49 protein-coding genes, 1 tRNA gene and 1 pseudogene (1 of these 51 running past the window's edge) are annotated in these 57,671 nt (G+C 47.3%); 32 read left to right on the forward strand and 19 right to left on the reverse strand.

The genetic code is table 11. The annotated features are described in order from the left end of the window. The first annotated feature begins 207 nt into the window (after positions 1-207). Positions 208-696 carry a hypothetical protein gene (locus tag FTO70_RS09600; protein WP_255335538.1) on the forward strand — a complete coding sequence of 163 codons (489 nt, stop codon included), beginning with the start codon at positions 208-210 and terminating at the stop codon, positions 694-696. Between the two features lie 182 nt (positions 697-878). Here the strand turns inward: FTO70_RS09600 and FTO70_RS09605 are convergent, their stop codons facing one another. After that, positions 879-2,222: a serine/threonine-protein kinase gene (locus FTO70_RS09605; RefSeq protein WP_255335539.1), complete on the reverse strand. Its 1,344-nt coding sequence runs from the start codon at positions 2,220-2,222 to the stop codon at positions 879-881. A 1,611-nt stretch (positions 2,223-3,833) separates the two neighbouring features. On the opposite strand from FTO70_RS09605, the gene FTO70_RS09610 reads away from it, so the two are divergent. Both FTO70_RS09610 and FTO70_RS09615 read left to right on the forward strand, forming a co-directional pair. Then, positions 3,834-4,124, forward strand: coding sequence for a hypothetical protein (locus FTO70_RS09610; protein WP_255335540.1), 291 nt, complete (start codon positions 3,834-3,836; stop codon positions 4,122-4,124). After that, on the forward strand, positions 4,121-4,492 hold the full coding sequence (locus tag FTO70_RS09615; protein WP_255335541.1) for a DUF6516 family protein: 372 nt from the start codon (positions 4,121-4,123) through the stop codon (positions 4,490-4,492). Before FTO70_RS09610 ends, FTO70_RS09615 begins: the two co-directional genes overlap by 4 nt. 601 nt (positions 4,493-5,093) lie before the next feature. Here the strand turns inward: FTO70_RS09615 and FTO70_RS09620 are convergent. After that, positions 5,094-5,537 carry a protease inhibitor I42 family protein gene (locus tag FTO70_RS09620; protein ID WP_255335542.1) on the reverse strand — a complete coding sequence of 148 codons (444 nt, stop codon included), beginning with the start codon at positions 5,535-5,537 and terminating at the stop codon, positions 5,094-5,096. Between the two features lie 223 nt (positions 5,538-5,760). Here FTO70_RS09620 and FTO70_RS09625 point away from each other — a divergent pair, with 223 nt between their 5' ends. From FTO70_RS09625 to FTO70_RS09635, 3 genes are all read left to right on the forward strand, one after another. Next, positions 5,761-6,345 carry a metal-dependent hydrolase gene (locus FTO70_RS09625; RefSeq protein WP_255335543.1) on the forward strand — a complete coding sequence of 195 codons (585 nt, stop codon included), beginning with the start codon at positions 5,761-5,763 and terminating at the stop codon, positions 6,343-6,345. Between the two features lie 1,273 nt (positions 6,346-7,618). Beyond that, positions 7,619-7,909: a hypothetical protein gene (locus FTO70_RS09630; protein ID WP_255335544.1), complete on the forward strand. Its 291-nt coding sequence runs from the start codon at positions 7,619-7,621 to the stop codon at positions 7,907-7,909. Positions 7,910-8,069: 160 nt separating this feature from the next. Beyond that, on the forward strand, positions 8,070-8,855 hold the full coding sequence (locus tag FTO70_RS09635; RefSeq protein WP_255335545.1) for a winged helix-turn-helix domain-containing protein: 786 nt from the start codon (positions 8,070-8,072) through the stop codon (positions 8,853-8,855). Positions 8,856-8,946: 91 nt separating this feature from the next. On the opposite strand, the gene FTO70_RS09640 is transcribed toward FTO70_RS09635, so the two are convergent. Beyond that, positions 8,947-9,354 (reverse strand): DUF3784 domain-containing protein, encoded by a 408-nt coding sequence (locus FTO70_RS09640; protein ID WP_255335546.1) that lies wholly within the window; start codon positions 9,352-9,354, stop codon positions 8,947-8,949. A gap of 141 nt (positions 9,355-9,495) precedes the next feature. Between FTO70_RS09640 and FTO70_RS09645 the strand changes: the two genes are divergently transcribed. Both FTO70_RS09645 and fae read left to right on the forward strand, forming a co-directional pair. Then, positions 9,496-9,786, forward strand: a complete 291-nt coding sequence (locus tag FTO70_RS09645; protein ID WP_255335547.1) for a hypothetical protein — start codon at positions 9,496-9,498, stop codon at positions 9,784-9,786. A gap of 537 nt (positions 9,787-10,323) precedes the next feature. Next, on the forward strand, positions 10,324-10,839 hold the full coding sequence (gene fae, locus FTO70_RS09650) for a formaldehyde-activating enzyme (RefSeq protein ID WP_255335548.1): 516 nt from the start codon (positions 10,324-10,326) through the stop codon (positions 10,837-10,839). Between the two features lie 343 nt (positions 10,840-11,182). Here fae and FTO70_RS09655 read toward each other — a convergent pair whose 3' ends face one another. The 4 genes from FTO70_RS09655 to FTO70_RS09670 all read right to left on the reverse strand — a co-directional run bounded on the left by FTO70_RS09655 (position 11,183) and on the right by FTO70_RS09670 (position 16,892). Beyond that, positions 11,183-13,900 (reverse strand): FAD-binding and (Fe-S)-binding domain-containing protein, encoded by a 2,718-nt coding sequence (locus FTO70_RS09655; RefSeq protein WP_255335549.1) that lies wholly within the window; start codon positions 13,898-13,900, stop codon positions 11,183-11,185. Between the two features lie 304 nt (positions 13,901-14,204). Then, a complete protein-coding gene (locus FTO70_RS09660) occupies positions 14,205-14,675 on the reverse strand; it encodes a DUF3784 domain-containing protein (protein ID WP_369694358.1) in 471 nt (156 codons plus the stop codon). 28 nt (positions 14,676-14,703) lie between these two features. Then, positions 14,704-15,354 carry a TrkA family potassium uptake protein gene (locus tag FTO70_RS09665; RefSeq protein WP_255335550.1) on the reverse strand — a complete coding sequence of 217 codons (651 nt, stop codon included), beginning with the start codon at positions 15,352-15,354 and terminating at the stop codon, positions 14,704-14,706. Positions 15,355-15,449: 95 nt separating this feature from the next. Continuing rightward, entirely contained in the window at positions 15,450-16,892 is a 1,443-nt protein-coding gene (locus FTO70_RS09670; RefSeq protein WP_255335551.1) for a TrkH family potassium uptake protein, read from the reverse strand. A gap of 143 nt (positions 16,893-17,035) precedes the next feature. Between FTO70_RS09670 and FTO70_RS09675 the strand changes: the two genes are divergently transcribed. The 5 genes from FTO70_RS09675 to FTO70_RS09695 all read left to right on the forward strand — a co-directional run bounded on the left by FTO70_RS09675 (position 17,036) and on the right by FTO70_RS09695 (position 22,589). Continuing rightward, positions 17,036-18,844, forward strand: a complete 1,809-nt coding sequence (locus FTO70_RS09675; RefSeq protein ID WP_255335552.1) for an SLC13 family permease — start codon at positions 17,036-17,038, stop codon at positions 18,842-18,844. A 431-nt stretch (positions 18,845-19,275) separates the two neighbouring features. Beyond that, on the forward strand, positions 19,276-20,700 hold the full coding sequence (locus FTO70_RS09680; RefSeq protein ID WP_255335553.1) for a rhodanese-like domain-containing protein: 1,425 nt from the start codon (positions 19,276-19,278) through the stop codon (positions 20,698-20,700). A 27-nt stretch (positions 20,701-20,727) separates the two neighbouring features. After that, the gene (locus tag FTO70_RS09685; RefSeq protein WP_255335554.1) at positions 20,728-21,246 is read left to right on the forward strand and encodes a YeeE/YedE thiosulfate transporter family protein; all 519 of its coding nucleotides are present in this window, start codon (positions 20,728-20,730) and stop codon (positions 21,244-21,246) included. 153 nt (positions 21,247-21,399) lie between these two features. Then, entirely contained in the window at positions 21,400-21,993 is a 594-nt protein-coding gene (locus FTO70_RS09690; RefSeq protein WP_255335555.1) for a YeeE/YedE thiosulfate transporter family protein, read from the forward strand. A 188-nt stretch (positions 21,994-22,181) separates the two neighbouring features. After that, on the forward strand, positions 22,182-22,589 hold the full coding sequence (locus FTO70_RS09695) for a DUF1699 family protein (protein WP_255335556.1): 408 nt from the start codon (positions 22,182-22,184) through the stop codon (positions 22,587-22,589). Positions 22,590-22,729: 140 nt separating this feature from the next. Here the strand turns inward: FTO70_RS09695 and FTO70_RS09700 are convergent, their stop codons facing one another. Next, on the reverse strand, positions 22,730-23,095 hold the full coding sequence (locus FTO70_RS09700; RefSeq protein WP_255335557.1) for a hypothetical protein: 366 nt from the start codon (positions 23,093-23,095) through the stop codon (positions 22,730-22,732). A 260-nt stretch (positions 23,096-23,355) separates the two neighbouring features. Between FTO70_RS09700 and FTO70_RS09705 the strand changes: the two genes are divergently transcribed. Then, positions 23,356-24,150: a winged helix-turn-helix domain-containing protein gene (locus FTO70_RS09705; protein WP_255335558.1), complete on the forward strand. Its 795-nt coding sequence runs from the start codon at positions 23,356-23,358 to the stop codon at positions 24,148-24,150. Between the two features lie 142 nt (positions 24,151-24,292). After that, the gene (locus FTO70_RS09710; RefSeq protein WP_255335559.1) at positions 24,293-24,472 is read left to right on the forward strand and encodes a hypothetical protein; all 180 of its coding nucleotides are present in this window, start codon (positions 24,293-24,295) and stop codon (positions 24,470-24,472) included. Between the two features lie 128 nt (positions 24,473-24,600). Here FTO70_RS09710 and FTO70_RS09715 read toward each other — a convergent pair whose 3' ends face one another. Further along, complete coding sequence (locus FTO70_RS09715; protein ID WP_255335560.1) at positions 24,601-25,053, reverse strand: flavodoxin domain-containing protein; 453 nt, start codon at positions 25,051-25,053, stop codon at positions 24,601-24,603. A gap of 40 nt (positions 25,054-25,093) precedes the next feature. Between FTO70_RS09715 and FTO70_RS09720 the strand changes: the two genes are divergently transcribed. Next, a complete protein-coding gene (locus FTO70_RS09720; RefSeq protein WP_255335561.1) occupies positions 25,094-25,285 on the forward strand; it encodes a hypothetical protein in 192 nt (63 codons plus the stop codon). Between the two features lie 228 nt (positions 25,286-25,513). Here the strand turns inward: FTO70_RS09720 and FTO70_RS09725 are convergent, their stop codons facing one another. Then, a complete protein-coding gene (locus FTO70_RS09725) occupies positions 25,514-27,283 on the reverse strand; it encodes a PAS domain-containing protein (protein WP_255335562.1) in 1,770 nt (589 codons plus the stop codon). Between the two features lie 286 nt (positions 27,284-27,569). Between FTO70_RS09725 and FTO70_RS09730 the strand changes: the two genes are divergently transcribed. Further along, complete coding sequence (locus FTO70_RS09730; RefSeq protein WP_255335563.1) at positions 27,570-27,782, forward strand: hypothetical protein; 213 nt, start codon at positions 27,570-27,572, stop codon at positions 27,780-27,782. Between the two features lie 151 nt (positions 27,783-27,933). Here FTO70_RS09730 and FTO70_RS09735 read toward each other — a convergent pair whose 3' ends face one another. Then, positions 27,934-28,170 (reverse strand): class I SAM-dependent methyltransferase, encoded by a 237-nt coding sequence (locus FTO70_RS09735; protein WP_255335564.1) that lies wholly within the window; start codon positions 28,168-28,170, stop codon positions 27,934-27,936. Positions 28,171-28,972: 802 nt separating this feature from the next. Between FTO70_RS09735 and ilvD the strand changes: the two genes are divergently transcribed. Then, the gene (gene ilvD / locus FTO70_RS09740; protein WP_255335565.1) at positions 28,973-30,634 is read left to right on the forward strand and encodes a dihydroxy-acid dehydratase; all 1,662 of its coding nucleotides are present in this window, start codon (positions 28,973-28,975) and stop codon (positions 30,632-30,634) included. A gap of 257 nt (positions 30,635-30,891) precedes the next feature. After that, the gene (locus tag FTO70_RS09745; RefSeq protein WP_255335566.1) at positions 30,892-31,086 is read left to right on the forward strand and encodes a zinc finger HIT domain-containing protein; all 195 of its coding nucleotides are present in this window, start codon (positions 30,892-30,894) and stop codon (positions 31,084-31,086) included. Between the two features lie 276 nt (positions 31,087-31,362). Here FTO70_RS09745 and FTO70_RS09750 read toward each other — a convergent pair whose 3' ends face one another. From FTO70_RS09750 to mtxX, 4 genes are all read right to left on the reverse strand, one after another. Next, on the reverse strand, positions 31,363-31,650 hold the full coding sequence (locus FTO70_RS09750; protein WP_255335567.1) for a hypothetical protein: 288 nt from the start codon (positions 31,648-31,650) through the stop codon (positions 31,363-31,365). Positions 31,651-32,003: 353 nt separating this feature from the next. After that, the gene (mtrH, locus tag FTO70_RS09755) at positions 32,004-32,936 is read right to left on the reverse strand and encodes a tetrahydromethanopterin S-methyltransferase subunit H (RefSeq protein WP_255335568.1); all 933 of its coding nucleotides are present in this window, start codon (positions 32,934-32,936) and stop codon (positions 32,004-32,006) included. A 186-nt stretch (positions 32,937-33,122) separates the two neighbouring features. Beyond that, complete coding sequence (locus FTO70_RS09760; RefSeq protein ID WP_255335569.1) at positions 33,123-33,716, reverse strand: tetrahydromethanopterin S-methyltransferase subunit A; 594 nt, start codon at positions 33,714-33,716, stop codon at positions 33,123-33,125. Between the two features lie 89 nt (positions 33,717-33,805). Beyond that, positions 33,806-34,675 carry a methanogenesis marker protein Mmp4/MtxX gene (mtxX, locus tag FTO70_RS09765; RefSeq protein ID WP_255335570.1) on the reverse strand — a complete coding sequence of 290 codons (870 nt, stop codon included), beginning with the start codon at positions 34,673-34,675 and terminating at the stop codon, positions 33,806-33,808. 302 nt (positions 34,676-34,977) lie between these two features. Between mtxX and FTO70_RS09770 the strand changes: the two genes are divergently transcribed. Together FTO70_RS09770 and FTO70_RS09775 are read left to right on the forward strand one after the other, a co-directional pair. Beyond that, positions 34,978-36,918: a replication factor C large subunit gene (locus FTO70_RS09770; RefSeq protein WP_255335571.1), complete on the forward strand. Its 1,941-nt coding sequence runs from the start codon at positions 34,978-34,980 to the stop codon at positions 36,916-36,918. Between the two features lie 1,514 nt (positions 36,919-38,432). After that, a tRNA-Val gene (locus FTO70_RS09775) sits at positions 38,433-38,506 on the forward strand. A 685-nt stretch (positions 38,507-39,191) separates the two neighbouring features. Here FTO70_RS09775 and FTO70_RS09780 read toward each other — a convergent pair. From FTO70_RS09780 to FTO70_RS09790, 3 genes are all read right to left on the reverse strand, one after another. Next, positions 39,192-39,887, reverse strand: coding sequence for a hypothetical protein (locus FTO70_RS09780; protein ID WP_255335572.1), 696 nt, complete (start codon positions 39,885-39,887; stop codon positions 39,192-39,194). Between the two features lie 98 nt (positions 39,888-39,985). Continuing rightward, entirely contained in the window at positions 39,986-41,701 is a 1,716-nt protein-coding gene (locus FTO70_RS09785) for an Ig-like domain-containing protein (protein WP_255335573.1), read from the reverse strand. Between the two features lie 64 nt (positions 41,702-41,765). Continuing rightward, entirely contained in the window at positions 41,766-44,216 is a 2,451-nt protein-coding gene (locus tag FTO70_RS09790; protein ID WP_255335574.1) for a hypothetical protein, read from the reverse strand. 1,071 nt (positions 44,217-45,287) lie between these two features. Between FTO70_RS09790 and FTO70_RS09795 the strand changes: the two genes are divergently transcribed. From FTO70_RS09795 to FTO70_RS09830, 8 genes are all read left to right on the forward strand, one after another. Then, on the forward strand, positions 45,288-45,515 hold the full coding sequence (locus FTO70_RS09795) for a winged helix-turn-helix domain-containing protein (protein ID WP_255335616.1): 228 nt from the start codon (positions 45,288-45,290) through the stop codon (positions 45,513-45,515). A gap of 184 nt (positions 45,516-45,699) precedes the next feature. Next, positions 45,700-46,350: a flavodoxin family protein gene (locus FTO70_RS09800; protein ID WP_369694356.1), complete on the forward strand. Its 651-nt coding sequence runs from the start codon at positions 45,700-45,702 to the stop codon at positions 46,348-46,350. Positions 46,351-46,413: 63 nt separating this feature from the next. Next, positions 46,414-48,708: a CDC48 family AAA ATPase gene (locus tag FTO70_RS09805; protein ID WP_255335575.1), complete on the forward strand. Its 2,295-nt coding sequence runs from the start codon at positions 46,414-46,416 to the stop codon at positions 48,706-48,708. Positions 48,709-49,312: 604 nt separating this feature from the next. Next, entirely contained in the window at positions 49,313-49,873 is a 561-nt protein-coding gene (locus tag FTO70_RS09810) for a CBS domain-containing protein (RefSeq protein WP_255335576.1), read from the forward strand. Between the two features lie 473 nt (positions 49,874-50,346). Continuing rightward, positions 50,347-51,498 (forward strand): alanine--glyoxylate aminotransferase family protein, encoded by a 1,152-nt coding sequence (locus FTO70_RS09815; protein WP_255335577.1) that lies wholly within the window; start codon positions 50,347-50,349, stop codon positions 51,496-51,498. 95 nt (positions 51,499-51,593) lie between these two features. Next, on the forward strand, positions 51,594-52,058 hold the full coding sequence (gene ribC, locus FTO70_RS09820; protein ID WP_255335578.1) for a riboflavin synthase: 465 nt from the start codon (positions 51,594-51,596) through the stop codon (positions 52,056-52,058). A gap of 40 nt (positions 52,059-52,098) precedes the next feature. Next, on the forward strand, positions 52,099-52,503 hold the full coding sequence (gene ribH, locus FTO70_RS09825) for a 6,7-dimethyl-8-ribityllumazine synthase (RefSeq protein ID WP_048108716.1): 405 nt from the start codon (positions 52,099-52,101) through the stop codon (positions 52,501-52,503). Positions 52,504-52,557: 54 nt separating this feature from the next. Continuing rightward, complete coding sequence (locus tag FTO70_RS09830) at positions 52,558-53,700, forward strand: pyridoxal phosphate-dependent aminotransferase (RefSeq protein ID WP_255335579.1); 1,143 nt, start codon at positions 52,558-52,560, stop codon at positions 53,698-53,700. Positions 53,701-53,800: 100 nt separating this feature from the next. On the opposite strand, the pseudogene FTO70_RS09835 reads toward FTO70_RS09830, so the two are convergent. Beyond that, a pseudogene (locus tag FTO70_RS09835) lies at positions 53,801-54,257 on the reverse strand (adenylyltransferase/cytidyltransferase family protein). A 298-nt stretch (positions 54,258-54,555) separates the two neighbouring features. Between FTO70_RS09835 and FTO70_RS09840 the strand changes: the two are divergent. From FTO70_RS09840 to FTO70_RS09850, 3 genes are all read left to right on the forward strand, one after another. Continuing rightward, positions 54,556-56,058: an L-aspartate semialdehyde sulfurtransferase gene (locus FTO70_RS09840; RefSeq protein WP_255335580.1), complete on the forward strand. Its 1,503-nt coding sequence runs from the start codon at positions 54,556-54,558 to the stop codon at positions 56,056-56,058. A gap of 2 nt (positions 56,059-56,060) precedes the next feature. Continuing rightward, positions 56,061-56,447 carry a 4Fe-4S binding protein gene (locus FTO70_RS09845; RefSeq protein ID WP_255335581.1) on the forward strand — a complete coding sequence of 129 codons (387 nt, stop codon included), beginning with the start codon at positions 56,061-56,063 and terminating at the stop codon, positions 56,445-56,447. 474 nt (positions 56,448-56,921) lie between these two features. After that, positions 56,922-57,671, forward strand: partial view of a DUF166 domain-containing protein gene (locus tag FTO70_RS09850; RefSeq protein WP_255335582.1) — the 5' portion only. 57 nt of this gene lie beyond the right edge of the window; the window shows 750 of its 807 coding nt (coding positions 1-750); its start codon is at positions 56,922-56,924; the stop codon falls past the right edge of the window.

Below are 57,671 nucleotides of genomic sequence, written 5' to 3' on the forward strand. Positions count from 1 at the left end.
ATTCAATTTTAGGGGCATATCTAGGCTTACATGGTGGAAAAGACATACGGAGGCAGTTTTTATCCCATATAAAGGTATCGAACAGCCTCGTTTATGAGGAGATGAAAATTAGCGAAGTACTGAAGTAAACAAAACACTTCAACTACCTATCGAAAAACCACTTAGTATTCAAACAAAACTTCATGCGTATCCGAGATCGGTGATATGATGCAAGATCTTGAACCCATGCCAGACAAAACATTTTGGCTTTTTGATCTAGTAGATTTTGCTGAAAATGAACTCCATGAAAAGGGAGTGGTTGGGAAATTAAAATTTGAAAAACTGAATGTAAAAGTTAGAGAAGAGCTAAGAAAAGAGGACTTATATATTGGTCAGTGGGATTTGGCCATTAATTTTAGGGGGCCTGTTGATCCTGGACTTTCAAGATTACTCGACAAATATCAAAAATTAGAATTATTTGAGCTTGAAGAATTTCAAAACAAGACCTTGAAGTATAGTTTAACGGAAAAAGGAAAAAAGTTCAAACAAGGATGCGAAAAGTATTTCTCACGAATAAATCCAAACTTCCATAGTGCGCTTGATCGAGTTCATATAATGCTGTCAAAAGAAATTAATAAATCTGGAAAAGAGCTTGTAGAAACTTCTGAAGATATACAAAAAATGAAAAAGGAAATCTTGGGTGAGAAAATAAAGTAAAGCCAATTTATCCTTCAATACTAAGGCAAAATATTCGCTCAAATTCATAAATAAGTCTATTTTTGAGGACATTTGAAATGTAAAATCATACTTTACGCAGATATCTTCCCAATTTTCACAATTTCCTCTGCTGTCTTTTCATGCTATATTAGGAGAACATCTGTGGAAAGTAAGTAAAATGATTATGAGTTATTAACTACTGAATCCCAAATAGCTCTAAATGCTGGATTAAGATCTTCTCTTTTTATATCTTTAGCAACCATTTTGAAATGTACTTTTTCTTTTATTAATAATCCGTTAACAGCGATAATTTCGTCTATATCTCTTACATCTAACAATAATTCAATAAAAGTATCCATTGCTGCAAATCTGTTTAAACTCACAGAAGAGATTAAAATGCTTTTTAAGGCAGAAACTTTTAAATCAACTTTTTTTGTGTTTAAATATACAATTTTCATTCTTCTTGCAATTGTTTCCGCATATTCAAAGGGGATGTCATAATAACCGAGATTACAAATTATTTCTGAATATACTTCAATTATTTTTTCGAAATTTATGGTTTCATTGATGACCATTTTTTTTAATAATTTTAAAGGAATCATATCAAAAAAGTCTAAAAATAATTTGCTATCATTTTCAAACATGAACATCAAATGTAATAGTTCTTCAACTTTTTGTTCTTCGTAAATTCCTTCTTCAAAATTTCTATTAATTTCTGATAAAAGAGATTCAAAGGATCCACTTGGATTTTTTTTCGGATCTATTAAAGACGAGACGTTATCTAATGCTTCCAACAAATCATCAACAGATTGGAATCTATCATTGGGATTATTTCTAGTTGCTTTTAATATAATATATCCAAAACCAGTGGGTATCAACTTTTCATCAATTGTGGCTGGAGATGTGCCCGTCAAAATATTATAAAGTGTTTTTCCTAATTGATATATATCACTCCTATTATCCATCTCTCTAGATGAATTAAATGATTCTGGAGGTAAATATTCAAGAGTACCCATAGTTTGATGTGTTGTTGTTAAAGTCATTGTATCTCTTTGTTCAAATTTCCCTATGCCCAAATCAGTGACTAGAACTCTTTCATCTTCAGAAATAAGAAAATTATGAGGCTTTATGTCTCTATGAACCTCGCCAGCGTCATGAATTGCCTTAATTCCTTTACAAGCTTCTCTAAAATATCTTAAAGCAATTTGTGGATTTTCTTTCAATTTATCAATTTTATCTTCTAGTGAACATTTTGCTAGTGGCATTACAAAATATTGAGGCTCTTCCTCCAAGTTATAATCTAATATACTCATTACATTTTCATGATCCAGTCTTTCCATTAACCTTACTTCTCTGGCAAATCGTCTCTTACTTTCTTCATCGTTTTCATTGCACATTTTAAGTGCGAGTATATTTCCTGTTAAACAGTCCGTGACTTGATATACTGTTCCGCAACCCCCTGTTTCAATCAGTTTATCAACTAAATATTTGTTTCCTATGATAATTCCTTGATTACTACCATTCATTGATCTCACCTATTATTTTCATAATTAAAAGCATAAAAATTAAGAGTTAGTATTCTTGTTGATTCAATTAATTTTTTTGATTCATATTTCTTTTAAAATTTAGGTATAACTTTTTATTGGACTCCCAAGTCTAAATATTTGTACTATATTTTCTTTCATAGAATCATTTTAGACAATAAGTACAAAGTATATGATAAAAATTTCTTTGAGTTTTTATTATTCAATTTATGAAAATAAAGACTAAGATGAAATGTTTGATATTGAGGTTACTGTCCCTGCAATATGCTCTGAAGGAAAATAATAAAGGTGACTTTATTGAGACCTTCCATCCTTCACCTCGGAACAAAAAACCAGGTCGCAGAGCAAAAACGATCGGATTTTTCAAAAAGGTATGCCGGGAATTCTTACGAAAGTACGATAAGACCGGGAGCCGGATATTATTGCGGGGATCTGTTGCAGGGGTCGTTCTGTCGTTGTTCTCTTTAGCGCATGAGCTCCGGCAGCTCCGGCTAAGTTCTAAGCGTCCCGGCACTGGCGAAAAATAAAAAGAGAGTCTTGAATGTCCTGTCACTTTTCTTCTCTCCCATTCAACCTTTACCTTTCTCAAATTCCCTCTCTAATCAGTGCGTGAGACCTTCCATCATACGCTTGAGAACAAAAAAACAGGTCCCAGAGCAAAAACTCTCAAATTTCTCAAAAAAAGTATGCCGGGTATTTTCACGGAAGTACGATAAGGCCGGGAGCCGGATATTATTGCGGGTATCGGTTGCAGGGGTTGTTCTGTCGTTGTTCTCTTTAGCGCATGAGCTCCGGCAGCTCCGGCTGAGTTCTAAGCGCCCCGGCACTGGCGAAAAATAAAAAGTGAGTCTTGAATGTCCTGTCACTTTTCTTCTCTCCCATTCAACCTTTACCTTTCTCAAATTCCCTCTCTAATCAGTGCGTGAGACCTTCCATCATACGCTTGAGAACAAAAAAACAGGTCCCGGAGCAAAAACTCTCAAATTTCTCAAAAAGGTATGCCGGGTATTTTTACGAAAGTACGATAAGGCCGGGAGCCGGATATTATTGCGGGGGTTCGGCTTTAGAAGTTGTTTCGGTGGTGTTTTCTTTGGCGCATGAGCTCCGGCAGCTCCGGCTGAGTTCTAAGCGCCCCGGCACTGGCAAAAAATAAAAATTGAGTCTTGAATATCCCCGGTTTCTTCTCCCCATTCGACTTTTACCCTCCTCGAATTACCGTTTTAGCAAGTGCGTGGTCCTTCCGTCCTGCGCCTGAGAACAGGGACCCAGGTCCCGGAGCAAAAACTCTCAAATTTCTCAAAAAGGTATGCCGGGTATTTTTACGAAAGTACGATAAGGCCGGGAGCCGGATATTATTGCGGGATTCGGCTTTAGAAGTTTTTCCGGCGGTGTTTTCTTCGGCGCATGAGCTCCGGCAGCCCCGGCTGAGTTCTAAGCGCCCCAACACTGGCAAAAAATAAAAAATAAGTCTTAAAAATTCCTATTCTCTTCTCTCGATAAGACTTCTTGAACCCTGTTTTTTCAACTAACAGGAAGCGCCTGTGAATCACCTTATTATAAAATGAAACATAATTTCTATCTGGTGAAAGGGACATGACTCTCACTGTGGACATAAAAGGTGACTTCACTCCCCAGGAGGTAAGTGAGGTCATTCGTGCAGCGCTGGAGCAAAACGAGCGCATTGCAAAATACAAAATAAAGAAGTATTCGGGGATTTGCGAGGATTTCGAGAAAAAATACGGGATGGGCTCCGATCTTTTTATGGAAAAATTCGAGAGCGGAGAACTTGGAGATGATGAAGACTTTTTCGACTGGTATGCGGCAAAAAGGGGACTTGATATCTGGAATAAAAAACTTGAGATAATCTCGGGGATCCGGATATGAATTTCAGGGATTATTACCTGGAAATCGAATCCCTGCTCAGGGAATGTTCCCTGATCACTCATTTTTCTGTTGATTTTGAAGAGATCACCGCTGATGCAGGGTCCTTAAAAGGTAATATAGAGCTGATGAACGGTTCTACTCTTCATTTCTTTGAATTTATTGAAATTCGCAGTAACAGTCCTGTACTTGCTAAATACAGGTATCACTGGCAGTCACCACAGGGCAATCTGGTAAAAAGGTGGGATAATGCCCCCCACCATAAGGAACTTGACACTTTTCCTCATCATGTTCATGGGCCTGAAGGGGTGCGTCCCTCTCCTCCCGTTGACCTGAAATCGATACTTGAAGAAATTATCAATTCTGAATAAACAAGTTTTACCAACCTCAAATATTGTTGGCCGGTTAATTTTTTTATGAAAACGCTTCTATTATCGGATTTCTGCTGAAGTTCCTCTTTTACTACGGCTGCCTCATTTCAGTTCCGTGTGGCCGCTACAACCAAAAAATAAAAATTAAGTTTTGTAACTCTCATTGCTTTCCTTCTCCTATTCGGCCTTTAACCTTTCTCGAATCCCTTCTCTAATCCGTGCGTCCCTCCTCTTTCCCGTGCTTTAATTACAAAAACCAGGTCGCATAGCAAAAACTCTCAAATTTCTCAAAAAAGTATGCCGGGAATTCTTACGAAAGTACGATAAGGCCGGGAGCCGGATATTATTGCGGGGATCGGTTGCAGGGGTCGTTTTGTCGGTGTTCTCTTCGGTGCATGAGCTCCGGCAGCCCCGGCTGAGTTCCAGGCGCCCCGGCACTGGCAAAAAATAAAAATTGAGTCTTAAAAAGTTGTTCCGGTGGTTTTTCCATTTGCATGTTTACTACGGCTGCTCGGTTTTCAGTTCCGTGCAGCTCATCACAATCAAAAAATAAAATTTAAGTCTTAAAAAAAGAAACAGGTCCGAAAAGCGAAAACGCCTTTCAGACAACCTCGACAGTGAGTTTAAAAGTCTCCTCCTCGCCGGTCGTATTCATCCAGGATTGTTTGTATATGCCGTCTATCTGCTGGCTGCCCGGAGCCGCGGCTTCGATTATCCATGTGTGGTTTCCGGGAACACCAACCTCACCTTCGGGAGCCGGGTCCTGAGTATAATAGTCGTCGAGAATGCTGAGTCCCTCGCTCAGGTTGAGTTGCCAGGAGGCACCTGTGGAAGGGTTTTCCCTGAGTTTAAGGGTGAAATTCTCCCCTTTTTTGAGGCTTACGGTTTTTCCGCTGTCAGCTTCGGTTACTACCATACCTGTTTCCGTGGTTTCGTTTCCTGGAGTTTCGTTTCCCGGAGTCTCTGTCTTTTCGGTGCAGCCGGCTGCAAAGAGAACGGCAGCTATGAGAAGGAGCACTGCTATTGCTTTTAAAATTTTACTCATAAATATTCCCTCAAAGATTCTCTTACTCTACGTCAAAATGAACATTTATGCATTGATTTTCTTTTGATTAAAATTTTTTTAGTATTTCGGCTGGTATGCGGCAAAAAGGGGGCTCGATATCTGGAATAAAAAACCTGGGATCATCTCGGGGGTCCGGATATGAATTCCTGAAGGAACTTTAGTTCGTATATTTCTTTATACCTTAAAGGAAATATTTTTAATCATGCCCTATCCGGTTGCACATGCCCTTTTCTTTGTATTCTTCATCGGGGCAGCAGGGGTTTATGCTCTGGTCGGACCTCTTTTTCGCGGGGAACTTTCATCCGGTGACGCAAAGAGGATTTTATTACTGCTGTTTGCGGGCGGTTTTAGTTCGCTGTTCCCGGACCTTATAGTTGTTTATAACTTAATCGTAAAAGGGACTATGGAACACTGCTGGATCGGCCCGTTCCCGACGCATTCGATTTTATTCAGTTTTTCTGCAGTCCTGTTCTGGGGGGTTGTCGGATATGCAGTATACGGGAAGTTCGATAGGGCCGCATACCTGGGGCTTTTTGCCTGGGCTGCGTCCCTTTCACACCTGCTGCTCGACGATATCGATGAAGGCGGGATATATTATTTTTATCCGGTATACGATAAACAGGTCAGCGTATTTTCGTACATGGGCCTGGGTTTTTCAGAAGTTAGTTTATTTCATTACCTGATAGCATCTTTCGTATCTGTCTTCTTTATTTCCGTTATAATTATGATGGCTCTATTTGCGTTGAGTCATTTTGGTTTCGAGTTCAGGTACAGGTCCGAAAAGTGAGGCACGTAACCCTAAATTCCCATATTCATCTTTTTTGTCTTTGCCCGGAAAGGCCAGGATATCAACCGGGAGGCAGCTATTTGCGTTCCGGATTTTTTCGGTTTTTTCCGGATTTTCCGGTTTTATCTGTACGGATGTCCGGGTATGAATGAGCAACGAAGCGTCTTAAGCGCATTCTTCGTAAGGTTTATATATTTTCCACGCAAATAATAGAATTGTACAAAAGTCTCTACTTTGGAGAGTGTTTTTCTAAATAATGCTGCACAAAAGGATCAATTCTTGCGAACCTGCAGACATATCCAGGGAAGTTTTCAGCTTTTTATCTAATTTTCGGAGCTTAGTAGAGTGAATTCTACGCCCTGGAATTGGTGACACCATAATTTTTTTGGTTTAGTTGGAAACAACCTGCTTTATTGAAACTAAAACCGAAGGATAAGAAAAACACAAAAAACACTAAAATAAAAAAAATATAAAAAAACGCTCTTAAAAATTTTACTTGGAGAGTTCGAAGCAATATGTCAGACGAATCCGATGATTCAGACAGTAGTGATAGTAGCCGTAGTAGCAGTCGTCAGAGAATACTTACTATAGCCGGTATAGCCCTTTGTGTTATACAATTTACTTTCTTCGTATACACGATCGTAAAGTTCATGGAATTTGACTTCTCCCAGGGGTTCAAGTTCATGCTGCTTGCATACACATCGGCGTTCGCGTATAAGGGGCTTGAAAATTCAGGGTTCAACCTGTTTCCCTTACGGAACTAAGTAATGCCAAATAATGGGGTGCGGATTTCCCTTCCGCATTTCCCACAACTCTTTTTCCATTTCACATTTCTTTTTTAAGCGCATTTTCTAATGCATTTTCTAATAATACTATCCTTAACTCCGGAAAACGTTTTTCAGTCTAATTGTTGATAGGTATCCCCCGCCAGCTTGCCTGGCGGCGCCTCCCCAAAAAGAAATAAAAGAGACAAATAAAAGAGCCATGAAAGCGAGTATTCTTAAAAACGATGTGAGATGATGAGTCCTGGTTGTGATGACTAAAATTAGGGGAATCCGGACAGCCATTTTGTTCTTTTAATATCTAATGAGTATCAACCGGTAAAGGGGGAAGAACATGATTTATTCGGTTCTGTTTTTCAGTTATGTTTTTCAGTTATGTTTTTCGTTTATGCTTTTTCGGCTCAAAAGGCTTCACACGGCCTGAAGAAAAGCAAAAAGAGATATAGGATCACTTTTTTTAGTATCAGAAACAATTCTTCTATGGGATAAATATGGATCTTACCTTGCAGATTGATACCGATTACTCGCTTCAGGAAGCAAGCGAGGTCATTCGCTCGGCTCTTGAACACGAGAAGCACCTTGCGAAATACAAGGTATACCGCTATTCCATGATCTGCGATGAATTTGAAGACCAGTATGACCTGATCTCCACGGAGTTCATGGAAAAATTCGAAGCCGGAGAGTTCATTGATGATGATAAGTATTTTGACTGGTACGCTGCAAAAAGAGGGCTTGACCACTGGAAAAAAAAGCTGGCTGTCCTTGAGGCCGTGAAACCCTGAACCGGCCGGGTGCCGGGTTTCTGGAGGACTTTTCAGCAAGTACGTGCCCTCACAACATCTAATTATATTTAGTTTGTATGTTAACGGCGACAACTATATATTTTCTTACCTCATTTTATTATTAAGTCTATTGCCATGTTTTTCAGAAGGGTCTGCCGGAATGAACAAAAAGATTATTGATCTGGTTTTTATGTCCGAAAAGAGAAAAAAGCTTCTTCTCTTTATGAAAGACGGGCCGAAGAGCATGGATGAAATCGAAGAGTCCCTTTTAGTAGATTCCATTTCAATCCTGCCCCAGCTCAAAAAGCTGAAAGAAAGGAGCCTGGTTTCCCAGGAAGGGCGTGAATACAAACTTTCTCTGATAGGAAGGGTCATCGCAGAAAGGATGCGGCCTCTGGTGGACACGGTGGACGTCCTGGAGAAAAATTTCGATTACTGGGCGCAGCGGGACCTTGAAGGGGTCCCCCATTTCCTGCGGGAACGCCTCGGAGACCTGAAAAACTGCAAACTTGTCCGGCCCGACCTGAACCACATGTTCGAACTCAACCCCGAATTCGTGGAAAACCTTTCCCTTTCAAAGCAGGTGATGGGATGTGCTTCTTATTTCAATCCCGCCTTTCCTCCCCTCTACATCGAACTTGCAAAAAAAGGGACTGAGATCTATTTTGTGCTGACCGAACCCGTGCTCAGGAGGTTCCAAACGGACTACAGGGAAGATATGAGCGCCCTGCTGGGGCTTGAAAACGTAAATATCTTCCTTTTTCCGGAAGAACTGAAACTTGCAGGGCTCACAGTTACAGACAGGTTCCTCCTGCTTGCCCTCTCTCCCGAAGGAAGGTACTTTGACCATGAATCCCTTATATCTTTTGAACAGGAAGCCCTTAACTGGGGCAGGGAACTTTTCCTGCACATGCAAAAAGAGGCAGTCCGGGTCCGCGAAATTTGAGGCAGGCTTAATTTCTTATTCAGTTTCTTATTCAGTTTCTTACTTTACTTCCTCACTTTACTTTCTTACTTTACTTTCTTACTTTAATTTCTCACTTTATTTTGGTTCCTGCATTCTCGGCTTTAATTCGCTTCCTGAATTCTCTATTTTTATTTCTGCCTGAATTCCCCGCTTTAATTCCAGGCTGTGACTTCGGGCTCTCTTTTACCTCAAACTTTTCAAAACCCCGGTACATCCAGAAAAGCACGCCTATGGATACCAGGAGAATCAGCTTTCCCACCCACTCCTTCAGCACGGGTAGCTGTTCAACCAGGATATTGATTAGCAGGAGCAGGACTCCAAGCAGCATCAGGTTTGAGCCCCCCCATTTTGCAAATCCTTCTTTATCCCTTATCTTTTTAGGGTCGTAAGCCGAAAGCAGGCCTGCAAGCCTGAAGCGCCAGACCATGAGCCCGAAACCTATAAAGAAGATGCTGAGAAACAGGAGGGGTTTTTCCATCAATTTCCACCTTTCGAGGTTTTTCACTAAGAATCTTTTTAGGCTACAGTTAATAAATTTACCCTCTAATAAGCTTACCCAATTTGTATGTTTCATTACCACTTTATATAAAATGAGAGACTATTCTAAGCGGGGATAGTTATGAGTTTCAGCATGGAAATAGAAACTGATTTCTCGCCTCAGGAAGTAGTTGAGGCAATCCGTTCAGCCCTTGAACACGAAAAACATGTTTCGAAATACAAGATCAAGCGCTACTCCATGATCTGCGAGGATTTTGAAAAGAAGCACGGGTTCAGTTCTAGCGAGCTCAGGGCAAAGTTCGAAGCCGGCAACCTGACAGATGACAGCGACTTTTTCGACTGGTACGCCGCAAAAAGAGGGTTCGACCACTGGAACAAAAGGCTGGAGATCCTTTCTGGAATTTCCCTGTGAATATCTCTCCCTTATCTTCCTTTTTTTCCTTTGATTCCTTTATCCTTAGCTTCCTCTTTTCTCGGATTCTTCCTTTTTTCTTAGTTTCCTTTTTCCCTGTACCTCTCTTCTCTCCAGGTTTTGATACGATTTTTCCGGGGAGTTTCTGCTTCAAATAAGAATTTTATGCGACAGTCTCCCGTTAAACAAAGCAAACTATTTAAACCAGTGTACCTTATACAATCCGATTTATTTTTGCCACATACGAAAATAGTTATTCATTCCCGGTCAATTATTGGCACCTGTCTACATGGGTTTTAATTTTCCTCAGTCAGTCAATTTTAGCTGTTATGCCATCCAGGTTGATTTGCCGGTTAATTGGCTGGTTGATATATCTAATGTGTCTCCTGTACTGTCATTTGATGGTTGCACTGTCATTTGATGGTTGCACTGCCATTCGATGGTTGCACTGCCATTCGATGGTTGACTGCCATTCGATGGACTTCCTGCAACAGGTCCGGGTTCATGTAACTTTTTTCGTTTTGGCTCCGAATTGAGGTGTTTAATTTGGTAAAAACTGTTCTCAAAAGTCTGGTAGGAGAAGCTCTCATCGGTTCCGGCCCGGAAATTGCCCACATCGACCTTGTCATCGGGCCGCGGGGCGGGCCTGTAGAAACTGCATTTATGAACTCCCTTGCAATGCCGAGAAAGGGGCACACCCCCCTCCTTGCTGTTCTTGAGCCGAATCTTCAGCCAAAGCCCGTGACCCTGCTCGTAAACAAGGTCACGATTAAAAACGTGGGCCAGGCTGCCCTGATGTACGGGCCTGCCCAGGCTGCGGTCGCAAAAGCGGTCATGGATTCGGTAGCAGAAGGCGTGCTCCCGAAAGAGCAGGCTGATGACCTCTTCATAATCGTCTCGGTCTTTATAGAATGGGACGCAAAGGACAAGGACAAAGTCTACGAGTACAACTACGAAGCTACGAAGCTTGCAATTGCCCGTGCCATGGAAGAAAAGCCGACTGTCGAAGAAGCGCTGGCCAAAAAAGACTCTGCAAAGCACCCGTTTGCATAATGCAGATTCAGGTTTGAACCTGTTTTGTTTCAGGCCGTTTGGTTCTAATCCTGTTCTTTTCCGGTTATGACGGCTGGAATCCGGGATTTCCGGGCGGCCATTTTTTTCTTTTACTCAATAAATATACTCAAAATAAATATCAACTGCGTAAGATTTACGGTCAGAAATATTGAGTGAAAAAATGTTGAGTATGGAAGAAACGCCGGTGGGCGCTTCTCCTGCAGTGAGCCTTTCTACGGTTTCGCAGGTTTGGAAGCAAATTTGTAGGAAGCAAATTTGTTGGAAGCATGTTTGTGGAAGCGTTGGTTTTGCGGAAGCTGAAAGGCACTATCTGTCTACTCAATCATTTTCTCTTCATACAACTTGTACTTAAAAGTTGTCCTGCCTGCTGCATGAAGCCGGAGATGGGCTCGGTTGGGTCAAAGACGTATTCGTATCCCAGGGCTTCCACGACCAGGTCCGTGAGGTCCTTTTGCCTTATCGGGGCCTGTGCCAGGTTCGAGGCAAAGTTAAGCTGGGAAGCGCAGCCTGCGCAGTTTGTTATTACGCAGTCGGCACCTGTGTCCAGGGCTTCTTTCAGGCGGGCCTCAGCGCAGTGTCCGACCGTCCCCATGTCGGAAAAGGCGGCGACCAGGCCGCAGCAGAGGCTGTTTTCGCGGGTATGCTCCATCTCCACCAGTTCCAGGCCCGGGATGGCTTTGAGCACGTTCCTGGGCTGGTCGTAGGTATCGAACCAGCGTCCCACGTGGCAGGAATCGTGGTAGGTGACCTTCCTGTCCAGGGGTTTTTCGAACTTCAGCTTCCCTTCGCGGACAAGCTCGTCCAGGAGCACGGTTATGTGCTTTGTCTCTATGTCCCAGTCCAGGCCGAGCAGTTCCGCCACATGGGGGTAGTGCTCCGTGAAGGTGGCAAAGCAGCCGGGACATGAGAGGACCAGGGTCTTTATCCCGCGCTTTTTCATGTTCTCGATGTTCTTTGCCGCGACTTTTGCAAAGTCTTCCATGTAGCCTCCAAGCGCCAGGTAGAGCCCGCAGCAAGCTTCCTTTTCCTCGCCGAGGTTCACAAACTCCAGGCCGGCTGCCGTCATTATCCGGGCGATGTTCTGGGGCATGTTTTTCGAGACTATGGAAGCCCAGCAGCCAGGCCAGTACCCGACCTTCCCGCTCTCCAGGGTCTTGATGTCGGATTTGACATCTTCCGTGATCCATTCCCGGGCCTCGTTGGGAAGGCCCCAGAAGTTTCCGCTTGAGAGTACGTTTTCCCTGACCGCGGCAAGCCCCGTGTTCTCGAACTTTTTCCCGAGAACGCCCCGGATGTTGATCCAGTGGTGGGCAATCGGGATGTCGGTCTGGCATTTCACGTCGCACTTCTTGCAGGTCGTGCAGCAGAATAGGGAGTCTGCGGCCTTTTCTTCCAGCTCGATGTTGCCTTTCAGGTATTCGGCCAGAAGGTACCACTTCCCGCGCGGGGAGTTGCTTTCCCAGGGCCTGGCGTCAAAGACCGTGCAGCTGCTCCGGCAGGACCCGCACTGGGCACAGACAAAGGCGTCTTTCCCGATCTCTGCAGGCATCCTGCCCCCAAAATCAAAGGGCAGCGGTTCGTTTCCGAGCAGGTTTCCCATGCTGCAGAGGGCGGATTTGCTCATGCCCGCCATTTTCATGGCCGAATTCAGGAGTTTGATAGGTGAATGGCGGTCAGCCGAAGGAGGTAATATCTTCCCGGGGTTCATAAGGCCCTGGGGGTCGGCTTCTTTCTTGTGGGAAACGATCCGGTCAAAAAGCTCTTTTCCGAAATGTTCTCTTGCCTGCTCCGTAAAGTACATCCCAAGAGCCGTGAGCTCTCCCCCGTGCCGTTTCGCCAGGTCCGTGGCGACAAGGGATGCGGAATATTTCAGGGGGAAGGTGAGTTTGCGCTCGTCAGCCAGCATGAAGCCCATCATTGTGAGCCTGTCGGGAGTAACCATTATACCCTCAAAGACAAAGCCTCCCCTGAACTTTCCCTCAACGGCTTTAAGATAGGCGGCAAAGGAGTCAAGCTGGATGACCACTTCATTTGCCACCACTGAAGGCCCGAGGCGCTTCAGGCGCATTGAGTGGAAGCGGTTTTTCCACTCATGGAGGGCAAGTTCCGAGGAGAGGATTTTTCCTGCATGCCGCTGTATGGTCTTTTCAAGGGGCTGCCCGATTTTCTCGGCCCGGGATTCGGGGTAAACAAAGAGTGCGATGTATTTTCCTCCTGGCAGCAGCTTTTCCCCATGCTTTCCCCCGTGGGCCTGCTGGCTCATCTTTGCAAATCCCGGGGTCTGGATGTGCACGGACCAGAGCCTGAGCCCGGAATCCCTGATTTCTTTCAGGGCAGCTTCCAGAGACCCGGAATCAGGGAATGCGGCAAGCAGGGGAGTATCGGTATCAGCTTTCCTAACCCTGAGCTTTACTTTTGTGATGAGGCCTGTGATCCCTTCAAGCCCGTAGACAAGGTCCAGGTCGGAGCCTTTCAGCACCTTCAGCTCTCCTTTCGGGTCTGCGATTTCCACGGAGGTCAGGTTCTCCCTGAAGTTCCCGTATTCGAAACTTCCTATCCCGCTTCCTCCCTGGGCAGCCCAGCCCCCTACGGTAGAACCCGGAGCGCTGCTGGGGTAAAGTCGGAGTGCCAGCCCTTTTTTCTTCAGTTCCTCTTCAAGCCTCTCCCAGGTAATCCCTGGCTCGACTTCCACAGTCCCTGCTTTCGGGTCGATTCCGAGAACCCTGTTCATCCGGACAAAATCAACTACAATCCCGCTTGCTGCAGGCACGGCTCCCCCAAAACCGCTGGTTGCCCCTCCTCTTGGGACCAGGGGAATTTTATGTTCCGAGGCAAGTTTGATGAGTCCGGCCACTTCGGAAGAATCCACAGGCTGCACCACGGCATCGGGTAGTGTCGAAATCGTCTTTTTTATCATCCCCGGAAGGGCCGCCATGTCATGGGAATACAGCAACCTTTCCAGCTTTTCAAAAGAAACCCTGTCTTTGAACAGGGCTTTGAGGCTGTCCTGCAATTCGGTACCTGTTCCGTTTTGTTTCAAGAGAAATCCTCTCAGTATCCTTTTTTATTAAATCTCCACGATTTTAGCATGTTTACGGTGTTAATTATGTATTTATCAGGGGATATATATCGGTTATGCATGGTATGTGCAAAATCATGCAATCTCATATGTTCAACCTTTTTCCTCTTTCCAGGCCGGATCCGAAGGTCAAAAATTCTTAAACGCTTAAAAAAGGATAATGCTTAAAAAGGATAAATGATCAAAACCCGAAACTCCACTGAAAAAGGGCCCTAAAAGTGTGAATACCTTTCTTGTGGCCGGGGTCTTATTTCATCTTCAGGACTTACGCAGTTGAACTAAAAAACAAAAGTGGAAAACACTTAACTGTATAATCACAATAATCGTGATAAGGCCTCATGTGCTTTATTTCACACCTCAAGTGCGTAAGTCCTAATCTTCTTTCGTATTTTCGGGCGCCAGCAGCTGTCAGGACTGCCAGTGTAAAGATGACGAGGATATCGAGCAGGAAAGGCTTTTCCACAGGTTCAAATCCGGAAATACTCAAAATGACATTGAGTAAGATTAGCAACCCCATTAAAACAAGGTTTCTGCCTGTCCATTTTGCAAGGCCTGCCTTATCAGACACTTTCTTTTCATCGTATCCTGCGAGGATATCCACAAGCCGGAAGCGCCAGACGGCTGTACCCAGCAGGGTCAGGAATGTACCGTAAATCAGGCGGATGAGGCTCAGGGGTTCCAGGTCGCCTGCCTCCTTTGTCCGGAATAAAGGGTGTAGTAAATCATGGGGACAGATGGCATTGAGAGCGGAACTGTCATGAGGTTCACATTTCCTTCAGTTTTTCGTAGATCCTGTTTATGTGTTCCGAACGCGTGATTATGATCAGCTCGTCTCCTTCTTCCAGTTTGGGGCCTTCCGAAGCCAGTATAAAGTCATTCTTCCTGTAAAGCCCGATACATTCGGTTTTCTCCGGAAGCGGGAGCTCGGAGATCCTTCGCCCTTTATGCTTATCTCCTGCCAGGAAACTGATGAAACGGACGTCGGCCCTGACCAGGTTGCTGAGCTGGATGGTGTCCACTTCCCTGAGGGCGTCGGCGATGATAGTGGAGGAAATGTGCGGGGGGTTGATAAGGTAGGTGAAGCCGAGTTTCTTTGCAACCTGCATGAACTTTTCGTCATCTGTCTTAATGATGACTTTTTCTATCCTTGCTTCCCGGGCGATAAGCCCTATGAGGATATTGTCCTGGTCGTGGTTCGTACAGGCCACAACAGCGTCTGCGGTTCCGATCCCTGCCTTTTCCAGGATGTCCGGACGGGTGCCTTCGGCATTGATCACAGTGCAGTCCAGTTCTTCTGCAAGTTCCCTTGCAACTTCCTCGTCCCGTTCGATCAGGACAACTTCATTTCCCTGCCTGATCTGGTTGCGGGTCAGGTGCATCCCGAGGGAACTTGCTCCCACTATAACAAGTCTCATTTCTTCGTTTCCTTTTCTATGTCCTTTTTCCTATGCTCTTCTTTTCTCTCGTATTTATTTATCTTTTCTGCCCTTCACGCTGCTCCTTTTCAGGTTTAGCGCCTGCTCTCCAACCAGGTGCGGGGCAGGAGCAGGATGCAGAGCGGGATTACCTCTACCCTTCCGAGCAGCATGTCCGCACAGAGCACGATCTTGAGCAGGGCAGGCATGGCAGGGTTCGTAACCCCTACGGATAAGCCTGCGGTTGCCAGGGCGCTTGAGGTTTCGAAGATGGCATCCCCCGAGTCGATGCCATAGAGCATGAAAATAAAGGCCGAAAAGACCAGGACCCCCGAATAGAGCAGCACGTAGGTCATGATGCGGTAGACCTCCTCGGACTCAACGACCTGTGCCCCTACTTTCAGGGGGGTGACCGCTTCCCTTGGGAGGAAAAAGCGGTAGAAGACCAGCCTGACCAGCTGCACGATCACTATCAGCCGGAAAAGCTTGATCCCGCCCGTTGTGGAGCCGATGCTGCCCCCTATGCACATGAAGGCGCTGAGGAAGCCTTTTGAGGCATCGGAAACGGGAGCAAGGCCTATGGTAGAAAAGCCAGTGCCTGTGAGGGCCGAAACCGTCTGGAAGGCGGCATCCGGCAGCACCTTCAGGAGTTCGAATCCCATGCTGCCTCCAGAAAGGGCGAAAGCGAAAATCGGGACCCCCAGCAGGGAAAGCCAGAACATGTACCTCACCTGGGGGTCTCTTGTGAGGGTCTTCCGGTCCCTGAGGATTTCGGGGTAGAGGGAGAAGCTGATTGCTCCCATGATGCAGGAGATGGTGATAAGGAAAGGAATAAGAAAGCCCCCGTATGCCCCGATGCTCTCGGGCTGGGTGGAAAAGCCGCCTGTGGAAATGGCGCTCAGGGTGTGGCAGAGGGCGTCATAAAAAGGCATCCCGGAAAAGAGCAGGAGCAGGAGGGAGAGCAGGGTCAGGCCCAGGTAGACCGCCCCGAGCGCCCTGACCGTTGCAACGACGCTCGGCCGGATCCGGCTTTCCCCGAAATTCACCCTGTAGAGCCGGAAAGCCGTGGTCCCCGGCCGGATGAGGACTCCGAGTACGAGCACGATGATCCCTATCCCGCCCACCCACTGCAGCCAGGAGCGGGTGAAGAAAAAGAGCCTTGTAGGGGAAGCAGGAGCCAGGCTCAGGCCTGTCGTGGTCAGCCCTGAAACACATTCGAAGTAGGCGTCCAGGAAAGGCATTCCGGAAGACAGGGCCATGGGGATGGCGCTTACAAAGGAACAGAGGGGGAAGGTGATGGCTGCAAGGATGACCGCCTCTTTTACTTCCAGTTCGTAGTCCGGGAGCATTTTGTGGAGTACGGCGCCTATAACCGCGCTTATGAGGACGGTTACCCCGTAAATGGAGACTGCGTCCGTCTCGCCGAGTACCAGGGCGGCGAACATGGGCACAAGCAGGACTCCGGCAAAAACCATCAGGAGATGTCCGGTGTACCTGAGGACTGCTACTGGATTTACCGGGGAGACGAGTTCGTACATAAGAGCTAATAGCAGTTTTTTCTTTAAGTCTGTTTCACTGAAATAATTTTATGGGAATGCCCTGATTTTTTTATGATGGAATCTAATTTTTATTATAGAATTCAATTTTTAAAGTGTATAGAGTTTGGGGGATGAGATTACACATGAATTCCGGCCTGACTCCTGAGGTCCTGCTGGTGCTGCTGGTCCTTGCCGGCACAATCTTTCTCTTTGTAGGGGAGTTTTTCAGGGTGGACGTAACCGCAGGTCTGGTCATGCTGGCCCTTGCCTGGACGGGCCTTGTAAGCCCCAAAGAGGCTTTTTCCGGTTTCGGGAGCAATGCCGTTGTGTCCATTATCGGGGTTATGGTCCTGGGCAGGGGCATTGACAGGACCGGGCTCATGAACCGGGTGAGCCGGAAGATCCTCTCCCTTGCGGGTTCCAGCGAAAGGAGGCTTCTCGGGGTGATCTGCACGGTTGTGGGCCTGATTTCGGCTTTCATGCAGAATATCGGTTCTGTTGCCCTTTTTTTACCTGCGGTCCTCCGGATTTCCAGGGCTGCAAAAATCCCGGCTTCCCGGCTGCTCATGCCCATGGGCTTTGCGGGGATCCTGGGGGGCACCCTTACCATGGTGGGCTCCGGGCCCCTGATCATCTTAAATGACCTCCTCCGGCAGGGCGGGCAGGAACCTTTCGGGCTCTTCAGTGTAACCCCTGTGGGGCTTGCCCTGCTATCTTCCGGGATCACATATTTCATGCTCCTTGGAAAATACGTTCTTCCCTCAAAAACCCCGGAAGAGGAAAAAGCGGAGGAGAGGGGCTCCCAGGAGCGCCTGATAGAGACCTGGCAGCTCCCTTCCGCTATTTACTGTTTCAGGGTCCCTGGAGGGTCGCCCCTTTCCGGAATGACCAGGGAAGAGTCCGGGCTCTGGAGGGACTACGGGCTACACCTGCTTGCCCTGCTTGAAGGGGATGAACTTTCTTACGCTCCCTGGCGCTACACCCGCTTTGCTCCGGGGCAGGTCCTGGCTCTCCTGGGAGAAAAGGAGAATATCGGACTTTTTGCCTCGGCTTACGGGCTTGAGCCTGTGGAAAAGTCCCTGCTCTGCACCGAACTTTCGGGGGAAGGGGCTGCCGGGTTTGCCGAAATTATAATCCGGCCCAGGTCTTCAGTTTCCGGAAAGACCCTCAGGCAGGTTGCAATGCGCAAGCACTTCGGAGTTGACCCTATCCTGCTCCTGAGCGGGGCAGAGGAAGTCCGGGAAGATTTTTCCGACCAGGTCCTGCAGGCGGGGGCTACGGTTATCGTCTATGGGCCCTGGAATGCGGTCCGGTCCCTCGGGGAAAATCCCGATTTCGTACTCCTGACCCCGGTAGAAGAAGAAAAAGCAAGGGAGGGAAAAATCGGGATTGCTTCCCTCTGCTTCCTCGGGGCAATAGGCCTTGCCTTCTCGGGCTTTACCCTTTCCCTGAGCCTGCTTTCGGGAGCTCTTGCCATGGTCCTGTTCCGGGTGCTTTCCATTGAGGAGGCTTACAGGGCGGTGGACTGGAGGACGGTCCTCCTACTGGCAGGGCTGATCCCTCTCGGCATCGCCATGGACACCAGCGGGGCTGCAGCCTTTGTTGCGGGGGAGATGATGAGGGTGATCACGGGGAGCCATCCCCTGCTCATCCTCTTTTCCATTGCAGCCCTTACAACCCTCTTTTCCCTCTTTATGTCCAACGTGGCCGCAACAGTGCTCCTGGTCCCCCTGGTTATGGTCATAGGGGAATCCACGGGCCTATCCCCAAGAGCCCTTGCTCTTCTTGTGGGAGTCTCGGCTGCCAATTCTTTTGTGCTTCCCACCCATCAGGTCAATGCCCTCTTGATAGGGCAGGGGGGATACCATAATTCGGACTACATAAAGGCAGGCGGGGTAATGACGCTTATTTTCCTGCTGATTGCAGTTGGAATGGTTTATTTTTACCTGTAAATCGGGGAAAACCATAAGCAAGGAAGGAAATGGCGGTAAAACATAATCCCGGAGCCAGGTTCACAGGGGCTGTAAATCCTCCCGGAAATGCCCGGAGATTATACTGAAGTAAAACACCATCTCCTGAATGTGAAACTGAGGGAGGTTATCATGCGCAGGAGACTTATACGGAGGTAAAATACGGAGGTAAAGCAACATACACGGGGGGAAACGCAGGTAAGACACCATAAACAAGAGATGGAAATGGATGTAAAAAAATAGGAGTAAACAAATGAATTTAATATAATCTACTATAATATACTGTAATATCTTGTATTATAAATTACAAAATAATTACCCTGTCAGAAAGGGGCTTTAAGGGTAATTTATTGATCGATCGGTCGGCAGTTGAGCCGGCAGGTTACACCTTTTAAAACCTGGGGGGATCTTGTATGTTAGTACAGCAATTTTTCGTAAAAGGCATAGCGCACAGTTCTTACATCCTGGCCGGGAAAGAAAGATGTGCAGTCATTGACCCGCGCAGGGATACCGACATTTATGTCGACGCGGCAAAGGCTCTGGGTGTGAAAATTACCCACATTCTGGAGACACACCTGCATGCCGATTTTATCTCCGGGCATATTGACCTTGCCGAAGCTACCGGGGCAAAGATTTACGCTCCTAAGTCCGGGAACTGCGAGTTCGAACATGTGGGGCTGGCTGAAGGAGACAACTTCGAAATCGAGGATATGGCCGTAAGGGTGCTGGAAACACCGGGGCACACGCCTGAACACATCTCCTACGTTGTCTCGGACACTTCCAGGGGGCCCGACCCTGTGGCCCTCTTTTGCGGGGACACGCTTTTCGTGGGAGACGTGGGAAGGCCCGACCTTTTCCCGGGACAGGCGGAGGAACTGGCATCCAAACTTTACGATAGCCTCCACTCCAAACTGCTCTCCCTTCCCGATTCATGTGAGGTCTACCCCGCCCACGGGGCAGGGTCGCTTTGCGGGAGGGCTATGGGGGCCAAGCGTTCGAGCACCATCGGGTATGAGCGCAAGTACAACTACGCCCTGAAAATTCCCGAGAAGGAACAGTTCATAGAGGCTCTAACTACCGATATGCCCCCTGCCCCTGACCATTTCTCCCGCTGCAGCAACGTGAACCGGGAGGGGCCGGCAAAGCTAAAAACCCTCTCTCCTGTCAGGGAAATTCCTCCCTCTGAATTTTTTGCACTTGCGGGGCGGACCGATACGCTTGTCCTTGATACCCGCTGTTACGAGGGTTTCGGGGGGGGACATGGGCCCGGCTCCTACAGCATCGACCTGGGCGGCAATTTCGGGACTTTTGCAGGCTGGCTTCTGCCTCCTGACCGGCAGGTCCTGCTGGTCTCGGACAGTGAGGCCCATGCCAGGGAAGCCGTGGTCTGGCTGCACAGGGTCGGGCTTGATAATGTTCTCGGCTACCTTGAAGGCGGGATGTTTGCCTGGGTGACAGGAGGTCTCCGGGCTGCGCATGTGCCCCAACTTTCGATTCCCGAACTCCATGCCAGGGCCCGGGAGGATGCCCCACTGGTAATCCTTGACGTACGGGCTCCTTCCGAGTACGAAAGCTTCCACATCGAACACGCTCTCAACATCCCGGTCCAGGAACTTCGGACGCGCTACCCCGAACTCGACCCTGATGCTGAAACCGTACTCATCTGCAGCACGGGGCACAGGTCGAGCATGGGTTGCAGCATTCTGAAACAGCACGGGTTCACCAGGGTGTACAATGCTGCAGGAGGGATGACCGGGTACAATGCTGCCGGTTACGGGCCAGAATGCCCCATGTGCTCCCTTTCCTGGGCCGGAAAGGCTGGCCGGAAGAATGCTTGAAATTTCCGGGAGCCGGGGGAAGAAGCCTTGGGTTTTCTCAGTCTGGAACAGTGGTCCCCGTATGCAGTGGGAATAGGAATCGGCATCTTGAGCTGGTTTACTTTCCTGCTTTCGGACAAACCAATCGGGGCCTCCACAGCCTATGCCAGGACAGCCGGGATGCTTGAGAAGCTTTTCAGGAGGCAAAAGGTGGGGGAGATGGCCTATTTTAAAAAGTTCCCGCCGGTTGTTGACTGGGAGTGGATGTTCGTTTCTGGCATAGTTCTCGGGTCTTTCCTTTCAGCCTGGCTCTCCGGGACTTTCAGGTTTGAGTGGGTCCCTTCAACCTGGGCTTCCAATTTCGGTCCCTCTCCCATTACCCGGGTGCTTGCTGCCCTTGTTGGTGGCTTTTTTATCGGTTTTGGGTCCAGGTGGGCAGGAGGCTGCACCAGCGGGCACGGGATTTCCGGGACGCTTCAGCTTACCCTGAGCAGCTGGATTTCAGTGATTTGCTTTTTTGCAGGCGGGGTTGCAACGGCTTTTCTTCTTTTTATTTTCGGGACATGAGGGGTAGATGAGATGAGGAACCCGCTTAAGAGCCGGATTAAGATCGGGAACAGAGTCTGATTAAGATCAGGAACATAGCCGGATGCAGTTTCATGTGAGGAGAAGAATATGAAAACTCTGGCTTGGAAACAGGTTCATATGGGGGGAAAGGAAATGAGTATGCAGAGCCGGAAGCAGGTTAATGTGGGGTGGGTAAAGTCTCTCCATTCCAGGAAAGGGCTTCAGCTCGGACTGGGCTTCTTTTTCGGGATTATTTTCGGTTTTTTGCTCCAGAAGGGCGGAGTTACCCGGTATAACGTGATCATCGGGCAGCTCCTTCTTTCCGATTTTACGGTGATGAAGGTCATACTTTCGGCGATTATCACGGGCATGATCGGGGTCCGTTTCCTGAACAGCCTGGGTTTTGCCAGCCTGCACCCGAAGCCGGGTTCTCTGGGGATGAATCTGGTCGGAGGGCTGCTTTTTGGTGTCGGTTTCGGGATCCTGGGCTACTGCCCGGGTACAATTGCGGGAGCTGTGGGAAATGGATTTCTGGATGCACTTTTTGGCGGACTTACAGGGATCCTGCTCGGAGATGTGGTCTTTGCCGAACTTTATCCAAGGATTGAGGGAGATCTCCTGAAAAAAGTGGATTATGGGGATGTAACCCTGCCAGAACTGGTGGATATCAGCCCCTGGTTGGCGGTTTTCCTGGCCGTTCTCTTTCTGGGAGGGGTGCTGTGGGGGCTGGAGAAGCTCGGGCTGTAAACTAAGCTCTAAAGCCAGCTTCTATACTCTTGCTCCTGTATTTTCAGGTACCCTCCGGAGCCCTGACAGGCTAAGGAATTATCGAAAACTTTATAAAAAATAATGGTTCGGGTAGATAAATATTTATAACAAGTAAAATCACTTATATTATCTAAAAACGTAAAGGAACTTCAAAGTGGGGGAATATTATGAAGATCAGGGTAGTGAGTTCAAGAGATGAAATCTTCACTCTTAATCCTAATGAACGAGTAGTGCACCTGGCTTTCCGGCCGTCTAACAAGGATATTTTTGCGCTGGTAGAAACCTGTCCGAAAATCGAGGTAATTCAGCTTCCGAAATCTTACAGGCGTACGGTCTCAAAGTCAATAGAAATGTTCCTTGAGATGCAGAGGATCCAGCTTATCGAAGGGGATGTCTGGGGCCACAGAAAGGACATCAACGAATACTACAGCATCCCGTCTTCCGTGATTGAGAAAATCAAAGAGTTAAAGATGGAAGGCACACCTGCAGAGAGGATAGAGGAAAAGGTTTCAAGGGAAAGCAAGCTGAATCCCGAAATGGTCGCTTACATCCTGACAAAAGAAGCCACTGTGTGAAGCATCCGGCATCGGAACACTTAGACCTTCTACTTCACCGTTTTCCCGAAGTATCCCGTTTATTCTGAAAGACCGGGCAGAAAGCTCTGCATGTTTTAAGATTTGTAGATGTGCCCTCTTTCCAGCCCCTCTTTATTTATTTAGATGGGCTTGAGGACCTGTACGTTTGTTCGGAAAGCTTTTGAAAATGTTTGAATATACTTTTGGTCGGGAAGCCTGTGAGTATACTTTTGGCTGGAAAGTCTTGGCTGGGAAGTGGGATCTCTGTCCGTTCCTCTGTCCGTTCCGGAATTTTTCCACATTTTGGGTATTTGTTCTGGATATTTTGTTCTGGTTTTTCCTGTTCTGGGTTTTCCTGTTCTGGGTTTTCCTGTTCTGGGTTTTCCTGTTCTGGGTTTTCCTGTTCTGGGTTTTCCTGTTCTGGGTTTTCCTGTTCTGGGTTTTCCTGTTCTGGGTTTTCCTGTTCTGGGTTTTCTGTTCTGGGCGTTTTGTTCTGGAGATTTCATTTTGGATATTTCACATTCGCTCCGAAGATTTCTTTCTCCGGTCCGGATAAATGGTCAGCACTTTGAATACCAGCAGTATGATAGTTATATTTAGATAAACAAACAATTATATTTATCTGGACATTCAGGTAGAGCCGGAAGGAAAAGGTGAAATCTTTTTCCTGATAGGCAGGTATTGTGGGGAATAGTAACAACTTATATAAACCGTGGGGTAGGTAGCCCATTTTAGTTTTATTTAACTCAAGAGGAAGGTTGAAGGGATGAAATCCGAACTGATGGATCTGGTTTTTCTTTCAGAAAAGAGGAAAAATCTACTGCTTTTCCTGAAAAGCGGGCCCAAAAGCATGGACGAAATAAGGGATACCCTCCAGGCTTCTTCCACTTCTATACTACCCCAGATTAAAAAATTAAAGGAACAGAACCTGGTGGTCCAGCAGGACAAAACTTATGAACTTTCTTCCATCGGAAAGGTGCTTGTCGAAAAGATGCAGCCCCTGGTAAATACCATGGAGCTTTTTGAGGACAATTTCGAATACTGGGCGGAAAGGGACCTGCAGGGAATCCCCCCATTTCTCCGGAGGCGGATCGGAGAGCTCGGGAAATGCAAACTCATAAAGCCTGACCTGAACCGGATGTTCGAATTTGATCCGGAATTCATGGAAAACCTCTTCAGCTCGGAACACGTCCTTGAAATCCTTGCCTATTTTCACCCCGACCTTACCACCATCTGCCGGGAGCTTACAAAAACAAGGGTGGAAATTTCTTTAATAATGGCCGATTCGGTGCTGCAGCGGTGCATCGAAGATCACAGGGAGGACCTCCGGAATCTGCTGGGCCTCGAATACGTAAAGATTTTCCGGTATTCAGGAGACCTGAGGATTGCAGACCTGACGGTAACCGATAAATTCCTCATGATCTCTCTTTTTCCCAGAGACCGGAACTTTGATAGGGAGAGCCTGATAAGTTACGATCCTTCTGCCCTCAAATGGGGCACGGATCTTTTCTCCTATCTTCTCCAAAATTCTACTGAATTTAAGGAAATTCCTCCTGAATAAATTTAGGGTCTCACCTCTGCAATAAACTCAGTTTTTCATTCCGGCCGATGGTCCGGTTTACCCTGTGGAGCTGCCCGCAGTTCGGGCAGATCAGTATGATTTCAAAAGAGTATCCATTTTTCAGTGGGGCAGTTGGCCCGGTATGTGGACCTGGTGGCTCAGGATATTGGGGCTCAGGATATGGGGCCGGAAACTGTTGTTTGTAGGCACGCACGGAAAGGCTGTGGTTATAAGGAAGGAAAATGGGTTTTTCAGGACTGTTGTCCTTGTCCCGGAAAATCCCGATGAATTAAGGAGAAGGATCAAGCAGGTCATGCAGTAAAACTCAGGCACTCTGGCTGCCAATACTTCTCCCAGTTATTTTTTTACTTTCAATTTTTTACTTTCAATTTTTTACTTTCAATTTTTTACTTTCAATTTTTTACTTCTTTCGTTTAACGTTTTTTCTTTTTACGCTTTGACCGGTTTGGCCCTGTGCTTCAGGGCCTCTGCAAGGTCGACGCCGAGCCTTTTGCATTCCTGCAGGTCCTTGTCCGTGGGCTTGTGGAGGATCCGGAGGACGGGATCGATCACGTCCATCCCCATTTCCCTCATCTTCTGTGCAATCAATATGGGAGCCTCCCCGCTCCAGCCGTAAGACCCGAAAGCAGCCCCTACCTTGCCTTTCGGGACCGTGCCTGCAAGGGTTTCGTCCATGAACTTTTCCATAGGCGGCAGCATCTTATAGTAAAAGGTCGAAGATCCGACGGCTATTACGTCTGCTTCTTTCAATTCTTCCGGTTTTACGTCGTAGAAACTGACAGCCTTTACGTCCACGTGCATCGATTCAATCCCGTGGGATATTGCTTCGGCCATCGCTTTCGTGTTTCCCGAGGTACTGAGATAGACTACTAGTGCTTTCAACTGGTTTCCCCCATTTCTGTATCTATATTAATTCCGGGGCATGAAGCCCGGAAAAAAAGAGAGCAAAAGGCAGCAGGCCAGGTGCCTGGTCCTGTGTTCAATTCCTTACCTTCAGGTTATTCCTTACATTCAGGTTATTCCTTACATTCAGGTTATTCCTTACATTCAGGTTATTCCTTACATTCAGGTTATTCCTTACATTCAGGTTATTCCTTACATTCAGGTTAATTAAGTTCCTGGCTTTTGGAATATGTTCCTTGCTTTGCAGGTTAAGCACATGTTCTTTACTTTACAGGTTAAGCGCATAAGCCTGCAGGTCCAATGTTCACAGAAACCGAAACTTTAAGCTGCTTTTCACTCCCCAATTCTGCATTATCTATATATATAATTTTAAATAAGGATTTCGTCTGCACCTCATGACCTGCCTCATCATTCTCCGTGAACTGACTCATTCAGGTCTTCATGCCAGGTCTGCTTCTATGCGGATAGGACCGATGTGGTTTACCACCTGGAGGGCAACACTTTCAAGGAAGTTACGGATATTCCGGGGGATTTTGTCCAGGGTGCGGGATGCAAAGTTCAGGCTGCCTATGATTTCTCCTCTATAGTTCAGGGGAATTATTGCGACTGCCGTGATGCCTTCCTTCCTTACTGCATCACCCATTTTTTCCGAGTAAAAATCTAGCTTGTAGACGGGTTTTTCAGTCCAGATCTGCCTGGCTTCCCTGGAATCGGCTTTATATCTCAAGACCTTTTCTACAAATTCGGAGGAAATCCCCCCGTGGGCTACCAGGTTTATCTGGTCCAGGAGTTCGTCTTTAAGATAAATACCCCCTGCGTCCAGTCCGTTTATCCGCAGGCAAGCATTCAGGATCTGCTTGAGCATTGCCTGGAGGTTCCAGGTGGTACTAAGGCTCATCCCGAGCTCCCTCTGGATTTCAAGCATTTCCCCGGCTTCCTTTCGTTCGGTTACATCCACGACTATGCCCTGGAAATGGGTCGCTTTTCCCTCGCTGTCCCGCTGGATAAAAGTCCTTTCATCGACCCAGCGCATGTTCCCTTTCCGGGTGAAGATCCTGTATTCCATTTCGAAAGATTCGTGCCCCTCCCTTATACAGTTTTCAAGGGCAGAGGTAACCGCAGCTATATCGTCCCTGTGGACGATGCTTCCGTAAAGCACTTTTCCTGAGAGGAAGTCTTCTGCGGTGTACCCGAACTGTGTGACGTTTTCGGAAACCAGTTCTGCGGGCCAGTTTTCTTCATTTCTCCATAAAAAGACCACTGCAGGGCTGTTGTTGATTACGGTCTTAAGCGCTTCCTGCATTTCGAGGGCTTTTTTCAGGGCTTCTTCGTTCTCTTTTCTTCCCGTTACGTCAAGCACGATCCCCTCAAAACGGATCACTTCCCCCTCTTCGTTCCTGTGGATAAATGTCCTTTCGTTTACCCAGCGCAGGTCTCCGGCTTTCGTAAAGATCCTGTACTCCATGTTAAAGTCTACGGCCCCTTCGGTTATCCTTTCCTCAAGCTCTTTTTCGACTTTCGGGAGGTCATCCGGGTGGATGATCTGTCCGTAAAGGACCTTGCCTGAGATGAAGTCTTCTACCAGGTACCCAATCTGGGTAACGTTTTCTGAGACAAAGACGGCAGGCCAGTTTTCTTTATTTTCCCACAGAAAGACCACTGCAGGGCTGTTGTTTATCACTGTTTTCATGATCTCCTGCATTTCAAGGGCTTTTTTCAACCTGTCTTCACTCATCTTCCGCCCTGTGACATCCATCACTATGCCCTGGAAGTAACTCACCTTTCCGTCCGGGTCCCTCTGGATAAATGTCCTTTCGTTCACCCAGCGCATGTCTCCGGCTTTTGTCCGGATCCTGTACTCCATGCTGAAGTCCCTGGCCCCTTCCATGATCCTTCTTTCAAGTTTCTCTTCTACTTTTGGGAGGTCTTCGGGAAGGATGATGTCCCCGTAAAGAACCCTGCCCGAGACAAAGTCCTCTACCGCGTACCCAAGCTGTGTGACGTTTTCAGAAACAAATTCAGCAGGCCATTTCTCTTCGTTCTTCCAGAGGAAAACCACCACAGGGCTGTTGTTGATAATGGTTTTCAGGGCTTTTTCCCTTTCCAGGGCTTCCCTGAGTGCTTCTCCTCTTTCATTGGAGACAGGTACCCCGGACTTGCTGTCCTGCTCTGGAATTTCGTTATCATCTCTCGAATTCTCGCTGCCCATTTCTTCAACCCCCGCACGGAAGCTACCATATCTTTGTTTATCTGCCGGTTTTCTTCCTCTATATATAAATGGGCTTTTATCAAATATCAGTTTTCTCGGTATATGTAAAATAGCTACTTCTAACTTACGTAGGCATTAGTTTTATATAATATAAAATAGGTAACAAGATTCCGTACTCCGTAAACGTGCTGAATACAGAAGCCGGAGAATAAAAACTTCCATCACACACCATCAGCAGGACCTCCGGCTGGCCGATAAGAATTGACCCCCGCACGAACCCCCCCTCATGAACCCTCGGACAGGAGATTCCGAAAAGAGCATAAAACGGGGGAAAATCGGAACATCAACAACTAAAATGGGTGCAGGGGCCAAAAATGGCTTAACAGATGGAAAACTCGCAGGAAAAAATGGCACAAATGGCGAAAAAGCGGAGTTAAAAGACACGAATATACGGAATGAACTCAAAACTAGCAAAACCCAGAAATGGCAAAACCCATAATGGCAAAACCCAAAAGTAGTAGAAGTGGAAATGTGGTAAAAACAAAAGTGGCACAAAAGGCAAAACATCAAACCTCCACAAATGAGCCAGAGATGGAACTGTGATAAGGTCTGCCATAGGCCTTATCACCCCGTTTCTGTCTGCTTTTGTTTCATTTCTCTGCACATGCTTCGATTTCCAGCCTTACCATCCATTCGGAAAGGTCGATTCCAGGGACTGAGCCTTCGGGAAGGTTGCCTGCAACTTCGTTGCTGAGTTTTCCGTCTCCGCAGCCGACATCAAGAACTTTTTCTTCCCGCCGGATGGACAGCTTCCGGATGAGTTCGAGCCCCCGGTTTTTCCGGGCCGAAGAGCTTGAAGCATAAATTTCGGGGTCCCAGGGTTGCATAAGCAAAACATGGAGTCTTACGGAATCACGTTTCTCGTAAGGATATTTACAGAACAAATGTTTCCGATTACGGAAAATTTCAAGACACTTTTAGGAAGGAAAATAGGGGTTTAAAAAAGCGCAGATTCTTAAAGGAAATATTATGTGAACGGGTAAAACCCTGTTGTGGTCTTGTTTGATGGTAGTTGTCTGTTCGTCTTGTTGGGAGTGATCTTGTAGATGTAGGTTTAAGAGGGTAGGCCCGTTCACTATGCACTAATCAACAAAACTCCTGATTAAGTATATAAATATTAGGATAAAATTATATTAAATTGCCTTTTTGTCCTATTTTTATGCTGGCTTTAGTGGTTCAAAAAGGACTTTTTTCCGGGTTTTGCCATCTTATTTTTAGGAAAGAAATCCATGTTATCAATTAACTGCTTTCTTCCACGTTTTCCGGTTGATTTTTTTTCTTTGCGGTATTATGCTGGCAGGCTTTTCTTTTTCCTCTTTTTAACACCTTTCTTCTCCCTTTTCTTCTCCTTCCTTCTACTTCCTTCTACTTCCTTCTACTTCCTTCTACTTCCTCCTACTTCCTTCTCCTTTCTTCTCCATCCTTCTACTTCCTCCTCCTCCCTTCTCCTTTCTTCTCCTTTCTTCTACTTCCTTCCCCTTCCTTCTCCTCTTCCTTTCCTTTTTTCTCCTCTCTTTTTCTTTTTCCCTTTTCTTCCTCCTTTTTTCTCTCCTCTTTTCGTCCCCAACCTGTTTATACTATGAACGTTTTTCCTATTCTATACACCTTAAGATCATAAGGAGATTCACAATGAGAAGTGCCATTATCAAAGAGGGGCCCGAGCGTGCCCCCAACCGCTCCCTCCTGAAAGCTACCGGGGTCACGGATTCCGAGATGAAGAAGCCGTTCATCGCGGTGGTCAATTCCTGGAATGACATAATCCCGGGTCACATCCATCTTGACAAACTTGCTGAGGCTGTGAAAGCAGGGATCAGGAATGCCGGTGGGGTGCCCTTCGAGTTCCATACCATCGGGGTCTGCGACGGGATCGCAATGGGGCATGAGGGCATGAAATACTCCCTCCCAAGCCGTGAGGTCATAGAAGATACTATCGAGCTTATGGTTAGAGCCCACCAGTTTGACGGTATGGTCCTGATTCCAACTTGCGACAAGATCGTGCCCGGGCACCTCATGGCTGCGGGCAGGCTTGACATTCCTTCAATTGTTGTGACCGGGGGGCCCATGCTTCCGGGTTATGTGGACGACCAGTACACGGACCTTATTTCCGTCTTCGAAGGGGTCGGGGCCTACAGGGCAGGCAAGATGTCCGAAGCCGAGCTCAAAAGGCTTGAAGACCTCTCCTGCGCAGGGGCAGGGTCCTGTGCCGGGATGTTTACGGCAAACACCATGGCCTGCATGACCGAAGCCCTGGGGCTGAGCCTTCCGGGCTGTGCCACAGCTCACGCCGTGGACGCAAAGAAGATGCGCCTTGCAAAGGAGTCAGGGGAGCGCATCGTGCAGCTCGTAAAAGAAAACATCACCCCCAGGAAACTCGTGACCCTGAAGTCCTTTGAAAACGCCATTATGGTGGATATGGCGGTAGGGGGCAGCACAAATACCACCCTTCACCTCCCGGCCCTTGCCCACGAGTTCGGGCTCGAACTCCCCCTTGAGGCTTTTGACAAACTGAGCAGGACAACCCCCCACCTGATTTCCCTCCGCCCTGGCGGCCCGAATTTTATGCTCCACTTCGACCGGGCAGGCGGGGTCCAGGCAGTCCTCCAGCGGCTGGCTCCAAAACTCAACCTGGACGAGCTGACTGTGAACGGGAAGACCATCGGGGAGAACCTGGAAGAATATGAAATCGTTAACCCGAAGCTCAATGCGGAAATCATCACGACCCTGGAAAACCCGAAACATGTCGAAGGCGGGATTGCAGTGCTCAAAGGCACCCTTGCCCCTGACGGCTCGGTTGTGAAGCAGGCTGCAGTGGACCCGAAAATGCACGTCCACACCGGCCCTGCCCGGGTCTACGACTGTGAGGAAGATGCCATGCAGAGTATCCTTGCAGGCGATGTGAAGCCCGGAGACATTGTAGTCATCCGCTATGAAGGCCCGAAAGGAGGCCCCGGAATGCGGGAGATGCTCGCAGCCACTGCCGCAATAGGAGGTATGGGCCTGCTCTCTTCCGTTGCCCTGATCACTGACGGCCGTTTCTCGGGCGGGACCCGAGGGCCCTGCATCGGGCACGTCTCCCCCGAAGCCAGTGAAGGCGGACCTATCGCCCTTGTGAAGGAAGGCGACCTGATCGAAATAGACATCTCTAAGAGGGCCCTGAACCTTAAGGTTTCTGAAGAGGAACTCGAGAAGAGAAGGGCAGCCTTCGTGCCCCCGAAAAAGGAAGTCACCGGCTACCTGGCCCGCTACCAGCGCGCCGTGCACTCCGCAAATACCGGTGGAATAGTGGACTGATTCAAGAGCACATGCCAGTTAAATTCCATACAGGAGGAGCTTTTCCTCCTCTGATTTTTCTTTTTTTATGAGCTTCTTTTGTGAGCTTTTTTATGAGCTTCTTTTTGTGAGTTTTTTGTCGGGAATTTTCTTTTTATCGGGTTTTATCCTGATTCAAAGTTCTCCCTGCTGAGATTCTTCACAAATCAGAGTTCCCTGCATAGAAGACATCGAGAAACGTTTATAAGTGCCCAAAGTCCATCTTTTGTTTAGAAAAAATGGGAGTTGAACTTGTGGAAGTGATGGGATTATGCGCAATTTGCGGTCGTTCGGCAAAGCTGTACACCTGTCCCTTATGCGGAAAATTAGTGTGCAGCCGCTGTATGGACCCTGAAAAAGGTGTCTGCATCCAGTGTGCACGCGGCAGGGGCGGCCCGGCTGAAGGGACTGGAGATGTGGGAACTTACAGGTAAGAATGTAAGACCGGTAAGAATATAAGACTGGTTAAAATTGGGATTTAGGTAGCAATGTAACCGGTAAGGATGTAAGAGGGGAAGAAGCCTGGAATATTAAGCCCGAATATTATGTTTTAATAGAAACCTTGCAAGAGAACCGGAAAATAAAAGGCTCAAAAATAGGGCATTAGAAAAATCTCAGAAATAGGGCATGAAAAGAAATTTTGGGAAAAGGTTTTGCCGGTTTTGAAATGCCTGGCTTTAGCGTCCTCAATACTCAGCAGTCGTGGGCTCTTACCAGCCGTGGATTTCCCCTTCCGGTTCCTCTTCGTCTTGATAGAAGCGGAACTCTTTCTTTTCAATGTCTTCGATAAACACGTACTTTTCTTCGATCCCCACTTTGGCAAAGGAAAGGGCATCGTCCCCGTCCCTTACGGCCGGCAGGATGTCCACGTCCACATGGTCTTCGATAGTGCTTTCTGGCAGAAAAGCCGTGATGATGAACCAGTCAATGTCCCCCACGTATTCCTTGCTCACGTAGCGGCTCTGGTCCGGCGGAATTTTGGTAGCTTTCTGGTGCATCTGGGTCCCGTCAGCCCTGTAAGCGACAAAACGGATATTATGCCGGGTTTTATTTTTAATTATGGCCAGTATACCACTCCCCTGATTTTGAAAATATAGGATAGACCCCAATTACGGAAAATTATGATATGGATTTAATTCAAAAAAGTAAATACTTTTGGAAGCACAGTTCCTTAAATTAGTTCTGTTACCGAAAGCGGTTCTGCAGGAAAGCTTTTCCGGAACTGCAGAAAAGGCCCCTCCCCGGATGAAGTTGATATTTACAAAGAAATAAAAAGGTACAAAGAAATAAAAAGGGAATGAAGGCAGCTGGAGGCCGGGATTTCAGCTTTAGACCCGGCCTGCTGCTTCATTCAGACAAGCAGGTGGATAGGGTGCCGGGAAGCGGGTTCTATGTCAAGGTCTGCGACAGCCTCTGCGATCATGATATCGCCCATGGCAGCCATGGGGAAGATGTAGGGAGCGTATTCGATTGGCCCGTAGAGGATGAAGTCCCCGGTAGCGGCCTGCTGCAGGCAGGTTGAACCGATGTCGCAAATTTTGTACAGGACGGGGTCTTTTTCTTTCTGCTGCTTCAACCAGTTCCAGGCGGAAGGGGCGTTATGGATTCCCGAGCCAGTGGGATGTCCCCATTTTGCTTTTGCGGTGATGGTCATCCTGAGGGCAATTCCTGCCCCGTTTCCCATGGGGGTAATGCTGGGGTCAATCAGCTTGTTGACTATCCCGCACCTGTCAGCTATGGGAAGCAGCCCCTCTTCCAGGAGGCCTGCCCCGGTTTCCAGCATCTCCATCCTGCCCTGCAAGGAAGAGTCAACCGCATTGAAACCCAGGATGATTGAGCTGTCGATGTCGGAGAGGGCAAGGGCCTCGATTTCGGAAGGGGTGATGCTCATGTTTATGGAGTTGTAGACCGCCCTGTCCGCAAGCCCTACCTCGCTCACGTACTCAGCTGCAAAGGAGCGCACATTTCCTTCGGAGGAGTCGACCAGGAAGGGGGCGTCCGAAATTTCAGCGATAAAATCAATGTAGCGGGCGATGCTCTCCGGAGTGGTCCCGTAGATATGGACCATGTGCGGGTTTCCGGTCTCTTCCGAACCCGCCTCCTGCAGATTCACAAGCTCTTCGGCAGCGGCCCGGTCAAAAAGCCCTTTTGCAGCGTCTTCCACAATGCCGTGTTTGTTGTAAAAAATAGTCCCTGCAAGCACGGTCGGGAGCTCTCCTGGCTGCCCGCCTATCTTTACTCCTGCAATGTTAACGATTTCCTGTTCTTTCTGGAACTTAAACATCTTTACTCCCTCAAAATTAACCTGCTAATGAATCAACCTGTTAAAAATCAACCTGCTAATGAATCAGTTCCTTTCTGGCAGATTTCTCTTTATGTTAAATGTTTGTAAATGCTGGGCTGTTAACGCTGTTTTCGGGTGCTCATAAAGTATGAAATATATTAAAAACTAAAAGTATTTTCCCAGGGCTCAGAGACTTTCAGCCGGGCAGATAATTCCTGCCTTTGCATCCATTACGAATTCTCCGGAAATTATCACGTCCCCGGAAACCGGAGCTACAAGGGAAACCTGCCTTTTTTTCAGGGAACAGACGACAAGGGGTTCTTCCGGATAGGCTTCTTCCCGGTTTTTGTAGTCGTCCACGATTTTCCGGATTTCTTCCTGGTCGGTGAGCCCTATGCGGTCGATCAGGACAACCTGCTGCTGGAAGCGCTCGACGGCTTCTGCTGAGATGTTTTCTATGAAGGGAATTGCACCTTCGGAGCCTACAATTCTTCCCCTTTCATCGATACCGTTTGCATGAATTGCAAGGAGGGAATGGCCTGCCAGGTGGCCCCTTGATTCGGCTCCGCAGACCAGGATATACCTTATGTTAGAATTCGAAATCGTATTCACTATGATTTTTTCGACCCCCAGGTTTTCGGTTTTTGAGCTCCCCCAGAGGGCGACTTCCGGATAGGCTTCGAGGTGGCTTGCCAGGGTCACAACCGCAACCCTGGCTTCGGGGTTTCCTACAATGTAATCTCCTTTTACCACCGGCCAGTTATCTGCAATAACCTTCAATAAATCACCTTTAATGAAATTCCCTTGATTATTTCCAATAAATCTCTTTAATGAATTTCTTTCAATGAATTTCTTTCAATGAATTTCTTTCAATGAATTTCCTTTAACGAATCTTTTTTCCTTTCTTTGTTCAGGTGGGAAAGTGCACTTGCAAGCATTATGGCTTTCGTGAAATGTCCGCCTACTCTTGAAGTGTCCACAAACACGTAATCATCCATAAGCACCGGAGCCCCGAGTCCGTCTCCTCCTCCCAGGAAAGCGATGGTCCGGAAGATCAGGTTTCCAGAAATCCCGTCCGGGGCAAGGATAAAGTTTGACTCCTTTATGGCATCTTCTATAAGAATGGTATGGTGCTTTGCATTAATCCCCATTTCAAGGGCTCTCCTTGTTACTAGCTCCCCGTCCGCAAGGGTCCGGTCAACCCGGCGGTCCCTCCCGATATCGCCCATCCTGCCCCCGGAAAGCACGCCGACTGCAGGCTCAATCCCGAACCTCCTTATGTGTTCGGCACCCAGGCTTATCATTCGGAGTTTGTCTGCAATGGAGTTACCTTCATCGATTCCCACAGGGGCGAGAAAGAAAGGTGTCCCGTCAACCGTCAGGAGCAGGGCAAGCCGGCATACTTTCTTCATGCCTAGAGCCTGTTTTAGTTCGGAAAGGGCTCCTGAGGCTTTGGCAGTCCCCCTGATTGCAGCATCGACCTGTCTTGAAACCAGGAGGTCGGAAAGGGCTTTTTCAGGGTCTTCGGTGTCAATTACCTCAAGTTTGGTCCCTATCTCGTCGATCTCCTTTTTGTTTCCTACAAGGACGACCTGTGCAAAGCCCATTTCCTGGGCTCTCCATGCACTTTCAAGAATTTTGGGGGTAGGCTCCCTGATTCCCATAGCCACCCTTGCCCTGTTTATCCGGGCCCGGCTTTCGATAGCCTTCAGGAGGGCATCCATGCCATTATTTTCCATGTCGATCAGAACTGCAGATCATTACTTTTTGGTAAGATTTAAGGTAGTTCTAAGAATACGATTTTTAGGTAGTTCAAAGAAGAACAGGCACAAACATTAATTAATTTTCGCCTATTTTCTTTGTGGGTAGATATGGCAACTTCAGCCCTTTTATTATCATGACCAGAAATAATTTTAACACAGACTGGCATGTAAAATTAAACTTCTTTATCCAGAATCAGTATCAGAAGGTATAGCATGAAAAGCCTTATACATAATAAAAAAAATTAAACATATAAGGTTAATAATGAGTTCTCTTTTTATTGGTATGGTTTAAGATGACGTCGGCAATCGAATGGGCTGAGAAATACCGCCCCCAGACCCTCGCGGATATTGTGGGGAACAAAAAGGCAGTGCATGATTTCCGGAGCTGGGCTGAGGAGTGGCTTTCGGGCATCCCCGAGAAGAGGGCTGTGATCCTCGAGGGGCCTGCAGGGATTGGGAAAACGTCCAGTGCCCACGCCCTTGCCCGGGATATGGGCTGGGAGGCTATTGAGCTTAACGCAAGCGACCAGAGGACCGAAGCCGTGATCGAGAAAATTGCGGGGTCGGCAGCTTCTATGAACACCCTCTTTGGGGGAAAACGCCTGATCATTCTGGATGAAGCGGACAATATCCACGGGACCGCGGACCGGGGCGGGATGCGGGCGATATCCGGGATCATTAAAAATACGCTTCATCCGATCGTACTTATTGCAAACGACGTTTACGGGCTCACCCCTACAATCCGGGGGCTCTGCCTGGAAATCAAGTTCGGGTCAGTGCAGAGCCGTTCCATGGTCCCGGCTCTGAAGAAGGTCTGCGATGCCGAGGGCATCCGCTGTAGCCCCGAAGCGGTCCAGCAGATTGCGGAAAATGCGGGAGGAGACCTCCGGAGTGCCATGAACGACCTCCAGGCTGCAGCCAGCGGGAGACAGGTTCTGGAAGCCGAAGACATCAGTACGGCAGGCAGGGACGTAAAGGACAATATTTTCAAGGCAATGCAGAAGATCTTCAAGAGCACTGACTGCAAAAAGGCCCTTGAAGCTTCACGCGGGCTTGACGAAAGCCCGGAAGACCTGGTGCACTGGATCGATGAAAACCTGCCTATCCAGTATGCGGGAAAAGGCGGCGAACTCGACGACATCAGGACAGGCTTTGATTATCTCTCAAAGGCGGACCTCTACCTGGGGCGCGTAAAGAGACGCCAGAACTACCGGATGTGGAGGTATGCCAGCATGCTTATGGTCTGCGGGGCCTCACTTTCGAAGTCCAGGCCCTACCCCGGCTTTATCAAGTACCAGCAGCCTTCGCTCTGGAAGAGGCTCGGGCAGACCCGGTCAAAACGGGACATGCGGGATAATATTGCTTCAAAGGTAGGGGTACATTCCTTTGAGTCCATGCACTATTCCAGGAGCAGCCTGCTTGGGCTTTATTCCCGGATGCTAAATGATGAGGCTTATGCTGTTGACATCGCGGCAGGCCTCGGGCTTGAACTTGAAGAGTTAATGTACCTTTCGGGAAGCAGCAAGGCTAGCAAAAAGCTCCAGAAAATCTATGATGAGGCCCAGGCTTTGCTGATTAGCGGGGACAAAGAGGGGGCCAGGGAACCCGAATTCTTCAAGCAACCGGAAAAACCAGGGAAAAAGCAGATGTCTCTGGACTGTCCGGCTCCATCAGAGCCCGCAAAAAAGGCCTCTTCCCTTCCTGAGATCTCAGTTGTCACCGGACTCGATATACATGTTTCTCCAGATTCTGAAGGAAAGCAGAGGACCCTTAATTTCGGGTTTGCTGCTTCCCCTGAAGAACCCCGGAAACCGGAAACAGAAGAAAAGAAGTCCTTTGTCGGCTTTGAATACGTGGAAAGTAAGGCCTTTGAAAGTAATAATTCTGAAAGTAAAGCTCTTGAATGTAATTTTCCGGACCGAAAGGTTTCAGGTTCTGGAGTTTCTGAAAAGAGGGGCTCAGCTGATTCCGTAACTGAAGAAAGGAATGCCATTACTGTTTTGGACCCAGTGGAAAGGAAAGTCCCTGCTGGCCCGCCACTTCCGGAAAAGAATGCCTTTACCGATTCGACCTTTCCAAATAAGAAAACTTCTGTGGTCCCGAAGCTTTCTGAAAAGAAAGCTTCCGAGGGCACGGAGTCGGCAGGCCTTCCTGAAGTGGAAAGCGAAGCTCCTAAAAAAGCCGAACAGAAAACGCAAAAAACACTGTTCGACTTTTAAATCATTTTTCAGGTCTTTTGTGGCTTAGAAGTCGGAATAGCTACAGAATTATTTGGGGAATTTTTGTGTGAGCGAGTCTGGGGGTTGACTTAAAAGAAGAAGTTTTGGGGATGTTCTTGGGAAGTGGGGGTATGGACCCGCTCACATAGACTATATATGGAAATTTACTTATAAATACTTTTTTAATATATTAAAAAATATTTTTACTCGTTGACATAATGGATAATATATTTTGAAGGATAACATTTTCTGCAGGAACTTTTGCAGTCTCAAGTGAGCGGGGTGGAATCCGGAGTACGCGTGCGGATGCAGATGGCAGGCAATGCATAACCAGGCCTGGAAAGAGAATGGGATGTTTCTCTCAGGTTTCAGGAAAAGTTCGAAAAGTGGCCAGAAAGGTTGAAAAGAAGGTGTGAGCGGGTTGGAGTGTTTTTGGGAATATTTGGGGGAATAGTTGGGGGATATGAGTTTGGGGGGTTATACTTTGAAAAGAGACCCGCTCACAGAGCATCTGTACCATCACATCATATAAATACTTTTTCCTTATATATTGTATATTTTATAATTCGGGCATGTATCTTTATTTTTAAAAATGTTCTCCCAGGTCCTCTCGTCCGTCTTTCAATATGTGGCTCTTTCGATATGGCAAAATAAGCTACATGCACGTATTTCTCTCCAATTCAAAGAGTTATTTAAAGGGTATTTGCCCTTCTGAAGAAAGTCGGTTTTTCCTGTGACAAGTTACAGGCCGGGTGCAAAAATGAAGTGTAAAAGCATTGAGGGAGCATTGGAGGAGGATTTCTATTTTTGGGTTGAATCCTTTTTTGTTTTAATCTTTTTTTTGAACTTTTTAGTATTAATTGCCTGGTTTATCTGGCAGTGGGGATGTCAGCTGAAAAAAATGAATAGCTTTTTGAGTTTTCTATGGGGACGAGAGTCTTGCATTCGGAACGTGACAATTTTATATTGAATATATATAATTTTCTCTTTATGCTAATCTCCGGATGCAAGGATTAAAGGCAGGAATACCGCTTCTGCCCATCTGAATAAACACTCACTTTCGCCGGTTATAGGGTTATCGGAGAAAAAGTCGGTACATTAATCATTACGAAAATCAGTAAGAATCAGTAAGAATCATAGTGAGCGGGTTGGGGAGTATGAATTGGGGGTGTTGGGGGGTTGGGGTTATCTTACAAAATAGAGACCCGCTCACAAATACCTTTCATGTTGATATACTATAAATATTTGTTGCTCTGTTCCACTCTGGTTTTTTGTGGATGGCTGAAAACCCCACTTTTTGGGAAAATATATTTTTTCGGGGCTAATTCTATCATTTTTTTAGATTCTACCCTGATATCATCCTAAATTAGATGCAATCCCTTTAAAGAATATGAGAAACTTGCCCTGTATTCTTTTCTAAAGTTCATTTGCAATCAAAAACAATATATATAACTAATGCCTTTTTGGTCTTGCATTAAGAGCAAGCTTCTGAAAATGCATGTGAATGGCAAAATGGGCTCGTGGTCTAGTCGGTCATGACATCGCCTTTACACGGCGGGGATCCTGAGTTCGAATCTCAGCGGGCCCATACCCTTTTAAATCCTTCTTTTTTGATTATATGGTTTTTTAATACCTTCTTTTCAAGTTTCTCAATTCTCGATTCAATGTCAGATTTAGCGGTGGGTTATACAACTTCTATATTACTATCAAATCTTCATACAGGGAAATTGCCTTATAATCCTGTATTTGCCTTAAGGAATCAGTATTTGGCTACTTGATATAAAATTGTTATACCACTCTTTTTTCCGGGTTATGCCCCAGTTTAACTCTATATAGAAAGTTCACTTTAAAAATAAATCCTTGGTGAAGATTCATTTAAATTTTCAGAGGGCAGGGAATGAATGTGGCTCTTCTTCGTATTCCCTGATAAGATGATTCAATTCAATGTATTAATTGGTTTTTGGGAGGGATACTCACTCAAAAAACCAGGAAACATTAATTCTACAAGGTGCAAGGCTACAAAAAAGATGTTGAGCTCCTGTTTGAGGCAACAGGACTGCTTTTACGTCTAGATGAAAACTCTTTTTCGGTTGAGTTGATGAGAAAAATCCTGACGTCGTTTTTGAAAGAGATAGGAAGGAGGCCCCCAAATTCATTTTATTGGCATGAAAGTACTGTGACTTGAAAAGTACTTTCATTTATTTGAGCCTGCTATTCGAAGAATACCACGTTCATTTTTGTTACTGCTTTTTTAGGTTATGTTCCTTCCGATCTCATTCCTTCTGTTTCTTCTTTGATTTATACATTAGAAGTCCAGCGGCCAGTAACAGCCCAAGGCCACATGCAATTATCAGCATAGTGTTGGAGCCTTCGTCAACAGGAATTGATTTTTCATGTGCGCTGGAGGTGGCGGCTTCTTCAATTCCAAGGGGAGCTTCAGACTCTATGTCATTTATGGCAGCTTCCTCCTGACTGATGCTTCCTGTTTCGGGTTCTTCAGCTGCTGCTTTGAAAGAACCGCCCATGCCTCCGGAAACTTTTGGCTTGGCGTTTTCCTCGGATACTTCAGCGTTAATTTTCAGAGTCAGGAATCCGTCGGAATCAATATCATTAGTATTAATTACAGGATCCACTTTTACTTTTTCACCGTTTATGTAAAATTCAAGGTCACTATAATCTTCCAGTTCACAGGGAATTGGAAGTTTGTTGCCGAAACCGTCTCCGTACACTCCTTCAGTCGTCACTACAGTGGAACCTACATCTTCACCGTTGACTTTGACGGTAATCAGAGTTCCTTCGGGTGCTTTTTCTCCATTTACATATATTTCCCCATCAACATTAATGGGCCGCTCAGGTATCGCTCCCTGAGAATCATCTGCTACAGCAGGGACCACTACCGCCGCAAATAATAACATCAGGGTCTGAATTATTATTGTAAACTTAATCAATAATTTTTTGCTCCTTATCATAAGGTCACCGTCCATAAAAAATGTGCATGGTGAGTTTTGGAAACCCACCACATTCCTTAATTTTTCTTTTCATTTGTCTCCTTTACCGGGATCCGATTTCAGGCAAGTGTGCAGCAGTCATCTGTCACATACATCCAGTACCCTTTGTACGGATATACGGGGAAGAGATCCACTGTCATATGGGTCTCATCGTAACATGTGTCACTGCACCCGTTTTTGTAACCGGTGTACTGGTAGTCCCAGTATCCATTATCACATACCCATGGGCCCACAACCTTTGAGTAGTAGCCTTCAACGGTTACAAACGCACAGTTTGCATATTGAGTGCTTGTTTCGGGAGAACCGACAGCATTCCAGCCAGGATACAACTTGAGTGCCGGAAGGACGTTATTTGTCTGCTTCCTGACGAGTTTTTCTGCCGGGATACAGCAGTCTTCCTTGGCATAAATCCAGTACCCTTTCAAAGGTTCCCAGTTCATACTCAGTGAGTGCACCCATTTATCGGCAGTGCAAGTTGCAGATGCGTCATAGTACTGGACACACGTAACAACATCAGATAAACCGCAGAGGACATCTTTAAAGGCCGGTTTCTCCAGTGTATACGGGATGGATACGAAGTTCCAGCCAGCAGTGAGACATAGGCCGTCGGGAAGCACTACTTCTGCTACATTGATCTGTGTGTCACAGTCGATTGCTGCAGGTTCAGACATCCCTTCCATCATGAACTCGCCGTCAAAGGTGTACGTTCCACAAGCTTCTTCAGGAATCTCTACGGTGTAGGTGTATGTCGTGTCTGCTGCACCGCTTGTGATTACCCACTTGACGTGCCCCGGTTCACAGTTGTAGTCCCCACTACCGCTTGCACCGGTTATTGTCCATCCTGCAGGAACAACCTCGTCAATGGCGTAGTATGTGGCAGAGTCCACTGTCACGTCCAGTTTGACGGTAATCGTCGAGCCGGGTGCCTGGTCTTCTTCGGGGAGGTCCCTGCACACATTGCTGTCGTCTCCTCCGGTGACATCATCTGCAACATTGACCTGTGTGTCACAGTCGATTGCTGCAGGGTCTGCCATCCCCTCCATCATAAATTCGCCGTTAAAGGTATATGCTCCGCTGGCATCTTCGGGAATCTCTACGGTGTAGGTGTATGTCGTGTCTGCTGCACCGCTTGTGATTACCCACTTGACGTGCCCCGGATCTTTGGTGTAGTCCCCGCTGCCACTTGCACCGGTTACTGTCCAGCCTTCAGGAACTTCCTCGTCAATGGCGTAGTATGTGGCAGAGTCCACTGTCACGTCCAGTTTGACGGTAATCGTCGAGCCGGGTGCCTGGTCTTCTTCGGGGAGGTCCCTGCACACATTGCTGCAGTCGTCTCCTCCGGTGACATCATCTGCAACATTGACCTGTGTGTCACAGTCGATTGCTGCAGGGTCTGCCATCCCCTCCATCATAAATTCGCCGTTAAAGGTATATGCTCCGCTGGCATCTTCGGGAATCTCTACGGTGTAGGTGTATGTCGTGTCTGCTGCACCGCTTGTGATTACCCACTTGACGTGCCCCGGATCTTTGGTGTAGTCCCCGCTGCCACTTGCACCGGTTACTGTCCAGCCTTCAGGAACTTCCTCGTCAATGGCGTAGTATGTGGCAGAACCCACCGTTACACCCAGTGAGACGGTAATCGTTGAACCTGGTGCCAGATCACCCGATGGAAGATCCCTGCAGACATTAGAGGAACCTGTAGCTGATGCCCCCAAAGGTAATGCCGCTAAAAGCAGCATTGCTACAATTCCAATCGTCATAATTGCTTTATTCATAATCTTTCCCCCAAGTAAGTGTAGCTGAGAGGCAGATTAGTGCCTCTCAGGTGGCATTTGGTTCTCAACAATACGGAGTCCCTGCTTTCCAGTAACAGATGACTTCCATCATGTCTTCCATCGACAGGGATCCTGCTTTCCAGTCTCCGATTGCGTCCATCATTTCATCGATCTGTATTATGCAGTCCTCGTTTGCATCGTACGGGTTGTATTCAGGTTCCACTGGTGGCTCCTGCGGGTCTTCATCAATATATTCCGGCGGAACGAACAGCCTGAAGTCACCTGCTGTTACAAATCCGGCATGCATGATGTCCTGACATTCGGTGATCTGCTTGAGGTACAGGATATCACTGCATGTCCAGTCACCGCTGCAGTCAACATCGAAGATTGAGATGTACCATTCCACAGGGTTGATTATGCACATGCCTTCAGGGTCGGTGTTCTTGAAGAACTGCCAGCTAAGGTCCCTGTCTCCAATTTCGATCTGTGAAAATGCTTCACCGATAGAACCAGCAGGTCCGAACGGTCCGTCGACCACAGGTACCTGGGTGAGCCTGATGTCGCCGGGGCTTGGTCCTACGTCTTCAATTATCGGGAATGCATCCCAATCAATCATATCGGTTTCAATGTACAGCGGGTCGGTCACATCATAGACATCGTTGTCATTCAGGTCTACGAAGAAGAGGTATCCGAATCCGAATTCTCCATCACAATATCCGGGCCCGAAGTTAAGGGCACGCTCAAGGTCCTCAGCGTGCTGGTCGAGTACCTTGGTGTTTGGCGGGTAAGTTGTATACTTGCAGACCGCTTCTGTCAACCTGATGTCACCAATTGAAACTTCTCCATCACCGTCCATGTCAATGTATGCTGCCTCACCAACATCGAATTCATCATTGTCGTTCTTGTCAAAGAATCCGATGTCAATACACAGATCATCATTCATTAATGGCCACCAGTAGAGAGCGTGTGTCACGTCGATGTCGCACATCGTGACTTTCGTGCCACAGTCGTACCATCCTTCTTCCTCGATTGCTTCAGGTGGGACGTAGATCCTGAGGTCACCGATGGTCACGAACTTGTTGTGTGGCAGTGCGTGGTTTTCATCAGTCTCTACCATCTGCTGCAGGTACAGCTTGTCCACGCAGGTCCAATCCCCGCTGCAGTCGGAGTCAACATATCCGAGCAACTCCCATACGCATGCATTTTCACCATATGCATTTGGCACTTCCTCAAGATACCAGCCTGCATCGTCATCATCTACAACTCCGGGTCCGGCAACCACAACAGACCACTGCATTCCAATATCGCCTGCCATGTAGGCTGGAGTGTCTATCACAGGAACCTGAGACAGCCTGATGTCGCCGTTTGATACGTAATCATTGTAGTCGAGGTCGATGTATATGGGGTCTACAAGTGAGTAACCGTAATTGGCATCAAAGTCATAGTAGTGGATGATGTCATTCTGATCCGGGAAGCACAGCTGGTGCCCGAGGTCGTAGTAGTCACATTCGGCTACCTTGGTGTTTGGTTCGTAGTGGTTGGATACGCTTGAAAGCCTGATGTCACCAACAGAAACTTCTCCATCCCCATCCATATCAAGATAGACCTCTACATCATTGAATGTTCCAATCTGTGGAAGGTTTGCGTCTCCGTTGATAGACTCCTCCACACCAACACTATCGACCTCACCGAAAACCATGAGGGCGTAGGTGGCGTCAAAGTCGCCCTGAAGCACCTTGGTGCCGCATTCCGGTACACATTCGTCATCAAGCGGGATGTAAAGCCTGACGTCTCCGATTGTGGCGAAATAGTCAAAGTGGTGGTTGAGTTCATCGTGTGGCTGGTTCAGGTAGAGTTTGTCACCTGCGCTCCACTCGCCATCACAGTCGGAATCTACGAACCCTACGAGTTCGTCGAGGTATCCGCAACCTATGTAACAAAGGTCTTCAAACGGATCTATAGTGTCTTTATCCCCAAAGGCTACAACTGTCCACTTCTCACCAAATTCGCCGGCTTCATAGATAAGTACACCATTTTCATTGTACACGTCAAGAGCCGGAGAAGCAGTTACCCTAATGTCACCAGGAGTGATTTCTGTGTCGCCATCCAGGTCAAAGTACACAGGATCTTCAATGTCAAAGCCGTCATCTTTGATGTCCAGGAAGCAAACTAACGGATACTCATCAAGGACCTCAACGATCTGGTCTCCTGCATCTCCGCCAATGTCATCAACGCCGACCATTGTGTTTGGCCCATAGTTGTTGTGATACCAGGTGATCCTGACATCTCCTTCCGATATGGCATAGTCGTACGGTGTAAGATCAATGTAATATGTACCATGATCGCTTAGCACGATTTCGGCCGGACAGTTTCTCTCAAGTGCAAATGTACTGTCCTGGTCACATTGCACAACTTTTGTGCCACAAGGTTCTATGCAGGCACAAGCCTGCACTGCAGCTACCGTGGACAATGCCAGGATAGCTACAATTAAGAACGCGCTTATTTTCCATCGCATTTCTGTATCACCCTTATTTACTTGTGTAAATGAACCAGTCTCGCGAGGAATCGTGTTTTATCTCAGGAGGTGCTTCATGACATTATAGCCGACCTTCAATCGAATGCGAGATTAAAACTGCATTTTTCCCCATATCCCATTTTCATTCGCATGGATGGCAAAAGGCTATAATTAATAATTTTTCACAACAATACAGTATTCTTTAAGACATCAGACCCTCTAAGATGCCCCTCCGGCTTTCCGGAAGTTTGCAATCTTCAGATTTCATTTTGCATTGTTGCAGTACTTGAAGCCTCCAACTCCCAAACTATTCCCCTAGACAACTGCCAATATTTAGATAAAATGCACAGAATATATACCATTAAGAAATTTTAATAAGAATTATTCATTTGTATATTATCTTAAACTATATTTTTAAAAAAAGGTGTCTTTTTTGCCCGCCTGGGGAGTTTATAATAATATTTTTTTTAAATAAGTTATCTCCATTCACTTTATATTCGCTTTTATAGATTGACCCTTAATGTTGCTTATTTTTCTCTTTTTAACTCTAAAAATTTTATTGTATTTTAATTCGTGTGAAGTTTTCAACACGGATAAGGAATTTAGATTCGAAGGTATTGCCTCTATTATAATCTCTATTATAATCTCTATATATCTCAACGAATATTTTTGTTTAAAAGTTAAAGGGCTATCCTCTTGTTTTTTAATATTCTGTTGAGGAGCTTTCCATCAGATTTCCACACAAAAACAAATATCAGGATGTATCTCCCAATTATGGTAACGCCTGTCTATATATAATCTACAAATTAGTTTTTTTCAATAAGTTTTGTTTTCTTTTTTTCCGGGTTAACTAATAGGTTTTCAGCATGATGCGGCTGATTCTGAGGGGTCAATTTCATTTTGATTCTATACACTGACGCTTTTATGTCATACTGATACTGTTATATAGTAGGGAAAACTATAAACAAATTAGAATCTTTGTTTCATAAAATAAAATACGCTGGAAAGTATTTTGTGAAGCGTTGAATTCTTGCAAAGATATTTTTTACTCGTTGTGGGGGAGTGTCAGTAATGAAAAGGAGGAGTAGGACCGATATTGCAGTTGATATCTTAAGGGTAGCGATGAACGGGGCCAAAAAAACACACATTGTGTATGAAGTAAACCTGAATTTTAATATCGCCCAGAAGTATCTGGAAATGCTAAAGGAAAAAGAACTAATTAAGCATGAAAATGGGCTTTTCATCACCACTGAAAAAGGAAAGGTTTTTCAGGAAATGGCTAAAGAACTCAAATTATGAGTGAAGCCTTTCTTTAAATCATCTTTTTTTCCATTGCTTTTTTCCATTGCTTTTTTCCATTGCTTTTTTCCTTCCTTTATTTCCCGCCGAAAGTCCTCTTGAAAAGGGCTTAATGTCCGAGAATAATGTTTCTTAACAATTGTGCCCTTCTGTATATATAAGGGCAGTTCGGAATCTTATTATTATGTCAATGAAGGCACTTTTTTTGAACTGCACGTTGAAAAAATCGCCTCAGGTTTCAAATACTCGTGCTCTTATCGATAAGGCGTCTTATCTCTTTAAAGAACTGGGTGTTGAAAGTGAAGTAATAAGGGTTGTTGATTACAGGGTGGCTTTCGGGATTTCTTCAGATGAAGGGGAAGGGGACGAGTGGCCCTCAATCCTTGAAAAAATAAAAGCTTGCGACATTCTTGTCATTGCGTCTCCCATCTGGTTCGGGGTCCGCTCTTCGGTTGCCCAGATGGTTATTGAACGGCTGGACGGCACATATGCGGAAGGAGACCCCGTGACCGGACAGTACCCCCTTTACGGCAAGGTGGGAGGAGTCATGGTAACCGGGAATGAAGATGGGGCACACAACGTCTCTGCAAATACCCTCTTTAACCTGACGCACCTGGGCTGCACTGTTCCTCCTAATGTGGACAGCTACTGGGTGGGTGATGCCGGTCCCGGGCCAAGCTACATAGAAGCAGGGGGGGATAGGCACCTTTATACCAATCGGACGGTGCGGTATATGGTACACAATCTGGTATATTTTGCAAAGCTTCTCAAAGAACACCCGATTCCTACCAACCTGAAACAACTCGACGAGGAGGCCAGTAAGGTCAGCGACTGAAAGGGACAAACCTGGAATACAGAAAAGCTGAAAACTGTTCATTATTTGAGATGGGGGTATTATTTGACTGAAGGGGACGAAAAGGAAATCAAACTGAAAGTTGCGGAAGCCGACCAGCGGGATGTAGGAAAAGGAATTGTCCGGATCGACGAAACCTTCAGGGAAAAGCTGGGCTTAAAGCCTTTCGATATTGTGGAAATCCGGGGAGGGAAGACTACATCGGCTCTTATAGGGCGCCCGTATCCGAGTGATGCAGGCCTTGACATCATCCGTATGGACGGGCTTATCCGCACGAACGCTAAGACAAGCATAGGGGAGTATGTGGAAATTCGAAAGGCCGAGTGGAAAGAGGCAAAGCATGTGACCCTGGCTCCTGTTACCCGGGGGATGCAGATATACGCTCCCAGCGAGACCCTCAGGGCAGTCTTTATGAACCGCACGGTTTCTAAAGGGGACTTCATTTCCACAACAAGCTTGCGGAAGTCCAGAGACATGGACACTTTCAGCAAGGGACTCATGTTTGAGGACTTTTTCCAGGACTTTTTCGGTCAGGGTTTTGGGCCTTCCTTCGGGCTTGGGGAGATCAAGCTGCAGGTGGTCTCGACTTCTCCGCCGGGAATCGTGAAGATCACGGACCTGACCGAGATAGAACTCCTGCCTGAAGCCGTGGAAATTCCTCCTGAACAAACAATTCCCACGGTCATGTACGAAGATCTTGGCGGGATCAAGGACGCCATTTCCAAGGTAAGGGAGATGATCGAGCTTCCTCTGAAGCATCCGGAACTCTTTGACAGGCTCGGGATCGATGCCCCCAAAGGAGTGCTGCTCCACGGCCCTCCCGGGACGGGCAAGACCATGCTTGCAAAGGCGGTTGCAAACGAGTCTGACGCCTACTTTATTTCCATCAACGGCCCGGAAATCATGTCCAAGTATTACGGGGAATCCGAAAAGGCTATCCGGGACATTTTCGATGAGGCTGAAAAGAACGCCCCTGCCATCATCTTCCTGGACGAAATAGATTCCATTGCCCCAAAAAGAGCCGAGGTTACGGGGGAAGTGGAACGTCGGGTGGTAGCTCAGCTCCTTTCCCTTATGGACGGGCTCAAGAGCCGAAAGAACGTAATAGTGATCGGAGCTACCAACCGCCCGGAAGCCCTCGACCTGGCGCTTCGCCGGCCTGGAAGGTTTGATAGGGAAATCGAACTCCGGGTCCCGGACACCGAGGGTAGGCTTGAGATTTTCCAGATCCATACCCGGGGCATGCCCCTTACCGAGGACGTGAACCTCAGGAGCTTCGCCCAGATTACCTATGGGTTCGTGGGAGCCGACATCGCTGCCCTCTGCCGGGAAGCAGCAATGAGCGCTCTCCGGCGGATACTTCCCAGAATCAATCTCAAAGAGCCTGAAATTCCAAAGGAGATCCTGGACTCCCTGCAGGTCACAAGGGCTGACTTCGAAGAAGCTATGAAAGATGTGCAGCCTTCGGCCATAAGGGAAATCCTTATCGAAATCCCCAATGTCACCTGGGATGATGTGGGAGGGCTCGAAGACGTAAAGTGCCTCTTAAAAGAAGCCGTGGAATGGCCGCTTAAAAATCCCGAGTCCTACCGTAACATCGGAGTAGAAGCTCCAAAAGGCGTGCTCCTCTACGGCCCTCCGGGGACAGGCAAGACCCTGATTGCAAAAGCTATTGCCCATGAGTCCGATGCCAACTTCATAACAGCCAAAGGCAGCGACCTCCTCTCCAAGTGGTATGGGGAATCCGAAAAGCGGATCGCTGAAGTCTTCATGCGGGCAAGGCAGGTTGCCCCTTCCATCATTTTCTTAGACGAGCTCGACTCCCTTGCTCCCATCCGCGGGATTTCGGCAGGAGAGCCACAGGTCACTGCCAGGATCCTAAACCAGCTCCTTTCCGAGATGGACGGGCTTGAGGAACTCCGCAGTGTTGTGGTGCTCGGGGCCACAAACCGCCCGGACATCATCGACCCTGCCTTGATCCGGCCCGGACGCTTTGACGAACTCATCCTTGTTCCGATCCCGGATGAGAAAGCCCGGAGGGAAATTTTCAAGGTGCACATAAAGAAGATGGCCCTGGCAAAGGACGTGGATATCGAGAAACTGGTTTCGATTACGGACAAGTATACGGGCGCCGATATCGCAGCCGTGTGCAAAAAAGCGGGCAGGTATGCGCTCAGGGAAGACCTCCACGCGAAAAACGTCCAGCAGAAACACTTCCTGAAGGCAATCGAAGACACAGGACCCTCGGTAACTCCGGACACCATGAAATACTATGAAGCAATCAAAGGAGAGCTAAGGACCAAAAAGTCAAAAGAAATCGAAAGCCCCTCTTATGTTTGAATAATTCTTCCTGCTGGGTGGAAGTTTTATTTCTTCTTTCCTTCTTTCCTTACTTTTCCTTTTCTTTTCCTTTCCCCTTACTTTTCCTTTTCTTTTCCTTTCCCCTTACTTTTCCTTTTCTTTTCCCCTTACTTTTCCTTTTCTTTTCCTTTCCCCTTACTTTTCCTTTTCTTTTCCTTTCCCCTTACTTTTCCTTTTCTTTTCCTTTCCCCTTACTTTTCCTTTTCTTTTCCCTTACTTTTCCTTTTCTTTTCCCTTACTTTTCCTTTTCTTTTCCCTTACTTTTCCTTTTCTTTTCCTTTCCCCTTACTTTTCCCTTACTTTTTCTATTTTTTCCTTATTCTTCCTTCTTCTTGTCTATTTTTTCCTTTCTTTTCCAACACTTTTTTTGCTTTTTAGCATTTGCAGGTTCTCTTCAATCGCTTCTTCTAATCGATTCTTTTTTAAGTCCGGTCCTCTCCTGAAACCTATTATTTTTCCAATAATATATTTGGCCGGGATTTTCTAAAAAATGCCCTTCTGTCATAAAAATCATTTATATACAAACTCTACAAATAATGTTAACCAATCACATTAAATACAATAATTACTATCGGTAATATGTATGCAGCTTCCAACACCCGAAGATCTTAAAAAAAGGAGGAATGAGCTCGGGCTTACCCAGAGCGACCTGGCAAAAAGGGCAGGTGTAAGTCAGCCTCTGATAGCACGCATCGAATCGGGAGATGTGGACCCCAGGCTTTCCACAGTCAGGAAAATTCTTGAGGCCTTTGAGGAAGCCGAGAAGGAGCAGCAGATTATTATCAGGGACCTTATGCATTCCCCGGTCATCCATATCTCTTCTGATGATTCGGTGGAAGAGGTTGTAAACCTTATGCATACCCACGGATTTTCCCAGATTCCCGTTCTGGACAGGGGTATTCCGGTTGGAAGTGTTTCGGAAGATATGATCGTAAGACTGATGGCCGAGAGTAAAAAGAAGTCCATCTCTCAGATGAAAGTCTCGGATATCATGGGAGAATCTTTCCCTGCAGTGTCTCCGGGTATTTCAATTTCGGTTGTCTCTCATATACTGGAGGGAAATCCTGCCGTACTGGTCGTGGAAAAAGGAAAAGTAATCGGCGTCGTGACAAAGCACGATGTGATGAAACTCCTGCAAGGCTGAGAACTGAAGCCTTCCCTAAGGCTCCCCTGTAACTCTGGGTGCTTCGGGATCAAACGGTGAAAGCACACGATTATATACTAGGATTTGAATTAGAACTGAATCTCAGGATAGGATTTGAATTAAAACTTAATTCCAGGATTAAATTCGGTATGTTTCCGGTCAGGCCTGACCGGTAAATCGGGAATAAATTTGATCGAAACAGGCAGTAGCCATAAATAATTTCGGTTGAATTTCCGGTAAAGGAAAAGATCCGATCCTAACAACTGATATACATTATACCTATAAGGACTAAACGAAGCAGTATACTTCACTTAAGTCCTTTTTATAAGTTATTTCAAAAAAATTAAAGCTAGCTTAATCAGAGCTTATTTGGAGCTAGCTTGATCAGAGCTTAAAATCTTGACTTTAAATGCAAAAAAATATAAATTGAACAATCGCAGTTAAATTTTGGAAGAGTTTGGAGCATAATAAATATGGATCTGGAAGATACCCTCCTCATGATGCCCGGGCCCGTACCCGTTGCGCCCCGGGTCCTGAGGGCCATGTCAAAACCGATGATCAACCACAGAAGTGCAGAATTTGCCGGGATTTATACCGACTGCCGGCAGATCCTTGCCGACGTATTCCAGACAAAGAACGACATCTTCTTGCTCAGCGGCTCTGGTACCGCCGGAATGGAAGCTGCTGTCGGGTCCGTTGCAGGGAACGGCGACAAAGTCATTGCCATAGAAAACGGAAAGTTCGGGGAGCGCTTCAAAGACCTTGCGGCACTCTACGCCGAAGTCGTGCCCGTGGTGTCAGAGTGGGGTCTTCCAGTTGACCTTGAGCTGGTTAAGGAAAAACTCGAGGAAGGGGCAAAGGCTATCACCCTTGTCCACAACGAGACTTCCGCAGGCATTATGAACCCGGCTGCAGAAATCGGGAAACTTGCCAAAAAGCACGATGCCCTTTTTATCATGGACGGCGTAACCTCCCTCGGAGGAGATGAGGTCAAAGTCGATGAGTGGGGCGTTGACATTGCGGTCGTGGGATCCCAGAAATGCCTCGCAGCTCCTCCTGGACTTTCCATGGCCTCCGTAAGCGAAAAGGCTTTTGAGGCAATGAAAGATATAAAGAAAAGGCCTTATTACAATGACCTCAAGGCATATAAAAAGAGCGGGGACAAGCCAAGACCCGAAACCCCATATACCCCGGCAATCCCTCTGTTCTATGCGCTTCAGGAAGCCCTGCACATCGTAAAAGAAGAGGGCATGGAAGCCAGGATCAAAAGGCACAGGACACTTTCCGAGGCCGTTAGAGCAGGCGTTTCCGCGATGAACATCGAGATGTTCCCGCAGCTTAACGAGTACAGCCAGTACTCCAGCACAATCTCTGCCATGAAATCCCCTGAGGGCATTGACGGAGAAGATATTAAAAACGACATGAAAAAGCGCGGCATAATCATTGCCGGTGGGCAGGAACGCCTGAAAGGAAAGATATTCAGGATCGGAAGCATGGGCAATGTCAGTGCAAGGGATGTACTCTCAACCCTGCAGGAACTGGAAATCGTACTGTACAGGCGGGGTTATGTGGACAGCCTGGGTGCAGGCATAGAAGCTGCAAGCCGGGTAATTGATGGGCTCTGAAGTGAAAAGGGAATGAAAACCCAGCTCAGGTAAAGTCTATAAACCTTAAGGAAAACCCAAAAGATTATAACCCTAAAATTCCAACCGGGATTCTCATGCCCACAATAGGAATTGCAGATACCACGTTTGCGCGCTATGACATGGGGCGCGCGGCAATCGACGAGATACAGAAGAGCGTATCCGTTAAGGTTAAGAGGGTAACCGTGCCCGGGATCAAGGACCTTCCTGTTGCGTCCAAGAAGCTGATCGAGCAGGAAGGATGTGATATCGTCATGGCTCTCGGTATGCCCGGAGCCAAAGAAAAAGATAAGGTATGCGCTCATGAAGCTTCCCAGGGCCTTATCCTGGCCCAGCTCATGACCAACACCCATATCATCGAGGTCTTTGTCCACGAGGACGAGGGAAAAGACGAGAAAGAACTTGCTTTCCTCATGGACAGGCGGACCCGGGAGCACGCCCAAAACGTGATAAAGCTGCTCTTCAAGCCTGAAAAACTGGCCCGGGAAGCAGGCACCGGCCAGAGGCAGGGCTTTGAAGACGCAGGCCCTTTAAGGATGTGAAGTAACTTTAAGTAAAAACAAAGACTGGAGACCTTATTAGATGACTATCAGCCTAGGATTTGTGGTAGCTGAATTTAACAGGGATCTTACCTACCAGATGGAACTGCTCGGAAGAGAACATGCGGAGTTCCTGGGGGCAACGGTTAAGGAGACTATTCTTGTGCCCGGGGTTTTTGACATGCCTCTTGCAATCAAGAAGCTTTGCCAGAGGGATGACATCGATGCCGTGGTCACCATCGGATCTGTCATTGAAGGAGAGACGGATCACGACCAGGTGGTCATGCAGCATGCGGCCAGGAAGATCATGGACCTCTCCCTTGAGTTCAACAAGCCCGTGACCCTCGGGATTCCGGGGCCCGGTATGACCCGGATGGCAGCCCATGAACGTGTGGATTATGCTAAACGGGCAGTAGAAGCTGCGGTAAAACTGGTGCGGCGACTGTGAGATTCTTTAATGCCTGAAAAAAGCTAGAAAAATGAAATAACCAGGACCATCCCTATGACATCCGCAAGGCTCAAGCGTGTAGAAGAATCCGCAACGATCAGGATCTCAAACATTGCAAACAAAATGATAAAAGACGGGACAGACGTCATCAATTTCAGTCTGGGCGAGCCGGATTTCGATACCCCTAAAAACATCTGCGATGCTGCGGCAAAGGCCATGTACGAGGGAAAGACCCACTATGCCCCATCTGCAGGTATTCCGGAGCTTCGGGCAGCCATTGCCGAAAAATTTAGGACTGAAAACAGGCTCGATGTGACTGAAAATGACGTGCTGGTAACACCCGGTGCAAAGCAGGGGATTTTTGAGATTATGATGGGGGTTCTCGACGATGGGGACCAGGCCCTTCTCTTTGACCCAGCCTGGGTAACATATGACGCATGCATCCGTTTTGCAGGGGCCGATACCGTCTGGGTCCCTACAGTCCCCGAAAAAGGTTTCCTCCCTGACAATTTTTCCGAGTACATCAACGATAAAACCAAGCTCATCGTTGTCAACAGCCCCGGAAACCCCACTGGAGGGGTATTCGGGAAGAAGACCCTGCAGTGCATTGCTGACCTTGCAATCGACCATGACCTGGTGGTTGTCTCCGATGAGATCTACGAGAAGATCATCTACGATAGGGAACACATCAGCATAGGTAGCCTGGAAGGCATGCAGGAGCGGACCATCACGGTAAATGGTTTTTCGAAAGCCTACGCTATGACAGGATGGAGGCTTGGTTACCTGACCGCGCCTCCCGAGATTTTCAAGCTGCTTCAGAAAATCCAGTCCCACTCAGTGAGCAGTGCAACCACCTTTGTCCAGTACGGCGGGCTTGAAGCCCTGCAGGGTCCCCAGGACAAGGTAACTGCAATGGTCGACCGCTTCAAAATGCGGCGTGATATCCTTATTGACGGCCTGAACAATATGGGCCTCGAATGCAAAAAACCCGATGGGGCTTTCTATGCCTTTGCCGATGTAAGCGAATACGGAAACGGCACCGAAGTTGCAGAAAGGCTCTTAAAAGAAGCCCAGGTGGCAGTGACCCCGGGAATTGCTTTTGGGCCTTCAGGCGAGGACTTCATCAGGATTTCCTATGCAACATCTATCGACCGGATCCGGGAAGCTCTTGAAAGGCTGGATAAAGTATTTGCCTGAAGTTCCCTGCAAATTTATCGTAAAAACAGATTTAAACAGATTTGCAAAAAGAGGCCGGACCAGCAGGTGCTGCCGGATATGTCAAACGGTAGGGGTAACCTTACCCGTACCGTTTAAGGACTTCTTTTATTATTGCGCCCGTACTGCAGAGGGGGCATTCTTTTGAGAATTGGATGCGGACCACCTTTGCAGTAAGCCCTCTTTTTCTCAGTTCATTTTCCAGAAGTTCGGCATCAAAGCGCTGGTCATAACCTAAAGCGATGATGTCCGGTTTCATCTCCTTCAGGGGCTCGAACATGTCGTTTTTGCTGCCAAGGAGCGCTTTATCGACCATCCCAAGCGCGCTTACCATTTCCAGCCGCTGCTCTTCGGGCACTATTGGTTTTGGCTTATGGGTCACGTTTGAGTCCCGGGCAACAATGACATAGAGCTCATCTCCGAGAGCCCGAGCCTTTGTTAAGAAGTAGACATGCCCTGGATGGAGAAGGTCGAAAGTTCCGGTGGCAAGTATGCGTGTCAACAGATCACCTGGTCTTCGGGTAATATCTTGCAAGCATAAGAAACTTACTGAATGTGGCTGTAAATCCTGTTCCCTGAAAAGTGTAAAATCCGAAAAGTAAAAAAAGGATATTGTAAAATTGGTTTCGATTATCATAAGTAATATATATGACTGAAAAATATGACTATTGATTATTGGAATCCGAGGACGTGTTCGAAAATATGATAACTGATTGAACCTTTCCGGGGCTTCGTGGCCCTCAGGGAAGTGGCTGCTATCCGGGAGATTACCATAAGTAATATATAATTCGGGCAATTATTCAAATTTAGATAAATTTATAAAAAGAGGAAACCTGCATGGTTAAAAAATCGGTTCATGAGATCAACAAAAAAATTGAAGATGGAAGCGTCAGCGTAGTCACAGCCGAGGAAATGGTCGGAATTGTAGAAGAGCTTGGCGCTGAAGGTGCTGCAAAGGAAGTGGATGTGGTCACTACAGGCACTTTCGGAGCCATGTGTTCCTCAGGCTTGATGCTGAACCTGGGGCATTCCGAACCTCCCATCAAGATCCAGAAAGTTTGGTTCAATAACGTGGAGGCTTACAGCGGGATTGCGGCTGTGGACGCCTACCTGGGAGCTGCCCAGATCTCAGACACGCGGGGGATACAGTACGGAGGAGCTCATGTCATTGAAGACCTGCTGAGGGGAAAAGAAATCAGCGTGCATGCAACCTCCTACGGGACGGACTGCTATCCCAGGAAAGTGCTCGATACCAGCATCACTCTTGAAGACCTGAATGAGGCGGTCCTGCTCAACCCGAGGAACGCCTACCAGAAATATGCGGCTGCAACCAACAGCTCCAGAAGGACCCTTCACACTTACATGGGCGAGCTCCTTCCCAATTTCGGAAACGTGACATATTCGGGGGCCGGAGTGCTTTCTCCTCTCTCCAACGACCCTAGCTATGAAACCATTGGTATCGGCACAAGGATTTTCATGGGAGGAGCCCAGGGCTATGTCATCGGGAACGGCACCCAGCATTCCCCCTCAAGTGGTTTTGGGACCCTGATGCTCAGGGGAAACCTGAAGGATATGAACCCCGACTATGTAAGGGCTGCCTCCTTTACCGGCTACGGGACCACCCTTTATATGGGAATCGGAATCCCCATCCCTATCCTTAATGAAAAACTTGCGGCAGCAACGGCCGTTAGTGATGCGGATATTGTGACCAATATCCTGGACTACGGCATCGGAAGCCGGAACAAACCCACGATAAGGGAAGTAAACTATGCCGAACTCCGTTCGGGCTCGGTGCAAATAGACGGAAAGGACACCCCTACTTCTTCCCTCTCAAGTTTCAAGAATGCGAGAAAGATTGCCAACGAGCTGAAGGAATGGGTGAGGCATGGGAAATTCTTCGTAAGCATGCCTGTTGAAAAGCTTCTCAACGAAGGTGCAGCCAGGCCCATGAAGCAGACCCAGGCCGTACCCCTCGTAAAGGACATTATGTCCGACTTTATCGTGACCATCAAAAAGGACCAGACTGTGCGGGACGCCGCAAAGAAGATCTGGGAAAACTCCTTCAACCACCTGGCCGTGGTCTCGGATACAGGTGAACTTGTAGGGATCCTGACTGCATGGGATGTCTCAAAAGCAGTTGCCGGGAACTCATTTGATTCGGTGGAAAGCGTCATGACGAAAAAAGTGCTGACCTGTGCCCCCAACGAGCCCGTCGACCTTGCTGCCCGCAGGCTGGACCGCTACGGGGTCTCTGCAATGCCTGTAATCGACGCCCAGAAGCACGTGCTCGGGATCATCACCAGTGACAACATAAGCAAGCTTCTTGCAAGGAGGTACTGAGCATGAAGATCAAGATCACCATTCCCACCGAAAGGATCCATAACCCCATCATTTCCGAATCCATAGTCGAGACCGGGGTTCTGCTGAACATCATGGTCGCAAACATCGACTCGACCTATGGGGAACTGATCGCAGACGTAAAAGAATCCCGGTTTGACAGGATCAAAAAAGCTCTCGAATCCCGGGGGGCAATTGTTTCCATCCTGGACCAGCCCATCCACAGGGACGAGGAGGAGTGCGTTGAATGTGGGGCCTGCATCTCGGTCTGCCCCATGAACGTCTATTCTTTTGACGAAAACTGGAACCTCCTTGTCGATGAGAAAAAATGTATCCAGTGCGGGGTGTGCATCAAGATGTGTCCGCACGGGGCGCTAAAGCTGGGCCAGTAAAAAAGGGTTAAGCTTACAGGCCCCAGTTCCTGTGCATTTCCTCTTTTTTACATTTTTCTTTCCTTATTCTTATCTACTTTTTTTCACATCTCAAGACCGGCAAATAGGGGTTTTGTTCTGGATACTGATTTCTATTTTGAAACTGTCATTATTTATAGATTGAATCAAATAATTATAATGTGGAATATGAGGACGGCTGGCGAAAATAATTCGCTGTCAAAATTGAATTTCAATAGTTCCTCAAATAGTTCCCGCAAAAAATCAGGTTTCTGCTGTTGTGGATTTTTTTCTTCATTTTGAGGAGCAAAAGAAGCTGCGGGTGTACTGCTGCAGAATAAGCGGGGTTTTGAAAAGGACCTAAAGACCTTAACAAACCTTTTAAAATCTCAAAAGATCTTGAAAGTCTTCCAAGATTTCAAAAGACCTTAAACGATCTTGAAAACCTTAAAAGACCTTGAAAATGGGAGTGAATCTATGAGAATTCTTGTGCTTTATTCAGGCGAACTCGGAAGAAAAGTTATCCAGAATCTTATAAATCCATCTAATTTCTGTGTGTCCTGCGGAGAACTCTGCAACCACTGCAGGCAGGCGAGGAAACCCTATGCAAACCTGATTGTGGGGATCCATGAGTTTCCTGAAGACCTTCCCCCTTTTATCGAAGAGCCCGGGCAGTACCTGCCCGCAAAGCTCCCGGCATGTGACCTGATCCTTGCCATAGGAATCCACCCTGACCTCCTGGGGGCCCTCCCGGAAGTTGTGCGGAATACGGGAGCAAAAGCGGTGATTGCACCGGCTGAAGATGCCAGGAAGACCCCGGCAGGGGTGCTGGAACAGGTCAGAAAGGAACTTGAAGCCATGGAAGTGGAGTTTGAAGCCCCGAAGCCTTTCTGTGCCCTTGAAAAGAGCGGAAAGCCCATAATCGATGCTTTCGTGGACCTGGGTTTTGGAAAACCTGTCCTGAGGATCGAACTGAGCCCCGATGGGAAGATGTTCGTTGGTGCAGGCGTGATCCGGGATGCTCCATGCGGTTCCACCTGGTTTGTGGCAAAGAAACTCGGCTGGACCGACGTCTCCGGCTACAAGGAAACCGTCTCCGGAGCCCACCACTCCTATCCTTGTACCGCTAGCATGGACAAGGACCCCCAGCTCGGGGATACCGTCCTGCACAAGGCCGGCTATATCATCAGGGAGGCCGTGGAAGAAGGCATGGAGGAGGCAAAAAAG

This window comes from Methanosarcina sp. KYL-1, from assembly GCF_024372725.1.
In the GTDB taxonomy this organism is placed as follows: domain Archaea; phylum Halobacteriota; class Methanosarcinia; order Methanosarcinales; family Methanosarcinaceae; genus Methanosarcina.

What these genes read in the sequence shown, in the direction of transcription:
- FTO70_RS09600 (WP_255335538.1), top strand. Translation starts at nt 208, where the DNA reads ATGCAAGATCTTGAACCCATGCCAGACAAAACATTTTGGCTTTTTGAT.
- FTO70_RS09605 (WP_255335539.1), bottom strand. Translation starts at nt 2,222, where the DNA reads ATGAATGGTAGTAATCAAGGAATTATCATAGGAAACAAATATTTAGTT.
- FTO70_RS09610 (WP_255335540.1), top strand. Translation starts at nt 3,834, where the DNA reads ATGACTCTCACTGTGGACATAAAAGGTGACTTCACTCCCCAGGAGGTA.
- FTO70_RS09615 (WP_255335541.1), top strand. Translation starts at nt 4,121, where the DNA reads ATGAATTTCAGGGATTATTACCTGGAAATCGAATCCCTGCTCAGGGAA.
- FTO70_RS09620 (WP_255335542.1), bottom strand. Translation starts at nt 5,537, where the DNA reads ATGAGTAAAATTTTAAAAGCAATAGCAGTGCTCCTTCTCATAGCTGCC.
- FTO70_RS09625 (WP_255335543.1), top strand. Translation starts at nt 5,761, where the DNA reads ATGCCCTATCCGGTTGCACATGCCCTTTTCTTTGTATTCTTCATCGGG.
- FTO70_RS09630 (WP_255335544.1), top strand. Translation starts at nt 7,619, where the DNA reads ATGGATCTTACCTTGCAGATTGATACCGATTACTCGCTTCAGGAAGCA.
- FTO70_RS09635 (WP_255335545.1), top strand. Translation starts at nt 8,070, where the DNA reads ATGAACAAAAAGATTATTGATCTGGTTTTTATGTCCGAAAAGAGAAAA.
- FTO70_RS09640 (WP_255335546.1), bottom strand. Translation starts at nt 9,354, where the DNA reads ATGGAAAAACCCCTCCTGTTTCTCAGCATCTTCTTTATAGGTTTCGGG.
- FTO70_RS09645 (WP_255335547.1), top strand. Translation starts at nt 9,496, where the DNA reads ATGAGTTTCAGCATGGAAATAGAAACTGATTTCTCGCCTCAGGAAGTA.
- FTO70_RS09665 (WP_255335550.1), bottom strand. Translation starts at nt 15,354, where the DNA reads ATGAGACTTGTTATAGTGGGAGCAAGTTCCCTCGGGATGCACCTGACC.
- FTO70_RS09670 (WP_255335551.1), bottom strand. Translation starts at nt 16,892, where the DNA reads ATGTACGAACTCGTCTCCCCGGTAAATCCAGTAGCAGTCCTCAGGTAC.
- FTO70_RS09675 (WP_255335552.1), top strand. Translation starts at nt 17,036, where the DNA reads ATGAATTCCGGCCTGACTCCTGAGGTCCTGCTGGTGCTGCTGGTCCTT.
- FTO70_RS09680 (WP_255335553.1), top strand. Translation starts at nt 19,276, where the DNA reads ATGTTAGTACAGCAATTTTTCGTAAAAGGCATAGCGCACAGTTCTTAC.
- FTO70_RS09690 (WP_255335555.1), top strand. Translation starts at nt 21,400, where the DNA reads ATGAGTATGCAGAGCCGGAAGCAGGTTAATGTGGGGTGGGTAAAGTCT.
- FTO70_RS09695 (WP_255335556.1), top strand. Translation starts at nt 22,182, where the DNA reads ATGAAGATCAGGGTAGTGAGTTCAAGAGATGAAATCTTCACTCTTAAT.
- FTO70_RS09700 (WP_255335557.1), bottom strand. Translation starts at nt 23,095, where the DNA reads ATGAAATCTCCAGAACAAAACGCCCAGAACAGAAAACCCAGAACAGGA.
- FTO70_RS09705 (WP_255335558.1), top strand. Translation starts at nt 23,356, where the DNA reads ATGAAATCCGAACTGATGGATCTGGTTTTTCTTTCAGAAAAGAGGAAA.
- FTO70_RS09710 (WP_255335559.1), top strand. Translation starts at nt 24,293, where the DNA reads ATGTGGACCTGGTGGCTCAGGATATTGGGGCTCAGGATATGGGGCCGG.
- FTO70_RS09720 (WP_255335561.1), top strand. Translation starts at nt 25,094, where the DNA reads ATGAAGCCCGGAAAAAAAGAGAGCAAAAGGCAGCAGGCCAGGTGCCTG.
- FTO70_RS09725 (WP_255335562.1), bottom strand. Translation starts at nt 27,283, where the DNA reads ATGGGCAGCGAGAATTCGAGAGATGATAACGAAATTCCAGAGCAGGAC.
- FTO70_RS09730 (WP_255335563.1), top strand. Translation starts at nt 27,570, where the DNA reads ATGAACCCTCGGACAGGAGATTCCGAAAAGAGCATAAAACGGGGGAAA.
- FTO70_RS09735 (WP_255335564.1), bottom strand. Translation starts at nt 28,170, where the DNA reads ATGCAACCCTGGGACCCCGAAATTTATGCTTCAAGCTCTTCGGCCCGG.
- ilvD (WP_255335565.1), top strand. Translation starts at nt 28,973, where the DNA reads ATGAGAAGTGCCATTATCAAAGAGGGGCCCGAGCGTGCCCCCAACCGC.
- FTO70_RS09745 (WP_255335566.1), top strand. Translation starts at nt 30,892, where the DNA reads ATGGGAGTTGAACTTGTGGAAGTGATGGGATTATGCGCAATTTGCGGT.
- FTO70_RS09750 (WP_255335567.1), bottom strand. Translation starts at nt 31,650, where the DNA reads ATGCACCAGAAAGCTACCAAAATTCCGCCGGACCAGAGCCGCTACGTG.
- mtrH (WP_255335568.1), bottom strand. Translation starts at nt 32,936, where the DNA reads ATGTTTAAGTTCCAGAAAGAACAGGAAATCGTTAACATTGCAGGAGTA.
- mtxX (WP_255335570.1), bottom strand. Translation starts at nt 34,675, where the DNA reads ATGGAAAATAATGGCATGGATGCCCTCCTGAAGGCTATCGAAAGCCGG.
- FTO70_RS09780 (WP_255335572.1), bottom strand. Translation starts at nt 39,887, where the DNA reads ATGATAAGGAGCAAAAAATTATTGATTAAGTTTACAATAATAATTCAG.
- FTO70_RS09785 (WP_255335573.1), bottom strand. Translation starts at nt 41,701, where the DNA reads ATGAATAAAGCAATTATGACGATTGGAATTGTAGCAATGCTGCTTTTA.
- FTO70_RS09790 (WP_255335574.1), bottom strand. Translation starts at nt 44,216, where the DNA reads ATGCGATGGAAAATAAGCGCGTTCTTAATTGTAGCTATCCTGGCATTG.
- FTO70_RS09795 (WP_255335616.1), top strand. Translation starts at nt 45,288, where the DNA reads ATGAAAAGGAGGAGTAGGACCGATATTGCAGTTGATATCTTAAGGGTA.
- FTO70_RS09800 (WP_369694356.1), top strand. Translation starts at nt 45,700, where the DNA reads ATGTCAATGAAGGCACTTTTTTTGAACTGCACGTTGAAAAAATCGCCT.
- FTO70_RS09810 (WP_255335576.1), top strand. Translation starts at nt 49,313, where the DNA reads ATGCAGCTTCCAACACCCGAAGATCTTAAAAAAAGGAGGAATGAGCTC.
- FTO70_RS09815 (WP_255335577.1), top strand. Translation starts at nt 50,347, where the DNA reads ATGGATCTGGAAGATACCCTCCTCATGATGCCCGGGCCCGTACCCGTT.
- ribC (WP_255335578.1), top strand. Translation starts at nt 51,594, where the DNA reads ATGCCCACAATAGGAATTGCAGATACCACGTTTGCGCGCTATGACATG.
- ribH (WP_048108716.1), top strand. Translation starts at nt 52,099, where the DNA reads ATGACTATCAGCCTAGGATTTGTGGTAGCTGAATTTAACAGGGATCTT.
- FTO70_RS09830 (WP_255335579.1), top strand. Translation starts at nt 52,558, where the DNA reads ATGACATCCGCAAGGCTCAAGCGTGTAGAAGAATCCGCAACGATCAGG.
- FTO70_RS09840 (WP_255335580.1), top strand. Translation starts at nt 54,556, where the DNA reads ATGGTTAAAAAATCGGTTCATGAGATCAACAAAAAAATTGAAGATGGA.
- FTO70_RS09845 (WP_255335581.1), top strand. Translation starts at nt 56,061, where the DNA reads ATGAAGATCAAGATCACCATTCCCACCGAAAGGATCCATAACCCCATC.